The 55594-nt window shown below is 63.2% G+C and carries 56 protein-coding genes, 1 pseudogene and 1 riboswitch (2 of these 58 running past the window's edge); of the genes and pseudogenes, 35 read left to right on the forward strand and 22 right to left on the reverse strand.

The features are described from left to right. Together AC04SF_RS03065 and AC04SF_RS03070 are read right to left on the reverse strand one after the other, a co-directional pair. Nucleotides 1–611, reverse strand: partial view of a carbonic anhydrase gene (locus AC04SF_RS03065; protein WP_488476446.1) — the 5' portion only. 109 nt of this gene lie to the left of the window's left edge; only the first 611 of its 720 coding nucleotides appear in the window; the start codon lies at nucleotides 609–611; its stop codon lies off the left edge, out of view. A gap of 228 nt (nucleotides 612–839) precedes the next feature. Then, a complete protein-coding gene (locus AC04SF_RS03070; protein ID WP_096455921.1) occupies nucleotides 840–1094 on the reverse strand; it encodes a DUF1344 domain-containing protein in 255 nt (84 codons plus the stop codon). A 184-nt stretch (nucleotides 1095–1278) separates the two neighbouring features. Between AC04SF_RS03070 and aroC the strand changes: the two genes are divergently transcribed. After that, a complete protein-coding gene (gene aroC / locus AC04SF_RS03075) occupies nucleotides 1279–2391 on the forward strand; it encodes a chorismate synthase (RefSeq protein ID WP_488476447.1) in 1113 nt (370 codons plus the stop codon). Nucleotides 2392–2493: 102 nt separating this feature from the next. Next, nucleotides 2494–3594 (forward strand): 3,4-dihydroxy-2-butanone-4-phosphate synthase, encoded by a 1101-nt coding sequence (gene ribB / locus AC04SF_RS03080; RefSeq protein ID WP_096455925.1) that lies wholly within the window; start codon nucleotides 2494–2496, stop codon nucleotides 3592–3594. A gap of 148 nt (nucleotides 3595–3742) precedes the next feature. On the opposite strand, the gene AC04SF_RS03085 is transcribed toward ribB, so the two are convergent. Continuing rightward, complete coding sequence (locus tag AC04SF_RS03085) at nucleotides 3743–4966, reverse strand: MFS transporter (RefSeq protein ID WP_488476448.1); 1224 nt, start codon at nucleotides 4964–4966, stop codon at nucleotides 3743–3745. Nucleotides 4967–5086: 120 nt separating this feature from the next. On the opposite strand from AC04SF_RS03085, the gene AC04SF_RS03090 reads away from it, so the two are divergent. After that, on the forward strand, nucleotides 5087–5695 hold the full coding sequence (locus AC04SF_RS03090; RefSeq protein WP_488476449.1) for a TetR/AcrR family transcriptional regulator: 609 nt from the start codon (nucleotides 5087–5089) through the stop codon (nucleotides 5693–5695). Between the two features lie 67 nt (nucleotides 5696–5762). Here AC04SF_RS03090 and AC04SF_RS03095 read toward each other — a convergent pair whose 3' ends face one another. Further along, on the reverse strand, nucleotides 5763–6323 hold the full coding sequence (locus tag AC04SF_RS03095; protein WP_488476450.1) for a DUF4019 domain-containing protein: 561 nt from the start codon (nucleotides 6321–6323) through the stop codon (nucleotides 5763–5765). A 150-nt stretch (nucleotides 6324–6473) separates the two neighbouring features. Between AC04SF_RS03095 and AC04SF_RS03100 the strand changes: the two genes are divergently transcribed. Then, complete coding sequence (locus AC04SF_RS03100) at nucleotides 6474–7457, forward strand: hypothetical protein (RefSeq protein WP_488476451.1); 984 nt, start codon at nucleotides 6474–6476, stop codon at nucleotides 7455–7457. A 107-nt stretch (nucleotides 7458–7564) separates the two neighbouring features. On the opposite strand, the pseudogene bluB reads toward AC04SF_RS03100, so the two are convergent. Continuing rightward, nucleotides 7565–8239: pseudogene (gene bluB / locus AC04SF_RS03105) on the reverse strand (5,6-dimethylbenzimidazole synthase); the annotation flags it as partial. Nucleotides 8240–8242: 3 nt separating this feature from the next. Next, nucleotides 8243–8422, reverse strand: a riboswitch (cobalamin riboswitch). Nucleotides 8423–8543: 121 nt separating this feature from the next. Between bluB and AC04SF_RS03110 the strand changes: the two are divergent. The 6 genes from AC04SF_RS03110 (at nucleotide 8544) to AC04SF_RS03135 (ending at nucleotide 13619) form a co-directional block, all read left to right on the forward strand. Next, nucleotides 8544–9470 (forward strand): histone deacetylase family protein, encoded by a 927-nt coding sequence (locus AC04SF_RS03110; protein ID WP_488476452.1) that lies wholly within the window; start codon nucleotides 8544–8546, stop codon nucleotides 9468–9470. A 3-nt stretch (nucleotides 9471–9473) separates the two neighbouring features. Further along, a complete protein-coding gene (locus tag AC04SF_RS03115) occupies nucleotides 9474–9725 on the forward strand; it encodes an exodeoxyribonuclease VII small subunit (RefSeq protein ID WP_488476453.1) in 252 nt (83 codons plus the stop codon). A gap of 98 nt (nucleotides 9726–9823) precedes the next feature. Next, nucleotides 9824–10090, forward strand: a complete 267-nt coding sequence (locus tag AC04SF_RS03120; protein WP_027035955.1) for a DUF2277 domain-containing protein — start codon at nucleotides 9824–9826, stop codon at nucleotides 10088–10090. A 40-nt stretch (nucleotides 10091–10130) separates the two neighbouring features. Further along, the gene (locus AC04SF_RS03125; protein WP_488476454.1) at nucleotides 10131–11051 is read left to right on the forward strand and encodes a pirin family protein; all 921 of its coding nucleotides are present in this window, start codon (nucleotides 10131–10133) and stop codon (nucleotides 11049–11051) included. A gap of 184 nt (nucleotides 11052–11235) precedes the next feature. Then, the gene (gene dxs / locus AC04SF_RS03130) at nucleotides 11236–13149 is read left to right on the forward strand and encodes a 1-deoxy-D-xylulose-5-phosphate synthase (RefSeq protein ID WP_488476455.1); all 1914 of its coding nucleotides are present in this window, start codon (nucleotides 11236–11238) and stop codon (nucleotides 13147–13149) included. 176 nt (nucleotides 13150–13325) lie between these two features. Continuing rightward, entirely contained in the window at nucleotides 13326–13619 is a 294-nt protein-coding gene (locus AC04SF_RS03135; RefSeq protein WP_202350879.1) for a hypothetical protein, read from the forward strand. Here the strand turns inward: AC04SF_RS03135 and AC04SF_RS03140 are convergent. Further along, the gene (locus tag AC04SF_RS03140; RefSeq protein WP_096458973.1) at nucleotides 13616–14017 is read right to left on the reverse strand and encodes a GFA family protein; all 402 of its coding nucleotides are present in this window, start codon (nucleotides 14015–14017) and stop codon (nucleotides 13616–13618) included. The two genes, AC04SF_RS03135 and AC04SF_RS03140, sit on opposite strands and share 4 nt — an antisense overlap. Nucleotides 14018–14187: 170 nt before the next feature. On the opposite strand from AC04SF_RS03140, the gene AC04SF_RS03145 reads away from it, so the two are divergent. The 4 genes from AC04SF_RS03145 to AC04SF_RS03160 all read left to right on the forward strand — a co-directional run bounded on the left by AC04SF_RS03145 (nucleotide 14188) and on the right by AC04SF_RS03160 (nucleotide 19178). Continuing rightward, entirely contained in the window at nucleotides 14188–14952 is a 765-nt protein-coding gene (locus AC04SF_RS03145; protein ID WP_488476456.1) for a TlyA family RNA methyltransferase, read from the forward strand. Further along, nucleotides 14949–16187, forward strand: coding sequence for a class I SAM-dependent RNA methyltransferase (locus tag AC04SF_RS03150; protein ID WP_488476457.1), 1239 nt, complete (start codon nucleotides 14949–14951; stop codon nucleotides 16185–16187). The genes AC04SF_RS03145 and AC04SF_RS03150 overlap by 4 nt, the downstream gene beginning before the upstream one ends. Nucleotides 16188–16302: 115 nt before the next feature. Continuing rightward, a complete protein-coding gene (locus AC04SF_RS03155; protein WP_488476458.1) occupies nucleotides 16303–18672 on the forward strand; it encodes a caspase family protein in 2370 nt (789 codons plus the stop codon). A 236-nt stretch (nucleotides 18673–18908) separates the two neighbouring features. Further along, on the forward strand, nucleotides 18909–19178 hold the full coding sequence (locus AC04SF_RS03160; RefSeq protein WP_488476459.1) for a PsiF family protein: 270 nt from the start codon (nucleotides 18909–18911) through the stop codon (nucleotides 19176–19178). A gap of 210 nt (nucleotides 19179–19388) precedes the next feature. Here the strand turns inward: AC04SF_RS03160 and AC04SF_RS03165 are convergent, their stop codons facing one another. From AC04SF_RS03165 to AC04SF_RS03185, 5 genes are all read right to left on the reverse strand, one after another. After that, complete coding sequence (locus tag AC04SF_RS03165) at nucleotides 19389–20150, reverse strand: transglutaminase-like cysteine peptidase (RefSeq protein WP_488476675.1); 762 nt, start codon at nucleotides 20148–20150, stop codon at nucleotides 19389–19391. 126 nt (nucleotides 20151–20276) lie between these two features. Next, nucleotides 20277–20984: an NAD-dependent deacylase gene (locus AC04SF_RS03170; protein WP_488476460.1), complete on the reverse strand. Its 708-nt coding sequence runs from the start codon at nucleotides 20982–20984 to the stop codon at nucleotides 20277–20279. A gap of 65 nt (nucleotides 20985–21049) precedes the next feature. Then, a complete protein-coding gene (tldD, locus tag AC04SF_RS03175; protein ID WP_488476461.1) occupies nucleotides 21050–22462 on the reverse strand; it encodes a metalloprotease TldD in 1413 nt (470 codons plus the stop codon). A gap of 118 nt (nucleotides 22463–22580) precedes the next feature. Then, on the reverse strand, nucleotides 22581–23048 hold the full coding sequence (locus tag AC04SF_RS03180) for a YbjN domain-containing protein (RefSeq protein WP_488476462.1): 468 nt from the start codon (nucleotides 23046–23048) through the stop codon (nucleotides 22581–22583). Nucleotides 23049–23119: 71 nt separating this feature from the next. Next, nucleotides 23120–23677: an invasion associated locus B family protein gene (locus AC04SF_RS03185; protein ID WP_488476463.1), complete on the reverse strand. Its 558-nt coding sequence runs from the start codon at nucleotides 23675–23677 to the stop codon at nucleotides 23120–23122. Between the two features lie 376 nt (nucleotides 23678–24053). On the opposite strand from AC04SF_RS03185, the gene coxB reads away from it, so the two are divergent. From coxB to AC04SF_RS03250, 13 genes are all read left to right on the forward strand, one after another. After that, nucleotides 24054–24938, forward strand: coding sequence for a cytochrome c oxidase subunit II (gene coxB / locus AC04SF_RS03190; protein WP_096455955.1), 885 nt, complete (start codon nucleotides 24054–24056; stop codon nucleotides 24936–24938). A gap of 38 nt (nucleotides 24939–24976) precedes the next feature. Further along, entirely contained in the window at nucleotides 24977–26629 is a 1653-nt protein-coding gene (gene ctaD / locus AC04SF_RS03195) for a cytochrome c oxidase subunit I (RefSeq protein ID WP_096455956.1), read from the forward strand. Nucleotides 26630–26704: 75 nt separating this feature from the next. Beyond that, a complete protein-coding gene (locus AC04SF_RS03200; RefSeq protein ID WP_488476464.1) occupies nucleotides 26705–27649 on the forward strand; it encodes a heme o synthase in 945 nt (314 codons plus the stop codon). After that, a complete protein-coding gene (locus AC04SF_RS03205; protein WP_488476465.1) occupies nucleotides 27646–27810 on the forward strand; it encodes a hypothetical protein in 165 nt (54 codons plus the stop codon). Before AC04SF_RS03200 ends, AC04SF_RS03205 begins: the two co-directional genes overlap by 4 nt. Beyond that, entirely contained in the window at nucleotides 27810–28442 is a 633-nt protein-coding gene (locus tag AC04SF_RS03210; protein WP_488476466.1) for a cytochrome c oxidase assembly protein, read from the forward strand. The genes AC04SF_RS03205 and AC04SF_RS03210 overlap by 1 nt, the downstream gene beginning before the upstream one ends. A 1-nt stretch (nucleotide 28443) precedes the next feature. After that, on the forward strand, nucleotides 28444–29325 hold the full coding sequence (locus tag AC04SF_RS03215; protein ID WP_096455961.1) for a cytochrome c oxidase subunit 3: 882 nt from the start codon (nucleotides 28444–28446) through the stop codon (nucleotides 29323–29325). A 154-nt stretch (nucleotides 29326–29479) separates the two neighbouring features. Next, nucleotides 29480–29971 carry a L,D-transpeptidase family protein gene (locus AC04SF_RS03220; RefSeq protein ID WP_488476467.1) on the forward strand — a complete coding sequence of 164 codons (492 nt, stop codon included), beginning with the start codon at nucleotides 29480–29482 and terminating at the stop codon, nucleotides 29969–29971. Between the two features lie 2 nt (nucleotides 29972–29973). Then, entirely contained in the window at nucleotides 29974–30360 is a 387-nt protein-coding gene (locus AC04SF_RS03225) for a DUF983 domain-containing protein (protein ID WP_488476468.1), read from the forward strand. Then, entirely contained in the window at nucleotides 30357–31112 is a 756-nt protein-coding gene (locus tag AC04SF_RS03230) for an SURF1 family protein (RefSeq protein WP_488476469.1), read from the forward strand. Before AC04SF_RS03225 ends, AC04SF_RS03230 begins: the two co-directional genes overlap by 4 nt. 105 nt (nucleotides 31113–31217) lie before the next feature. Then, nucleotides 31218–32228, forward strand: coding sequence for a 4-hydroxy-3-methylbut-2-enyl diphosphate reductase (gene ispH / locus AC04SF_RS03235; protein WP_096455965.1), 1011 nt, complete (start codon nucleotides 31218–31220; stop codon nucleotides 32226–32228). A gap of 5 nt (nucleotides 32229–32233) precedes the next feature. Continuing rightward, nucleotides 32234–33211, forward strand: a complete 978-nt coding sequence (locus tag AC04SF_RS03240; protein ID WP_488476470.1) for a homoserine kinase — start codon at nucleotides 32234–32236, stop codon at nucleotides 33209–33211. Beyond that, nucleotides 33208–33741, forward strand: coding sequence for a ribonuclease HI (gene rnhA, locus AC04SF_RS03245; protein WP_183457465.1), 534 nt, complete (start codon nucleotides 33208–33210; stop codon nucleotides 33739–33741). The genes AC04SF_RS03240 and rnhA overlap by 4 nt, the downstream gene beginning before the upstream one ends. A gap of 42 nt (nucleotides 33742–33783) precedes the next feature. After that, nucleotides 33784–34362: a histidine phosphatase family protein gene (locus AC04SF_RS03250; protein ID WP_488476471.1), complete on the forward strand. Its 579-nt coding sequence runs from the start codon at nucleotides 33784–33786 to the stop codon at nucleotides 34360–34362. Between the two features lie 10 nt (nucleotides 34363–34372). Here AC04SF_RS03250 and AC04SF_RS03255 read toward each other — a convergent pair whose 3' ends face one another. The 3 genes from AC04SF_RS03255 to AC04SF_RS03265 all read right to left on the reverse strand — a co-directional run bounded on the left by AC04SF_RS03255 (nucleotide 34373) and on the right by AC04SF_RS03265 (nucleotide 36314). Continuing rightward, the gene (locus tag AC04SF_RS03255) at nucleotides 34373–34849 is read right to left on the reverse strand and encodes a DUF2938 domain-containing protein (protein ID WP_202350866.1); all 477 of its coding nucleotides are present in this window, start codon (nucleotides 34847–34849) and stop codon (nucleotides 34373–34375) included. Between the two features lie 89 nt (nucleotides 34850–34938). Next, nucleotides 34939–35421, reverse strand: a complete 483-nt coding sequence (locus tag AC04SF_RS03260; RefSeq protein ID WP_488476472.1) for a redoxin family protein — start codon at nucleotides 35419–35421, stop codon at nucleotides 34939–34941. 86 nt (nucleotides 35422–35507) lie between these two features. After that, the gene (locus AC04SF_RS03265) at nucleotides 35508–36314 is read right to left on the reverse strand and encodes a protein-disulfide reductase DsbD domain-containing protein (RefSeq protein WP_202350864.1); all 807 of its coding nucleotides are present in this window, start codon (nucleotides 36312–36314) and stop codon (nucleotides 35508–35510) included. 170 nt (nucleotides 36315–36484) lie between these two features. Here AC04SF_RS03265 and AC04SF_RS03270 point away from each other — a divergent pair, with 170 nt between their 5' ends. After that, nucleotides 36485–37093, forward strand: coding sequence for a YqgE/AlgH family protein (locus AC04SF_RS03270; RefSeq protein ID WP_096455978.1), 609 nt, complete (start codon nucleotides 36485–36487; stop codon nucleotides 37091–37093). Nucleotides 37094–37117: 24 nt separating this feature from the next. Here the strand turns inward: AC04SF_RS03270 and AC04SF_RS03275 are convergent, their stop codons facing one another. Genes AC04SF_RS03275 through thrC form a run of 4 tightly spaced genes read right to left on the reverse strand, consistent with a single transcriptional unit; the run spans nucleotide 37118 to nucleotide 43325 of the window. Next, nucleotides 37118–40006, reverse strand: coding sequence for an EAL domain-containing protein (locus AC04SF_RS03275; protein WP_096455980.1), 2889 nt, complete (start codon nucleotides 40004–40006; stop codon nucleotides 37118–37120). A gap of 3 nt (nucleotides 40007–40009) precedes the next feature. Then, nucleotides 40010–40606 (reverse strand): GNAT family N-acetyltransferase, encoded by a 597-nt coding sequence (locus tag AC04SF_RS03280; RefSeq protein WP_096455982.1) that lies wholly within the window; start codon nucleotides 40604–40606, stop codon nucleotides 40010–40012. 14 nt (nucleotides 40607–40620) lie between these two features. Next, the gene (locus AC04SF_RS03285) at nucleotides 40621–41913 is read right to left on the reverse strand and encodes a M16 family metallopeptidase (protein ID WP_488476473.1); all 1293 of its coding nucleotides are present in this window, start codon (nucleotides 41911–41913) and stop codon (nucleotides 40621–40623) included. A 14-nt stretch (nucleotides 41914–41927) separates the two neighbouring features. After that, on the reverse strand, nucleotides 41928–43325 hold the full coding sequence (thrC, locus tag AC04SF_RS03290; protein ID WP_096455986.1) for a threonine synthase: 1398 nt from the start codon (nucleotides 43323–43325) through the stop codon (nucleotides 41928–41930). 130 nt (nucleotides 43326–43455) lie between these two features. Between thrC and AC04SF_RS03295 the strand changes: the two genes are divergently transcribed. Further along, nucleotides 43456–44184, forward strand: a complete 729-nt coding sequence (locus tag AC04SF_RS03295) for a hypothetical protein (RefSeq protein ID WP_096455988.1) — start codon at nucleotides 43456–43458, stop codon at nucleotides 44182–44184. A 42-nt stretch (nucleotides 44185–44226) separates the two neighbouring features. Here the strand turns inward: AC04SF_RS03295 and AC04SF_RS03300 are convergent, their stop codons facing one another. After that, nucleotides 44227–44916 (reverse strand): HAD family hydrolase, encoded by a 690-nt coding sequence (locus tag AC04SF_RS03300; RefSeq protein WP_096455990.1) that lies wholly within the window; start codon nucleotides 44914–44916, stop codon nucleotides 44227–44229. Nucleotides 44917–45093: 177 nt separating this feature from the next. Here AC04SF_RS03300 and AC04SF_RS03305 point away from each other — a divergent pair, with 177 nt between their 5' ends. After that, nucleotides 45094–46227, forward strand: coding sequence for a site-specific DNA-methyltransferase (locus tag AC04SF_RS03305; protein WP_096455992.1), 1134 nt, complete (start codon nucleotides 45094–45096; stop codon nucleotides 46225–46227). 40 nt (nucleotides 46228–46267) lie between these two features. Here the strand turns inward: AC04SF_RS03305 and AC04SF_RS03310 are convergent, their stop codons facing one another. Together AC04SF_RS03310 and mutY are read right to left on the reverse strand one after the other, a co-directional pair. Then, nucleotides 46268–46906: an HAD family hydrolase gene (locus AC04SF_RS03310; protein WP_488476474.1), complete on the reverse strand. Its 639-nt coding sequence runs from the start codon at nucleotides 46904–46906 to the stop codon at nucleotides 46268–46270. Then, nucleotides 46899–48038 carry an A/G-specific adenine glycosylase gene (gene mutY / locus AC04SF_RS03315; RefSeq protein WP_488476475.1) on the reverse strand — a complete coding sequence of 380 codons (1140 nt, stop codon included), beginning with the start codon at nucleotides 48036–48038 and terminating at the stop codon, nucleotides 46899–46901. Before mutY ends, AC04SF_RS03310 begins: the two co-directional genes overlap by 8 nt. Nucleotides 48039–48091: 53 nt before the next feature. Here mutY and AC04SF_RS03320 point away from each other — a divergent pair, with 53 nt between their 5' ends. The 3 genes from AC04SF_RS03320 to smc all read left to right on the forward strand — a co-directional run bounded on the left by AC04SF_RS03320 (nucleotide 48092) and on the right by smc (nucleotide 53015). After that, nucleotides 48092–48601 carry a DUF721 domain-containing protein gene (locus AC04SF_RS03320; RefSeq protein ID WP_488476476.1) on the forward strand — a complete coding sequence of 170 codons (510 nt, stop codon included), beginning with the start codon at nucleotides 48092–48094 and terminating at the stop codon, nucleotides 48599–48601. 154 nt (nucleotides 48602–48755) lie between these two features. After that, on the forward strand, nucleotides 48756–49499 hold the full coding sequence (locus AC04SF_RS03325; protein WP_096456000.1) for a DsbA family protein: 744 nt from the start codon (nucleotides 48756–48758) through the stop codon (nucleotides 49497–49499). Between the two features lie 57 nt (nucleotides 49500–49556). After that, nucleotides 49557–53015, forward strand: coding sequence for a chromosome segregation protein SMC (smc, locus tag AC04SF_RS03330; protein ID WP_488476477.1), 3459 nt, complete (start codon nucleotides 49557–49559; stop codon nucleotides 53013–53015). Between the two features lie 51 nt (nucleotides 53016–53066). Here smc and AC04SF_RS03335 read toward each other — a convergent pair whose 3' ends face one another. Continuing rightward, nucleotides 53067–53357, reverse strand: coding sequence for a VanZ family protein (locus tag AC04SF_RS03335; RefSeq protein WP_488476478.1), 291 nt, complete (start codon nucleotides 53355–53357; stop codon nucleotides 53067–53069). Between the two features lie 476 nt (nucleotides 53358–53833). On the opposite strand from AC04SF_RS03335, the gene AC04SF_RS03340 reads away from it, so the two are divergent. Together AC04SF_RS03340 and AC04SF_RS03345 are read left to right on the forward strand one after the other, a co-directional pair. After that, nucleotides 53834–54835, forward strand: coding sequence for a class I SAM-dependent methyltransferase (locus tag AC04SF_RS03340; RefSeq protein ID WP_488476479.1), 1002 nt, complete (start codon nucleotides 53834–53836; stop codon nucleotides 54833–54835). Further along, nucleotides 54832–55594, forward strand: partial view of a phytanoyl-CoA dioxygenase family protein gene (locus AC04SF_RS03345; protein WP_488476480.1) — the 5' portion only. Its footprint extends 53 nt past the window's final position; the window shows 763 of its 816 coding nt (coding positions 1–763); the start codon lies at nucleotides 54832–54834; its stop codon lies off the right edge, out of view. Before AC04SF_RS03340 ends, AC04SF_RS03345 begins: the two co-directional genes overlap by 4 nt.

The following is a 55594-nucleotide window of genomic DNA, read 5'->3' on the forward strand; positions in this document are numbered from 1 at the left end:
CGCCTCGCGGTCCTCCGCGCGCTCTCCTTGGCGGTGTTGTCGACGAAATCGCCCGCCTCGCTCCGCACCGCGATCGCCGCGGGCAGGATCGGTTCGATCATCGGGCCGATCGCGCCCGGATAGGTGGCGTTCTTGGCGACCACGTCGCAAGCCGCCTTGACGGCACCGCAACTTGTGTGCGCCAGGACGACGATCAACGGCGAGCCGAGCACCGCCGCACCGTATTCGACCGTGCCGAGCGTCGCGGTGTCGACGAGGTTGCCAGCATTCCGGGCGACGAATAGTTCTCCAACGCCGTGGCCACCGAAGATCAATTCCGGCGGAACGCGACTGTCGGCGCAACTGATGACCGTAGCCCAGGGCGCCTGGTGTGCGGCGACAGCGCTCCGCTGAGCGGCAAGGTCAATCGAGCAGAGTTCAGGGTGGCTGACATAACGTTCGTTGCCGGACTTCAATGCGGCGAGCGCTTCATCGGGGAGCAGCGTCGTCGCAACACCTTCGGCCGCTCGCGCCGACCAGGAAGCTGCGCCAAAACCGATCGCGACGAGCCCCGCACCGACCTTGAGGAAATCCCTGCGGTCGACCCCTTCGCCCTTGCAGTCGATGCACATTGTCCCGCTCCGCCGCAGATCCACCCGACGGCTGAATCTGCTAGCCGAGACTGCTACCAACGAACGGCATTGGCAAGGGCCAGCCTTCGCCCAGCGCGCCCAAGCTGGTTGGAAACGACATCCAGGCCCAGATCCTGAACTTTCGGTTCCGGTAGGGTCCGAACAAGAAGATGGAGCCGATTTCGGCCTTGTCGGAATGGATCTGGCTGTGCGGAGGCGGAGAGCTTCTTATTCGGTGTCCGGCAGTTCCATGTCCGTCACGACGTTCTCGCCATTGGTCACGTCATAGGCGATGACGATATCCATGCCCGGCTTCAAGGAGTCGAGATCGGTTTCGGCATTCAGCTTGTAGGATTTGCCGTCATCCAGCGTCAGCGTCAGCGCGTCCTTGTCGATCTTCTTGATCAAGCCTTCGGTCTGGCCGGCGAAAGCAGCGGTGGAATAGAGCAGCGTGGCGGCAACAGCGCCAATCAGGGTACGCATAATCGTCCTCTTTGGTCATTGCGCCGGCACGGTGGCGGCGGATCCTCAACGGCGGATGGAAGAAAGCAGAAACCAGCCGAATGTGTCAAAACTTAAACGGCGGGGATGACAGTTTGACCACCGCAAAAAACGCCAATAGAAGGCAGGCTTCAACCGGCTCCGCTGCCGGGCAGGGCAATTTTCCATGTCTCACAACACGTTCGGCCACCTTTTCCGCGTCACCACCTGGGGCGAAAGCCATGGGGCAGCGCTCGGCTGCGTCGTCGACGGTTGCCCGCCCGGCATCCGCTTCACGCGCGACGAAATCCAGGCCGAACTCGACAAGCGCCGGCCGGGCCAGTCGCGTTTCGTCACCCAACGCCGCGAGCCGGACGAAGTGAAGGTGCTGTCGGGCTTCGTGCTTGACGAGGATGGGGAGACGATGATCACCACCGGCACGCCAGTTTCGATGCTGATCGAGAATGTCGACCAGCGTTCGAAGGACTATGGCGAGATCGCCCGCCAGTACCGGCCGGGCCATGCCGACTACACCTATGACGTCAAATACGGCATACGCGACTATCGTGGCGGCGGCCGCTCCTCGGCCCGCGAGACGGCCGCGCGGGTCGCAGCCGGAGCGCTTGCCCGCAAGGTGGTGCCGGGCATGGTGGTGCGCGGCGCGCTGGTGTCGATGGGCGAAAAGTCGATCAACCGCGCCAACTGGAACTGGAATTTCATAGGCGACGCGGAAAACCCGTTCTTCACCCCCGATCCGGCTTCGGTTCCGGTTTTCACGCAGTATCTCGACGGCATCCGCAAGGCCGGTTCCTCGGTCGGCGCGGTGATCGAGATCGTCGCCGACGGCGTACCACCGGGGCTCGGCGCGCCGATCTACGCCAAGCTCGACCAGGACATTGCGTCGGGCCTGATGTCGATCAACGCCGTCAAGGGCGTCGAGATCGGCAACGGTTTCGAGGCCGCGCGCATCACCGGCGAACAGAATGCCGACGAGATGCGCATCGGCAATGACGGCAAGCCGGTGTTCCTGTCCAACAATGCCGGCGGCATCCTCGGCGGCATCTCGACCGGCCAGGCGATCATTGCGCGTTTCGCCGTCAAGCCGACCTCGTCGATCCTGACGCCGCGAAAGTCGATCGACAAGGATGGCCACGACGTCGAGGTGATGACGAAGGGCCGGCACGACCCCTGCGTCGGCATCCGCGCGGTGCCGATCGGCGAAGCGATGGTTGCCTGCGCGATTGCCGATCATTATCTGCGGCACAGGGGACAGACGGGGAAGGGCGCAGTAGGGCAGTAGGGCGATATGCTACGCCCCGCGCCCAGACAGCCAAATTTTTGCTTTCCCCTACTGCCTTACTGCCCTATTCCCCTACTGCCCTGCGAGCGAAGCGAGCATCCCATGCCTTACGACCAGAAAAAGATTGTCGAAGCCATCCGCGCTTTCGAACGCGGCGAGATCGTCGTCGTCATGGACGATGACGGGCGCGAGAATGAGGGCGACCTGATTGTCGCCGCTGTCCACTGCACGCCGGAAAAGATGGCCTTCATCGTGCGCAACACCTCGGGCATCGTCTGCACGCCGATGCCGCGCGAAGAAGCCAAGCGGCTCAACCTGCAGCCGATGGTCGCCGACAATGATTCCGCCCACACCACCGCTTTCACCGTCAGCGTCGATTTCAAGCATGGCACGACGACAGGCATTTCGGCCGACGACCGCACGCTGACCGTGCGCAACCTCGCCAACGGCAATGTCGGCGCCTCGGATTTCGTCCGCCCCGGCCATATCTTCCCGCTGATCGCGCGCGAAGGCGGCGTGCTGATGCGTTCGGGCCATACGGAAGCGGCGGTCGACCTTTGCAAGCTCGCCGGCCTGCCGCCGATCGGCGTCATCTCCGAGTTGGTCAACGACGACGGCACCGTCAAGCGTGGCCCGCAAGTGCAGGCTTTCGCCGAGGAACATGGTCTGAAGCAGGTTTCGGTCGCCGACCTCATCGCCTACCGTCAGCGCAAGGAAACGCTGGTCGAGCGCGTGGCATGCTCCGATATCGACACGCTTGGCGGCAAGGCGCAGGTCTTCACCTACACGCTGCCCTGGGACACGATGCATCACGTCGCCGTCGTCTTCGGCGACATCCGCGACGGCGAGGACGTGCCGGTGCGGCTGCATTCCGAGGATGTGGTGACCGACGTTTTCGGCACCTCCCATCGGCTGGACGGCATCATGAAGGCGATGGGCGAACGCAAGCGCGGCGTCATCGTCTATCTCAGAGAAGGTTCGGTGGGCGTCGCCCACCAGGAGCGCAAGCGCCCGTTAAGCGGCGACCGCGAGGATCATGAGGAGGCGCGCCGGCGCGAGAATGAATGGCGCGAGATCGGCCTCGGCGCGCAGATCCTGAAGGACCTCGGCATTTCTTCGATCAACCTGATCGCCTCGCGCGAGCGCCATTATGTCGGCCTCGAAGGCTTTGGCATCCACATCGCCAAGACCGAGATTATCTAGGATATGTCGATATTCAGGTGAGGCCGGCCTGCAAATGACGGCTTTCTGCGCTTCCGGTGCTCACGGACCGGAAAGTCCGCTGCGCTCCGGTTCTCGAAATCCATCATTTTCGGCGCGGCCTGACCTGAATCTCAACATATCCTGGCCGTCACTCGGCGGGAACCGCGGCTGCTTCGCATCCGTCCAACTCGCATCTATGGGTGGCCAGCACTCGCTGGGCGAGGAGCACGGTGGCGAGTGCAATCGTGCCTGATGCCACCGAGACCCAGAACCCGTTCTGGGCGCCGAACGCATCCACCACCGCGCCGGCGGCGAAGGAGCCCAGCGCCATGCCGATGCCGATTCCTGTTGTCACCCAGGTGATGCCCTCGGTCAGCATCGCTTCCGGCACATGCCGCTCGATCAGGCCGAAGGCCGTGATGAAGGTCGGCGAGATCGCCACGCCGCTGATGAAGACGGTCAGCGCCAGAAGCGGCACGCTGCTGGCGGTGAGCGGCAGCAGCGTGCCAAGCGCGACCAGAGCGACCGCGATGGCAAGTTGGCGCTGCAGCGGCGCTTTCAGGTTGAGCGCGCCGACAATGATGCCGAGCACGAACGACCCCAGCGCGTAGACGCCGATGACGAGGCTGGCGGCGCCGGGCTGGCCGAGTTCCTTTGTGATCGCCACGGTGCTCACTTCCGTCGTCGCGAAGGTCGCGCCGATGAAGATCAGGGCAAAGGTGATGATCTGCACCGGGCGCAGACGGATCGCCGAGATGCTCGAGCTCTGGTCCATCGGGCGCACTTGCGGCTCGGTCGATCGCTGCAGGATGAACGCCGTCGAGCCCAAGGCAAGGAACAGCGTGCTCGCCAGCATGCCTGCTTCCGGGAACAAGGCAGCACTCAGGCCGACCGACAGCGATGCGCCGGCGATATAGACCAGCTCGTCCGCCGCCGATTCGAAGGCGAAGGCGGTGTTCATCTCGGGGCGGCCCCGGAAAAGCTCGGTCCAGCGCGCGCGCACCATAGCGGGCATGCTGGGCATGGCCGCGGCCAGCAACGCCGACACGAACAGCGTCCAAACCGGCCAGTCCTGATTGGCGGCCGCAACCAGCGTGATGAAGGCGAGCACGGAGATGATTGTCGTGGGTACGACGATCCGCGTCTGGCCAAGGCGGTCGACCAGCCTTGATATTTGCGGCGCCAGGAAGGCGTTGGCCAGCGCGAATGTCGCCGAGACCGCACCCGCCAGCCAGTATTCGCCGCGCGTTTGCGACAGCATCGCCACAATGCCGATCGGTGCCATGGCGATCGGCAGGCGCGCCATGAAGCCGGCGGCTGCAAAGCCCTTGGCTCCAGGGGCGCGGAAGATTTCCGAATAGGGGTTTTGCATGGCAGTTCCTCGACAAAGGGCGATCTGACAATTACATACGAAGCGTATGAGAAATAGATAGATCATACGTGGCGTATGTCAATTGGCATACGAGGCGTATGTGGATAGGGCCAGACGGAAATGCACAGACCCCGCAAGGAAATGATCGCCGAGACGCGCGCCAAGCTGATCGCCGCGGCCCGCCAGGCTTTCGGCACGACAGGCTATGCGGAAGCCTCGATGGATGATTTCACCGCATCGGCCGGGTTGACGCGCGGCGCGCTCTATCATCACTTCGGCGACAAGAAGGGGCTGCTGCAGGCGGTTATCGCCGAAATCGACGCGGAGATGGCTGCCCGGGTGAATGAGGTCGCCTCGAGAGCGCCGACCCGCTGGCAGCATTTCGTCGACGAATGCACAACTTATATCGAAATGGCGCTGGAGCCGGAAATCCAGCGCATCATGTTCCGGGACGGTCCGGCCGTGCTGGGCGATCCAGCACTTTGGCCGAATGCCAGCGCCTGCGTCGGTTCAATGACCGATCATCTGACCGCGCTGCAGGGGGAAGGGGTGGTCGTCCCGGGCGTCGACCCCGAGACCGCGGCACGGCTGATCAACGGGGCGAGCAGCCAGGCAGCGCAGCGGATCGCCAATTCGAATGACCCCGAAGCGACGTCGAAGATGGTGGTCGCGGCGTTCAAGCAACTGCTCGAAGGCCTGCTCAGAAAACCGGCTCAGCAACCGGTCTGAATCTCATCAGCGTTTGGTGATGGCAGTTTGATGCGTGGGCCATACAAGAAGCAGCTCGCCTAAACGTTCAAGGATTGGCCGTCGGGAAGTTGGGACAGTTGCGCGATAATTCCGTCCATGCCTTGTCTAGTTCAGATTTTGACTGGGTTGTCTCAATTCTCTTCGCTGTCGCGTTGTCGATGAAGTTGCCTTCGGCGCGCATGACCTGGAAAGCTCCCCCTGAAGGTTGCTGATAGAGCACTATGTATCCACAGTGCCGATCGATCTTCTCAAATCTCGTGGCTATATCGACCGCTGCATAAATGCCCGGAAAGGGAGCGTTCGCCGGGTCTTTGAACCAGGTGAATTTGAGCAGTCGCCGCTCCAGCAGCGGACCACCCTGAGCATGGAACCGTTCGTTTTGCTCTGTGAAAGCGGTCAGCGGGATTGAGGCCTTGGTGGCATCATTCATCATTTCATAGGCCCGCTTGGGCTCGCCGTGGTCGAGCAAGGAGAAATAGCGATCAATTGCTCGTGTCGCATCCAGAACGAGACTTTGAGACGGAGTCCACTCTTGCGAACGTGTAGATTGGGCTCCGATCAAAGTCGAAACGGCTAACGCAATAAGAGCTATAGCTGTACGCATCATCGGGCCATCCTCGCAGCCTCTTTTACGGGCAGCAACCCATCAAGGTCGATAGCTCATAATCTAAACTACCCCACCACCCGGTCGCCCACGATTGACAATCTTCGGGGTGAGCGCATCCTCCGCAGCCATCTCTGAGGGGAGATTCGGGACATGTGGGATTTCGAGATCGGTAGGTCGGTGTCCATCATGATGCGGACCTGGCCTTTCATTGTCTTTCGCATGATCGTCTATTTCGGCATCACGCTGGCCTACATCGTGGCGACTGGCACCGGCGCTTCCGTTGGCTACGGCGTCGGCCATATCTCCACCGATCCCGATGGACCGATGTCCTTCGCCTTGTGGGGCGGCGTGGTCGGCTTCGGCGTCGTCTCGATCGCCGTCTACTGGATCCGGGAATACATTCTCTATGTCGTCAAGGCCGGCCATATCGCCGTCATGGTCCATCTGATCGACGGCCGGGATGTCCCCGACGGCCAGAACCAGATCGCCTATGCCAGGCAGGTCGTGACGGAGCGTTTCGCCGAGGCCAACATCCTTTTCGTCGTCGACCAACTGGTCAAGGGCGCCATCCGCGCCATCACCGGCCTGCTCGGCGGCATCGCCGCCTTCTTGCCCATTCCGGGGCTGAGCGGCCTCGTCTCGTTCATCAACACGGTGATTCGCCTGTCGCTCACCTATGTCGACGAGATCATCCTCGGCTACAACATCCGCATCAATTCGTCCTCGCCCTTCGAGACGGCGCGGCAAGGCGTCGTGCTCTACGCCCAGAACGGCAAGACCATGGTCAAGAACGCCGTCTGGCTGGCGGTCATCATGTGGGGCGTGTCCTTCATCATTTTCCTGCTGATGCTGGCCCCGGCCGCCGCCATTCTGTTCATCATGCCGGGACAACTGGCTGGTTGGGCGTTCGTGCTCGCCATCGTCTTCGCCTGGGCCTTCAAGGCGGCCTTCATCGAGCCATTTGCCATTGCTTGCCTGATGCAGGTCTATTTCAAGACCATCGCCGGCCAGGTGCCCGATCCGGCCTGGGATGCCCGGCTGGCCGAGGCGTCGTCGAAGTTCAGGGAGTTGAAGGACAAGGCGCTGGCCTCGTTCGGCGGCTCGCGCTGGGGCACGGCAGGCGCAACACGCTGATCGGCGGGCGCGCAGGCGACTGCGTTGAGGTGCGCCACAGCTGACTTGAGCGGTACCTCGCCTTGCCCGCAGAAAGTCTCGCTCATGATCAATTCGGGCAGCGGCAGCCGCCGGCCCCAGCCATGCGTTTCGAGGTCCGGTTTGGGCGCGAACTCGGAAACCCGGCCGACGCAGAGATAAGCGATCGGCGTCACGTGCTCGGGAATGGATAGCAGGCTCTTCAACGCTTGCGGCTCGATGATGCTGACCCAGCCGACGCCGACGCCTTCGGCGCGCGCCGCCAGCCAGAAATTCTGCACCGCGCAGACGGTGCTGTAGAGATCCATTTCCGGATTGTGCCAACGGCCCAGCGGCGAACCCTGCGAGCGCTGGCGGTCGCAGGTGATGCAGATGTTGAGGGCGCTTTCGCAGATGCCTTCGAGCTTGAGCTTGCGGTAGAGCGCCTGCCGTTCCTCTTCGATTTCAGGCAGTTCCAGTTCGCGCGCGGCCAGGAACAGTTCACGCACATCAGCCCGTCGCGCGGCGTCGCGGATGACGATGAAATTCCAGGGCTGCATGAAGCCGACCGATGGCGCGTGATGGGCGGCAAGCAGAAGCCGCGCCAGCACCTCGTCATCGAGCGCGTCGGGCAGGAAATGGCTGCGCACGTCGCGCCGCGTGAACATGGCACGGTAGACCGCGTCACGCGCCATCTGGTCAAATCCGTCGCCCATAGGAGCGGTCATGTGTTCCGGCATCGCTTGTCCCCTTGCGATTGCTATTGATGCCAGCCGCCTGACCATGCGGATGACGATGCCTGCCAGGCCGGTCTTCTGGCTTGGGATCAACCCGCGTCCGGTGCCTTCCCGTCATCGACAGTGGCATTTACCGGCGCGGTCCCCCTCACAGCGTTGGGCACGCCACGGAGTTCAACCGTGTTCCCGATTCTCCCGCTTGCGGCGGGCACCAGGCAGTGGCTGCGACCTTACGCCGAAGCCTCGGCGGCGCCAATCCCCGCGGCGACGCCAATGGACGCAGGCGTGATTTTCCCCAGTCATCAAGCGGCAACGCATGGTCATCGCGTTGCCGGGGCACTAGATAGGGAGCATGGCCACTCGTCTCTATACCCATCCGATCTTCCTCGAACACATCACGCCGCCCGGCCATCCCGAGCGGCCGGACCGTTTACGCGCCATAGAACGGGTGCTGGATGACGAGGCCTTCGCAGGGCTTGATCGCGTCAAGGCGCCGGAGGGTGATGAAGCGACCATCCTGTACGCCCATCCCGCCGATTTCGTCGCCCGCGTTCGTGCCGCCATTCCCGAGGAAGGCCTTGCCCGCATCGATGCCGACACCACCGCCAGCCCGAAGAGCTGGCAAGCGGTGATCACCGCGATCGGCGCCGCCAACGCCGCTGTCGACGACGTCTTCGCCGGCCGTGCCGACAATGTCTTCGTCGCCGCAAGGCCGCCCGGCCATCATGCCGAGAAGACCACCGCGATGGGCTTCTGTTTCTTCAACACGGCGGCGATTGCGGCGCGCTATGCGCAGAAGAAGCATGGCGCCGAGCGCGTTGCTGTCGTCGACTGGGACGTGCATCACGGCAACGGCACGCAGGATATTTTCTGGGACGATCCCTCGGTGCTCTATTGCTCGACGCACCAGATGCCGCTCTATCCCGGCACCGGCGCGAAGAACGAGACCGGCGCCGGCAACATCGTCAACGCGCCCTTGGCGCCACAGACCGGCGGCGAGGTGTTTCGCGATGCCTTCCTGTCGCGCGTGCTGCCGGCGCTCGACAATTTCGCGCCCGATCTGATCATCATTTCGGCCGGCTTCGACGCGCACCACCGCGACCCGCTGGCCGAGATCAACCTGACCGAAGACGATTTCGACTGGGCGACTGGCCAGCTGATGCAGCGCGCGGCCCGCCACAGCGGCAACAGGCTCGTCAGCCTGCTCGAGGGCGGCTACGATCTGCAGGGACTGGCATTTTCGGTCGCCGCCCATGTCGGGCGACTGATGAAAGGATGAGTGATGGCTGCTGAGACCAACGAAGACGTCAAGGCGATGAGCTTCGAACAGGCACTCGACGCGCTGGAGAAGATCGTCGATGATCTGGAGCGTGGCGACGTGCCGCTCGACCAGTCGATCCGCATCTATGAGCGTGGCGAGGCGCTGAAGGCGCATTGCGACCGGCTGCTGAAGGCGGCCGAGGACAAGGTCGAAAAGATCCGGCTGTCGCGCGACGGCAAGCTGGTCGGAACCGAGCCGCTCGACGCGGAATGAGGCGCAAGCCGTCAACCGAGTTTTGGACATCATCGTGATTGAGGATAGAGTTCGTCGCCGTTGATATGGCGCCCTGGACAAGAGGAGATACGGAAGCGATGTGCAGAAACATCAAGACCCTGTTCAATTTTGATCCGCCGGCAACCAATGACGAAGTGCGCGACGCAGCCCTTCAATTTGTCCGCAAGCTGAGCGGAACGACACGGCCGTCGAAACAGAACCAGCATGCGTTCGACCATGCGGTCGAGGCCATCGCGGCATCGGCGCGTGAACTACTCGATTCGCTGGAAACCCATCAGCATCCGCGCAATCGCGAAGAGGTGGCGGCCAAACTGCGGGCAAAGGCGGCGATCCGCTTTGCCTGATGCTGCCAAAGCGGTCCATGACCGCTGAAGAGGAGAGTCCATGAGCTTCTTTCCGGGGAAAGACCCTGAAGCCGGCGACGCCTTCGCCAGCGACCAGATCGAGTTGATGGTCATCCCGAACGCCAAGGACATTGGCGGCTTCGAGGTCCGTCGCGCTCTGCCCACCGCCAAGCGGCGGCTGGTTGGGCCGTTCATCTTCTTCGACCGCATGGGGCCTGCGATCCTGCGCGGCGGCCAGGCGATGGATGTTCGTCCGCATCCGCATATCGGCCTGTCGACAGTGACCTATCTGTTCGACGGCAAGATCCGTCATCGCGATTCGCTGGGCACCGAAATGGTCATCCAGCCCGGCGACGTGAATCTGATGACCGCCGGCCGCGGCATCGTGCATTCCGAGCGCACACCCGAAGAATTGCGTGGTGCGCCGATGTCGATCTCCGGCCTGCAGACATGGCTGGCGCTGCCCGACGGCAAGGAGGAGGTGGCGCCGGTGTTCGAGAACACCGCTGCCTTGCGGCTGCCCGAGATCGACGCCGAAGGCGTCAGCGGCCGCGTCGTCATCGGTGATTTTCAAGGGTTGCGCTCCCCGGTGCGGGCCGATACCGAGACACTCTACGCCGACCTCAGACTGGCGCCCGGCGCCAGCGTGAAAATCCCGGCGGATGCCGAAGAGCGTGCCATCTACACGCTGGAAGGCGAGGTCGCGATTTCGGGCGACGTCTTTCCGGCCGAACGACTGCTGGTGTTCCGGCCCGGCGACGAGATCGTCATATCATCGCAAAGCGGTGCGCATTTCATGCTGTTCGGCGGCGCCTCGCTAGGCTCTAAGCGCTACATCTGGTGGAATTTCGTCTCCTCGTCCAAGGAGCGCATCGAACAGGCCAAACAAGAATGGAAGACGGGCCGCTTCGATATCGTTCCTGGAGATGAGGAAGAGTTTATTCCACTGCCGGAAAACTAGTGAATGTCGCCCAAAAGCGGCCCGGTTTCGGGGCCACGATATGCATGAAAACAAGGACTTGAAAGCGCGGGCATAGACTGTTTCGACTCGCTGTCCTTTTGGGAGCAGGCCCGCGTCACTGACACGCATTTACTTTCGCAGGCCGGCGGCCTATCTCGCCGTTGAATAGAAAGCCTGAGCACCCGTGAACGCAACGCCACATACGCCGCTTCTCGACAAGGTTCGCATTCCGGCGGATTTGCGCGCGCTTGACGAGAGCGAGCTGCCGCAACTGGCATCCGAGCTTCGCCTCGAATTGGTCGACGCGGTGTCGCGCACCGGCGGTCATCTCGGCGCCGGCCTCGGCGTGGTCGAACTGACGGTGGCGCTGCATTACGTCTTCAGCACGCCGGAGGACCGGCTGATCTGGGATGTCGGCCATCAGGCCTATCCGCACAAGATCCTGACCGGGCGCCGAGACCGCATCCGCACGCTGCGCCAGGAAGGCGGCCTGTCCGGTTTCACCCGCCGTGCCGAGAGCGAGTACGATCCCTTCGGCGCCGCCCACTCCTCGACATCGATATCGGCCGGCCTCGGCATGGCCGCCGCCCGCGACCTCTCCGGCGGCCGCAACAATGTCATCGCCGTCATCGGCGACGGCGCCATGTCGGCGGGCATGGCCTATGAGGCTATGAACAATGCCGGCGCGCTCGATGCCCGGCTCATCGTCATCCTCAACGACAACGACATGTCGATCGCGCCGCCGACCGGCGCCATGAGCGCCTATCTGGCGCGGCTCGCCTCGGGCAAGGCCTATGCCGGCCTGCGTGACTTCGGCAAGAAGCTGACCTCCTACCTCGGCAAGCGCGCCGATCGTGCGATCACAAGGGCGGTCGAGCATGCACGCGGTTATGTCACCGGCGGCACGCTGTTCGAGGAGCTCGGCTTCTATCACATCGGCCCGATCGACGGTCACAATCTCGAGCATCTGATCCCGGTTCTGAGGAACGTCCGCGACAATGGCGAAGGCCCGGTGCTGATCCATGTCGTCACCCAGAAGGGCAAGGGCTACGCGCCGGCGGAAGCCGCCGCCGACAAGTATCACGGTGTCAACAAATTCGACGTCATCACCGGAGCGCAGGCCAAGGCGCCCGCTAACGCACCGGCCTACACTAAGGTTTTCGCCGAAAGCCTGATCCAGGAGGCTCGTCAGGACGACCGTATTGTCGCCGTCACCGCCGCCATGCCGAGCGGCACGGGGCTGGACTTGTTCGGCGAAGTGTTCCCGTCAAGAACGTTCGATGTCGGCATCGCCGAGCAACATGCGGTGACCTTCGCCGCCGGTCTCGCGACGGAAGGCTATAAGCCGTTCGCGGCGATTTATTCGACCTTCCTGCAGCGCGCCTATGACCAGGTCGTGCATGACGTCGCAATCCAGAAACTGCCGGTGCGCTTTCCCATCGATCGCGCCGGCTTCGTCGGCGCCGACGGTGCCACCCATTGCGGCGCGTTCGACACCACCTTCCTGGCGAGCCTGCCGGGCTTTGTCGTGATGGCGGCTGCCGACGAGGCGGAGCTGCGCCACATGGTGCGCACCGCGGCAGCCTATGATGGCGGCCCGATCGCCTTCCGCTATCCGCGCGGCAATGGCGTCGGCGTCGACATGCCGGAGCGCGGCTCGGTTCTCGAACTCGGCAAGGGCCGCATCGTCAGGGAAGGCACCAAGGTGGCGTTGCTGTCCTTCGGCACGCGCTTGCAGGATTGCCTGATCGCTGCCGAGGAGCTTGGCGCAGCCGGGCTTTCGACTACCGTTGCCGATGCCCGCTTCGCCAAGCCGCTCGACGAGGATCTGATCCGGCGACTGGCCCGCTCGCACGAGGTTCTGGTGACGGTGGAGGAGGGCGCCATCGGCGGCTTCGCCAGCCATGTGCTGCAGTTCCTTGCCCATGAAGGATTGCTGGAAAGCGGCCTGAAGGTGCGCCCGCTGGTGCTGCCCGATGTGTTCGCCGATCACGCCAAGCCGGAAAAAATGTATGCCGATGCCGGCCTCGATGCCGTTGGCATTGTGCGCACCGTATTCACGGCGCTTGGGCATACGGCCCGCGCCCAGCGCGCCTGAATTAAAATCCCGCCCCAGCGCGCCTGACTCAAGACCTCAAGCGCTTGAATCAGTTTGCCGGCTTGATTTCGTAACGCATTGTTAACACTGCCGTTTGGCGTTTTGCTTACCGTGTCCCTTGGCCGTTTTTCAACGGCGCCCTGCTAGATCGGTTGTCAGGCAGGGAGACGATTGGAATGAAGACGCTTCTGTGCGGCGTGGCCCTATCGGCCATCATAATCGCGCCGGCCGCCGCCGAGACGCGCTATGACCGCAATCTCGAAAAAGCGGCGCTGGGCATCGTCGCCGGCAAGATGGGCAATATCAGGGGCGGCTTTTCCTACAAGCAGGTGCCGCAGCTCGTGATCGTGCCGGACCCTGCGCCTGCGTCTCCGGTTGCGGCTGAGCATCCACGTGAGCAAGCTTCTGGGGAGCGAGACGACGGTTTGTCTCCAGCCGTCGAGCGCCAGGTGTCGCGCACCATCTTCTAGAACCACATGTCGCGCACGCAACGCCCGTCGCGGGGCAGGTCGTCATATGTGTCGAGGCCGTCGAAATGGTCGATCGGCAGATCGGCGACAGCCTCGGGCGGCGCCAGCCGCACATTGACCGCAATGCGTGTTCGACCGGACGCGCCGGTATGCAAGCCGCGCCACGCCAGAACGCAAGCGCAGGTCGGGCAGAACAGGATTTCGAGCGACGGCGTGTCCTTTCCGGCGCGCGTATAGCTACCCATCGGTCCGGAAACGCGGATGCGTTCATCGGCATAATCATAGGCCCAGAGCGTGCCATAGCGTCGGCAAAGCGTGCAGTTGCAGGCCGTCACCGGCCCGGGATCGCCTTCCAGGGTCCAGTGGGTTGCGCCACAGTGGCAGGTTCCCGTCAGCATTCGTTCTCCCCGAGGGTTTTGACGATGGAGGGGCTCGTCTCCTCGATTGCCATTCTGCCGGACCCGATACGATGCACGCAAGCGGTGGCGCGGCTCGATGCGTTCGCCGCTTCTTTCCTTGTTGCGCCCAATCTCCTTGCCTTCGCTGCCGGCTTTCGCCATGAAGGCCGATGAACTCGCCTCTGCCAGCCAGCACCCGCCAGCGGCTCGACGACTTGCTCGTCCAGCGCGGCCTGTTTGCCAGCCGCTCGCGTGCCCGCGACGCGGTCGAACGCGGCACGGTGACGGTTGACGGCGTCCTTGCCCGCAAGCCCGGTCAGAACGTTTCCCCGCAATGCCTTGTTGCCATTGACGATCCGGCGCAGGGCTATGTCTCGCGCGCGGCGTTGAAGCTCATCGGCGGGCTCGACCACTTCAGCCTCGATCCGGCCGGCCGCGAAGCGCTCGACATCGGTGCCTCGACCGGCGGTTTCACCCAGGTGCTTCTGGAACGCGGTGCCTCCCATGTCACGGCAATCGATGTCGGGCACGGCCAGATGCATCCCGATGTCGGCAAGGACCCGCGCGTGACGGTCATCGAGGGACTCAATGCCCGCGATCTCACCATCGATGATCTTGCCGGCCGTGTTCCGGGTTTCATTGTCTCCGACGTCAGCTTCATTTCACTCAAACTGGCGCTGCCGCCCGCGCTCGCGATTGCCGAGCCTGGCGCCGCCGCAGTCTTTCTGGTCAAACCGCAATTCGAGGCGGGCCGCGAGGCGATCGGCAAGGGCGGCCTGCTGAAAGACCCCTTCGATGCCGCCCGTGTCGCTGGCCTGCTGCAGGATTGGCTGGATGCCGTTCCCGGCTGGCGCTCGCTCGGCCTGCATCTGTCGCCGATCGAAGGCGGCGACGGCAATCGCGAATTCCTGCTCGGTGGGATCAAGGATCGATGAGCGCGCGCTTCACCATCAAAAAACTTGGCGCCCAGGGCGACGGCATGGCCGAAACCGAAAGCGGCGATCTGTTCATTCCCTTCACGCTTCCTGGCGAGGTTGTCACCGCCGCGCGCGAAAGAGATCGCGCCGCGCTGATGGCCGTGCTGGAAGCCTCGCCGCTGCGCATCGGACCCGCCTGCCGCCATTTCACCGAATGCGGCGGCTGTGCTCTCCAGCATTTCGAGGCCGAGGCCTATCGCCAGTGGAAACGCGACAAGGTGGTGCATGCCCTGAAGGGCTTCGATTGCGAGATCGACGCGCTGGTCGCCTGCGCGCCGCACACGCGCCGCCGTGTCGTGCTTGCCGCCCGGCGCAGCGATGCCGGCATGCTGCTCGGCTTCAACCGCCATCTGTCGCCGGAAATCATTTCCATATCCGAATGCCCGATCTCGCTGCCCGAAATTGTCGCCGCGCTCGACCGGTTGCGGGCGCTTGCCGATTTGATATGCGCCACCACCAAATCGTTCCGGATGGCGGTCACCGTGACCGGTTCCGGCCTCGACGTCGCGGTGCATGAGTCCGGCAAGCTCGGCGAACACCAGCGCCGCATCGCTTCCAATTTTGTCCTGGCGCAAGGCTTTGCCAGACTGTCCATCGATGACGAGATCATCATCGAACCAAGGAAGCCCGTGGTGATGTTCGGCAGCGTTGCCGTCGCCGTGCCGCCGGGCGCCTTCCTGCAGGCGACCGAGGCAGCTGAACAGACCATGGCCGAGATCGTTGGCACACATCTTAAGCGCGCCAAGAAGGTCGCCGATCTTTTCGCCGGCTGCGGCAGCTTTGCCTTGCGGTTGGCAGCAAAGTCGGAAGTCCATGCGGTGGAGGGCGATGCGGCGGCCCTTTCAGCGCTCGACCGGGGGGCACGTTTCGCCGCCGGCCTGAAGCGGGTGACGGGCGAACGCCGGGACCTGTTTCGCCGGCCGCTGACGTTCAAGGAATTGAGCGCCTTCGACGGCCTTGTCTTCGATCCGCCGCGCGCCGGCGCCGAGGACCAGTCGAAGCAGATCGCCCGCTCGGATGTTCCCTTCGTTGCCGCGGTGTCCTGCAATCCGGTGACGCTGGCTCGCGACCTGCGCATCCTCACCGACGGCGGCTATCAACTGAAAAGCGTGACGCCGATCGACCAGTTCCTGTGGTCGCCCCATGTCGAGGCGGTCGCTCTGCTGGAGAAGCCGAGGAGAAGGCGCGGCTGAGCCGGGCAATGATCACGTTTGGTTGAGACCGGGCAATCCGCCGGATTGACGCCGCAAAGCCGCCTTTTTGCACCGGCCTAGTTTGGGCCTATGGGGCGGCACTCTCACCTGACGGATGATCGTAATGCGGACGGTCTCGAAACTCCTCGCTTTCCTTCTTGCCCTCTCCATTTTCGCCTTCGGGTCGACAGCCCTGGCGCTGGCGCAAGGCCAGAAGCGCCTTGCCTTCGTCATCGGTAACGCCGCCTACCCCTCGGGCGCGCTGGCGACGCCCGCCAACGACGCCGGCCTCATCGCCCAGACATTGCAGGCTGCAGGCTTCGACGTGGTCGGCGCGCGCGATGTCGACCAGGAATCGCTGCGTGGCGCCTATCGCGATTTCCTCGCCAAGGTGACGGCGGCCGGCCCAGATGCGGTGGTGTTTGTCTATCTGGCCGGGCAGGGACTGCAGTTCGAGGGCGAGAACTATTTTGCCCCCATCGACGCCCAGACAGCGAATGCCGCAGATGTGCCGATGGCGGCTGTGCGGGTTTCCGACCTCACCAAGCCGCTTGCCGCATTGCCGACGAAGGTCAACATCGTTGTGCTTGACGCGGCGCGGCCAAATTCCTTCGCCAGGTCGAACCAACCGCTGGCCGGCGGCCTCGCGTTGGTCGATCCCGACCCGAACATGCTGATCGCCTTCAACGCCGCCCCGGGCACGGTCGCGCCGGAAGGCAAGGGGCCTTACGGCGCCTACGCACAGGCGCTGGCCGAGATGATCAGGGATGGCGGTTTGCAACTGGGCGATGTGTTCGATCGCACGCGGCTGCGGGTCAACGAAGTGACCGATGGAGCGGAGGTGCCTTGGGACGCCTCCAAGATCACCGATCCCTTCGTCTTCTTCGACCGCGGCCCGGATGCTCCGGCGCCGCAGGTTTCCGCCGCCGAGGTGCGGACAAACCGGACCAGGGAGATCCGAGACTTCGACGCGCATGACGCCTATATCGCGGCCCTCGATCGCGACACGATGCGCGGCTACGAAGACTTTTTGGTCGCCTATCCCCACGATCCGATGGCCAGGCGCGTGCGCGCCATCCTGGCAGCGCGGCGCGAGGCGATCACTTGGCGCCAGACCTGGCTCAGGGATACGCCGGAAGCCTATTGGTCCTATCTCGATCGCTATCCGCATGGCCCGCATGCCTGGGACGCCCGCCGCAGGCTCGAGCATTTCGACGCCGCCCTGGAGCCGCCGCAGAGTTTTGCTGTCTATGACTATGACGTGCCGCCTCCGCCGCCCGAAGAGATCGTCTATGTCGACCGGTCCGTGCTCTATTTCGACGATCCGGAATTCGACTTCGCACCGCCGCCGCCGGTTGCTGTGATCTTCCTGCCGCCGCGGCCGCGCGACTTCATCGAACTGCCGCCACCGCCGCCGCCAATCGGAATCTTCCTCCTGCCGACACCCGTCTTTGTGCCGGTGCCGGCCTGGGTGAACCCTCCGCATGACATCTTCCCGCCGCCGAACGATGTCATCTTCAACAACATCCACAATACCACCATCGTCAACAACACGACCATCAACGAGAACCAGGGCGGCGGCCTCACCACCGGCCAGAAGCTGACCGCGGGCGCGGTGGGCCTCGGTGCGGCAGCTTTGGCGACCAAGGTGGCGCTGCCGGCCTTTCTGCAGAAGAAGGAAGCGACGCTCGCAAAGGTCAATCCCGGTGGCCTGCCATTGAAGTTGCAGCAGGGCAGCCAGCAGCCGGGCGGTGCCACGCCGCTGTCGAAGACCTTGCCTGCCGACAAGTTGACAGGTCATGCCTTGCCCGGCGCCGACGGCAAGACGCTGCCGCTCGTCAATGGCAAGCCGGTGCTGAATGGACAGAACCTGCCCAACAACCCGATCCTGCCCAACAACAAGTCCAAGAAGCTCTTGAACAAGCAGGGTACGGCAGGTGGAAACGCCGTCACCGGCAACCCGGTCGTGAATGGGCAAAACGGGGCCAATGGCCAAGGCAATGGGCAGGGCCAGAACGGTAGCGGCAAGACTGGCAAGAAGCTCCGCAAGATCCCTGGCGCCAACGGCACGCCTGCGGCGAATGGAGCGAACAACGCATCGGCGCTCAATGGGCAGAATTCAAGCCAGAATCCGACCAATGCCAAGCTCAAGAAGCTTCACAATCAGGGCGGTGGCCAGACGAACGGCCAGGCCAATGGGCAAGGCAGTGCGGCCCAGGGTAATGGCAACGGTCCCAAATTCCACAAGCTGCCCGCCAACGGAAACGGTGGCGGCAACGTCCAGCAGAAATTCAAGGTCAACAATGGCAATCAGCAGTTGAAGGTGCTGGGTCAGCCCAAGCCGCAGAGGCCGGAGTTCCACGCCCAGCCGAAGCAGCAGATCCAGCAGGTGCACCGGCAACCGCAGGCGCAGCCCAAGCCGCAGCCGCCAGCCGTCAAGAAGCCGTCTTGCGGGCACCCCAATGAGCCGGCCTGCAAGAAATAGCGCATGTCGCCCGGTGATCCGACTTGGGTCGCGAGATGCGTAAAGGCTTGAAACGCATCGCCGGTCGCCTTGTGAGAGGTGAGGCGGCTGTGCCGGGCCGGCGGCAAAACATGGCCGGGCCGCTGCGGCAACCCGTGATCAGATCACAACTGCGTGGTTGGCCGCAGCCAAGATTGCGCGGCGCCCCAGCTCGCTGATACCCAGTCAGTGCCGGGGGCCTCAAGGGAGTAACCATAATGAGGATTGCAAGCGTTCTGACGTCTATCGCCGTGGCCGGTTTCATTGCGACGGGAGCCGCCGCGGCAGCGACGACAGCAGCGACCACGACTGCGCCGGCCACCACCACGGCCGCCCCCGCGAAAAAGGCAAAGACGACTGCCATGACGCCGGAGAAAACCGCGATTTCGAAGCAATGTTCGGCACTTGCCGATGCCCAGAAGCTGCACGGCAAGGCACGCGAGAAATTCCGGGCCGACTGCAAGAAGAACGGCGGCAAACCCACCTGATCAGTGGTTGTTCTCGGCTATTGTTGCCAGCCTGCCCTGTCGGGGAGGCTGGCGGCAGTTCCGGAGGAACGTGAACCAGACTTCCGTCTGAAGCCAGGTTCATTGGGCTCGGTCAAGAGTGGATGAGACGGTCGCGAGATCTTCCATCCCGAGCGCTGAAACGCACCGACCATCCGTGGCGCCTGGACCGCTGCGGCCCTGAGAGGTTGATCAGTCTGCGAGTTTGGCAACATTTGTGACGGTCTTCGGCGTACCACCCCGCTGGTTGATCGACACCCAGATATTCGGGTTCTGCTGCGACTGGCGTTTCAGGAAATAGTAGCCGGTCGCGTTCCAGGGCCGGATTTCGTCGACCAGATTGTCGAGGACGAGATCGCCCTTGTCGGTTTTCACCGTCAGGATGGTGTGGCCTTCATTGTCAAGATCGTGGACCACGGTCATCAGCAGCGCCTGCCGAGGGAACCCAGCCTCCTGAAGAAGCTTGCGCTTGTAGAGTGCGTAGATCTTGCAGTCGCCCTTGCCGTCGACTGGGTAATCCCAGTGGTCCGCCATCGTGCCCCAGTGCTCGAAGTTGCTGACGGGCTTGATGTAGTTGTTTGCCTTGAGGTTTATGCGCTTGAGGATGCGCAGGTTCTGCGCGGTCAGCTTGACGTTCGTGGCCGGCAGAGCGGGGACCTTGCACTCTTTTGGCCGGCGATGGCAGAAATCGAGCCAGCCATAAGGAACGCTGGTACGTCCTCCAACCGAGGCGAAGCGCAAGGCATCCGCGGATGGCTGCGTCTTCCCGAGCAATGTCGACTGCTTGAGTAAGGTGGATTGCGCTGAAGCCGAACTGACATCCAACGAAGTTACGCCAACCAGCGAAACACAGCCAAGCAGCAACGAGGAAGTCAGGACGCCGAGGGAACGCAGCACTGGCAACACCACCGTACGAGAGCACCGATCAACGGTAATGTGGTGACGGCGCACGATCAATTAAACATTTAAGAAGGCGTTAACATGTTCGTGTTCGCGGTCTGCAAACGCGTCGTGACGCCAGCGCAAGGCACTGCGCCACGGCGTCAACTGGAAAAGCGGGATGCCTGATGCGCGGCAGCGTCAGCCTGTTCCCGAAAGGATGCGCTCGACGAAGGCAGGCACGATCTGCGTCGCCGGTCCTTCCATCTGCTCGTCGAAGCGGGAGGCCCTGCCTGCGCATTTCAAATTGAGTTCGATCGTCAAGGCACCGGCGGCGCGGGCCTCCTCGACGAAACCGGCCGCCGGGTAGACGCTGCCGCTCGTTCCGATCGCCAGGAACAGGTCGCAACGCGTCAGCGCTTCGCCGATCTCTTCCATGCGGTAGGGCATCTCGCCGAACCAGACCACGTCGGGCCGCAACTTGCCTTTGGCGCCACAGGCCGGGCATTCGGATTGAACGGTGATGTCGCCGGCCCAGGCGCTGCTTGCGCCACAGTCCTGGCAAAGCGCGCGGCCGAGTTCGCCATGCATATGGATCAGTTTCCGCGAGCCGGCACGCTCATGCAGATCGTCGATGTTCTGGGTGACCAGGAGCACGTCGCCCTGGACTTCGCGCTCGAGCCTGGCCAGTGCCGCATGGGCGGCGTTCGGCGCCACGCTGTTCATCTGCCGCCGGCGCATATTGTAGAAATCCTGCACCTTGGCGGGATTGCGGGCAAAGCCTTCAGGCGTCGCAATGTCTTCGAGACTGAATTTCGCCCAGACGCCATCAGGATCGCGAAAGGTCGCGACACCCGATTCCGCCGAAATGCCGGCACCTGTCAGGATGACGATCTTGGATCTGGACATGGTCGGGCCGCCCGAATTTGGAAACATCACTTTGGCGAGCGACGTTACCGGAACGGCCGCGAGCCTCAAACCCTCGTGCCGCCCACCGTCATCTGGTTCATGCGCAAATGCGGCTGGCCGACGCCGACCGGCACGCCCTGTCCGGCCTTGCCGCACATGCCGATGCCATTGTCGAGCTTCATGTCGTTGCCGACCATCGAGACGCGGTGCATGGCGTCAGGCCCGTTGCCGATCAGCATCGCGCCCTTGATCGGCTGCGTCACCTTGCCGTTCTCAATCATGTAGGCCTCGGTGCAGCCGAACACGAATTTGCCCGACGTGATGTCGACCTGGCCGCCGCCGAAGGAGACGGCGTAGATGCCGTTCTTGACGGAAGCAATGATCTCATCCGGCTCCATGTCACCAGACGTCATGTAGGTGTTGGTCATGCGCGGCATCGGCTGGTGCGCGTAGCCTTCGCGCCTTCCGTTGCCGGTGGCTTTCATGCCCATCAGCCGGGCGTTCTGGCGGTCCTGCATGTAGCCGACCAGTTTGCCGTCATCGATCAGCACATTGCGTGCCGACGGCGTGCCTTCATCGTCGACGGTCAGCGAACCGCGCCGCTCGGGGATGGTGCCGTCATCGACGACGGTGACGCCCTTGGCGGCGACCTGTTGGCCCAGCAGGCCGGCGAAGGCCGATGTCTTCTTGCGGTTGAAGTCGCCTTCCAGCCCGTGCCCGACAGCCTCGTGCAGCATGACGCCCGGCCAGCCGCTGGACAGCACGATGTCGAATGTGCCGGCCGGGGCGGGGATCGCCTCGAGGTTGACCAGCGCCTGCCTGAGCGCCTCTTTGGCTGCGTGCTTCCAGCTGTCTTCGATCAGGAAGTCGCCAAAGGCCTTGCGTCCGCCCATGCCGTAGGAGCCGCTTTCCTGGCGGTCGCCGTCGCCGACGACGACCGAGACGTTGATACGGACCAGCGGCCTGATATCGCGCACCACCTGGCCGTCGGCGCGCACGATCTCGACATGCTGCCAGGACGCGGCGAGCGAGGCCGTCACCTGGCGCACGCGCGGATCCTCGGCGCGCAGCCAGGCGTCGATTTCCTGCAGCAGCTTTGCCTTAGCCTCGAAGGTGGGCGAGGGGATCGGGTTCTCGTCGCCGTAGAGATGGCGGTTGGTGCGGGCGGGTGTGGCGGCAAGCGTGCCGGAATAGCCACCCTTGACGGTCGAGACGGCAGCGGCCGCGCGCAGCAGCGAAGCCTCCGACAGGTCGCTCGAATGGGCGTAGCCGCTGGCTTCACCGGCGACCGCGCGCAGGCCAAAGCCCTGGTCGGTGTTGAAATTGGCGGTCTTCAGCCGGCCATTGTCGAACATCAGCGCCTCGCTCTCGCTGTATTCGAGAAACAGTTCGCCGTCATCGGCGCCGTTGATGGTGTCGGCGACGATCTGCTTGATGCGATCGTCGGAAATGTCGAATTGGCCGATCAGGCTGTTCATGGCGCATCCGTTCGTGGGAAGAGAGCTTGTTTCCCCCGATGTAGGCGCGAAGCCGCGCCGAGACAATCGTCCCGACGCGCGGTGAGGACAAATGCGCTTCGCGGGCAGACCGCCGGCGTCACTTCTGGTTGATGAAATCCTTGATGTTGGTGGTCATCGAATCCCAGTTCGAGAACTGTTCCTCAAGATTGGCCTTGGTGATGCCGCCGATGAACGAGACATCCATCTTGAAGTTGGAACCGTCGCCGGAGAAGGCCTTCACCCAGCGATACTTCTTGTTCCACGCATTGGCTTGCTCGGCCGTGAAGGCGTCGGTGTAGCCCGAGGAAAACTGGATCGATTTGCACTTCTCATGGTTTTCGCAACCATAGAAGTAGATGACGTACTTCATGCCCTCGATCCGGCCGGAGACCATGGGGTCGCCATCGTCATCCTTATCCAGCTTGGCCGAGCCGTAACCCTTGGCAATGTCAAGAATTGCTGCCGGATCAGGCGCGGTGATGACTTCGGTATCTTCGGCCCAGGCGACGGAACCCGCGCCGGTCAAAATCAGACCAGCGGAGAAAAGCAAAGAAAACGAGCGCATGATGACCCACCGCCAAACCCATCCCATGGGAATTCTGCGTCAGGGTCGGGTTTTTCGCAAGCGCCTGGCTGTCAGGGCAGGGCGGCAAAGCCGTCGGCAAACCCTTTGAGGTCGACCGGGATGCCGATGCCTTCTTCCGGCGTCTGGAAGACGATGAACGTCGCCGACGTGCCGGTCTTCAGCGTGTCGAGCAGCGGCTTTTCGAGGATGACCTCGGCATAGCAACCGTCCTGGAAGCAGCGCACGAAATAGGCGCGGCCGATATCCTTGCCGTCGACATTGAGGCCGAGCCCGTTCGGCAAAAGCACGCCGAGCGGCGCCAGCACGCGCAGGATCTCGGCCTTGTTGTCGGCGGTGCGCAGCACGACGACCGACAGCCCCATCTCCGGACGATCCTCGGCGACGACGTTCTGCATCATCACGCATTGTTCAGAGGTGGCACCGGCGGGCGTGTCGCAGATGATCGACCAGGCGCCATGCGTCGAGCGCACAGTACCGCTGGGTTGCGCGGCATTGGCCTGACTGGCGACCAGACCGGCCGTGGACAGGGCAACGACAAAAATGGCTTTCGCCAAGGTGATCGAAAGTCCCAGTCTCGTATGCCTCAGTCTCGAAAGCCAAGAGTTCATGACGGCTCCATTGCGAATCACGGCACTTTAAGCCGCGCCAATGCCAAGTAAAGGACGAGACCACGGCCGAACTGTCCCGAAACAGGCAATACATCGCTTTTCCCTGCCAAATTCGCCTGAATTGCGACGCTTCGCGAACCCGGCCGGCATGAGGCTGGCAACCTGCCGAACATACGCGATTCGCCGTCATGGCCGCTGCCCCGGAAGAGCCGTGTCAGCTTGCGCGCAAAAATGCCGCACAGTTTCCTCCGCTCCTTTCTTGCGGAGGGAAAAAGAGTATGGTTTGAACCACCTTGAGACTGTCGGGATTCCCGTCCCGGCATTGTTCGTTATTCTCGTTGGCGCAGCCGCGAGGAACTGGGAGACGAAGAGGGCGATGAGAAATTTCCTAGCAGACGCCAAGTTTCTAGCCAGTGCTGGGGCTGCCACCGCGTTTTTCGCCGGCACGTCCGCCCATGCCGATCAGCCCGTGGCTTGGGAGACAACCTTCCAGGCGCCGGCGACCGACATGATGCGGCAGATCGAGTGGTTCGGAAACTACACGATGTGGTTCATCGTCCCGATCACCATCCTGGTGCTGCTTCTGCTTGCCTACTGCATCGTCAGGTTCCGCGCGAGCGCAAACCCGGTTCCCTCCAAGACCAGCCACAACACGCTGATCGAGGTGATCTGGACCGTCGGCCCGGTCGTGATCCTGCTCTGCCTCGCTATTCCCTCGTTCCAGCTCCTGACCGCGCAGTACACCCCGCCGGAAGAAGCCAAGCTGACCGTCAAGGCGACCGGCAACCAGTGGAACTGGGACTACGAATACCAGACCGACAACACGCTCTCCTTCAATTCCGCCATCCTCCAGGACGGCGATCGCGCCAAGGCCGGCAAGGAGGATCGCAAGGTCTACCCGCGCCTGCTTGCCGTCGACAATGAGTTGGTGGTGCCGGTCAACACGATGACGCGCGTGCTTGTCACCGCGACCGACGTGATCCACTCCTTCGCCATGCCGTCCTTCGGCATCAAGATCGACGCCATTCCGGGACGTACCAACGAGACCTGGTTCAAGGCGGAGAAGGAAGGTCTTTATTATGGTCAGTGCTCGCAGCTCTGCGGCAAGGACCACGCCTTCATGCCGATCGCCATCCGTGTCGTCTCCGACGCGCAGTTCAAGACCTGGCTGGCTGCGGCCAAAACCGACCTGCCCGGCGCCAACAAGACGCTGATGGCCGAGGTCGATGGCCAGAACAAGGTAGCGGCCGCCGGCAATTGATGCCGCGGGTTAGCAAGATTTAGGGAACGGAGCGGAACATGGCAGACGCTGCAGCTCACGACGGCCACGACCACAAGCCTTATCATGGCTGGGTGCGCTGGGTTTATTCGACCAACCACAAGGATATCGGCACGCTCTACCTGATCTTCGCGATCATGGCCGGCATTATCGGCGGCGCCCTGTCGGTCGCCATCCGCATGGAACTGCAGGAGCCTGGCATCCAGATCTTCAGCGGTCTGGCGCAGATGGTCTACGGCATGAACGGTGACGCAGCGGTCGACGGCGGCAAGAGCATGTACAATGCCTTCGCCACCGCGCATGCGCTGATCATGATCTTCTTCATGGTCATGCCGGCGCTGATCGGCGGCTTCGCCAACTGGATGGTGCCGATCATGATCGGTGCTCCCGACATGGCGTTCCCGCGCATGAACAACATCTCCTTCTGGTTGCTGCCGCCGGCCTTCATCCTGCTGCTGACCTCGATGTTCGTACCGAGCGCACCGGGCGCCTACGGTGTCGGCGGTGGCTGGACGCTTTATCCGCCGCTGTCGACCTCGGGTCAGCCCGGACCGGCCATGGATCTGGCGATCCTGTCGATCCACATCGCCGGTGCCTCGTCGATCCTCGGCGCCATCAACTTCATCACCACCATCTTCAACATGCGTGCTCCGGGCATGACGCTGCACAAGATGCCGCTGTTCGCCTGGTCGGTGCTGGTCACCGCCTTCCTGCTGCTGTTGTCCCTGCCGGTCCTGGCCGGCGGCATCACCATGCTGCTCACCGACCGCAATTTCGGCACGGCCTTCTTCGCGCCGGACAATGGCGGCGATCCGCTCCTCTTCCAGCATCTGTTCTGGTTCTTCGGCCATCCGGAAGTCTACATCCTGATCCTGCCGGGCTTCGGCATCATCAGCCACATCGTCTCGACCTTCTCGAAGAAGCCGGTGTTCGGCTATCTCGGCATGGCCTACGCGATGGTCGCCATCGGTGCCGTCGGCTTCATCGTCTGGGCGCACCACATGTACACGACCGGCCTGTCGCTCGACACGCAGCGCTACTTCGTCTTCGCCACCATGGTCATCGCGGTGCCGACGGGCGTGAAGATCTTCTCCTGGATCGCGACGATGTGGGGCGGGTCGATCTCGTTCAAGACGCCGATGCTGTGGGCGCTGGGCTTCATCTTCCTGTTCACCATCGGTGGCGTCACCGGCGTCCAACTGGCCAATGCCGGTCTCGACCGCTCGCTGCATGACACCTATTTCGTCATCGCCCACTTCCACTACGTGCTGTCGCTGGGCGCGGTGTTCGCCATCTTCGCCGGCTGGTACTACTGGTTCCCCAAGATGACCGGCTACATGTACTCGCCTGTCATCGCCAACACCCACTTCTGGGTCACCTTCGTCGGCGTCAACCTGATCTTCTTCCCTCAACATTTCCTCGGCCTCGCCGGCATGCCGCGCCGCACCATCGACTATCCGGACGCGTTTGCCGGCTGGAACTATGTGTCGTCGATCGGCTCCTATATCTCGGCCGTCGGTGTGGCGATCTTCCTCTACGGCGTGTTCGAAGCCTTCCAGAAGAAGCGGATCGCCGGTGCCAACCCATGGGGTGAGGGTGCCACCACGCTCGAATGGCAGCTGCCTTCGCCGCCGCCGTTCCACCAGTGGGAGCAGCTGCCGAAGATCAAGTAAGGCGGCTCCCGCCCGAATACAAAACCGCCGGCCCGCCGGCGGTTTTGGCCAACGGAATGATGGACTTAAGTACGCATGGCCCTAGTCGACGAAACCAGCATTGACGAAGCGGGCTTCCGCATGTCGGAAGCGACGGCGGGCGATTTCTTCGCCCTGCTGAAGCCGCGCGTCATGTCGCTGGTCGTGTTCACCGCCTTTGTCGGGCTGGTCGCCGCACCGGTGACCATCAACCCGCTGCTGGCGGTGATCGCCATCCTGTCGATCGCCATCGGCGCCGGTGCCTCGGGCGCGCTCAACATGTGGTACGACGCTGACATCGACGCCGTGATGACCAGGACCGCAAGCCGCCCGGTGCCGTCCGGCCGCATCCAGCCGCACGAGGCGCTCAGCTTCGGCCTGGTGCTGTCGGTACTGTCGGTGATGACGCTCGGCGTGCTGGTCAACTGGCTGTCGGCGACGCTGCTGGCCTTCACCATCTTCTTCTATGCCGTCGTCTACACGATGTGGCTGAAGCGCTGGACGCCGCAGAACATCGTCATCGGCGGCGCTGCCGGTGCGATCCCGCCGGTCATCGGCTGGGCCGCGGTGACCGGGTCGGTCAGCCTCGAAAGCATCGTCCTGTTCCTGATCATCTTCCTGTGGACGCCGCCGCATTTCTGGGCACTCGCGCTGTTCAAGTCCGAAGACTATGAGCGCGCCGGCATCCCGATGATGCCCAATGTCGCCGGCCAGGCGTCGACCCGCCGTCAGATCTTCGCCTATGCGCTGGTGCTGGCCCCGGTCGGCCTGCTGCCGTGGCTGCTCGGCTACACCACGCCTTTCTATGGCGTGGCCGCCGTGCTGCTTGGCGTCGGCTTTGTCTGGTATGCGTGGAAAGTGCTCGGCATGGCCGACGACGACCGGACCATGAAGCCGGCCAAGTCGCTGTTTGCCTATTCGCTGCTTTATCTCTTCGCAATCTTCGCTGCCTATCTGGCCGACAGCGTTGTTGAACGCGCGCTTGCCATGGGTGGGGCATGATCATGGTCGAGGAAAAACTCGAAACGGTCACGCTGACCGATCGTCAGAAGAAGGCCCAGCGCAGCCGTTCGGTTGCCATCGGCGTGGCGCTGGCGGTGCTGGTCGTGATTTTCTACATCGCCACGATCATCAAGTTCGGCCACAATCTGGGCACGATGTGATGAGCGTCGAGATCTCCAAGAAGCCGGCCGGCAAGAACAGCAACGCCATCGTCGCGGCGGTCTGCCTCGCCTTCTTCACCGGCATGATCGGCATGGCCTATGCGGCCGTGCCGCTCTACAAGATGTTCTGCCAGGCGACCGGCTATGGCGGTAAGACGCAACGCGTCGAGAAGCAGTATGCCGGCCGCGTGCTGGATCGTGAGATCACCGTGCGCTTCGACGCCAATATTGCCGGCGTGCCGTGGGAATTCCAGCCGGTCCAGCGCTCGATGACCATGAAGATCGGCGAGACCGTGCAGGCGCATTATCAGGCGACCAACAAATTCGATCGCCCCGTTACCGGCCGCGCCACCTTCAACGTGCAGCCGGAACTGGCAGGCCCCTACTTCAACAAGGTCGAGTGCTTCTGCTTCACCGATACGTCGCTGAAGCCCGGCGAGACGCTGGACATGCCGGTCCTGTTCTATGTGGATCCCGATATCGTCAATGTGCCGGAACTGAAGGACGTGAAGACGATTACCCTGTCCTACACGATGTTCCCGGTCGAGAAGACCAAGCCGGTCGCCTCCTCGGAGCCGGTCCAGGGCAACAGCAAGACAATTTCCAATACCGAAGCAAATCTCGGGGGTTGATATGGCAGACGCGCACGCAAAACCACAGCATGACTATCATCTCGTCGACCCGAGCCCATGGCCCTTCCTGGGCTCCGTAGGGGCGCTCGTTACCGCCTTTGGCGGCGTCTGCCTCATGGAGTACCTGAAGGGCGGCTCCTTCCCGATCTTCGGCTTCAACATCGCCAATCCGTGGCTGTTCTTCATCGGCATCGTGATCGTCCTCTACACCATGTTCGCCTGGTGGTCGGACACGATCAAGGAAGCGCATGAGGGCCATCACACGCGTGTCGTGTCGCTGCATCTGCGCTATGGCATGATCATGTTCATCGCCTCGGAGGTGATGTTCTTCGTCGCCTGGTTCTGGGCCTATTTCGACGCTAGCCTTTTTGCCGGTGAGGTGCAGAACTACGCGCGCCACACCTTTACCGGTGGTGTCTGGCCGCCGAAAGGCATGGAGGTTCTCGATCCCTTCCACCTGCCGCTCTACAACACCATCATCCTGCTCCTGTCGGGCACGACGGTCACCTGGGCGCACCACTCACTCATCCATGGCGATCGCAAGGGCCTGATCAACGGCCTGGTGCTGACCGTCGGCCTCGGCATGCTGTTCACCATGGTGCAGGCCTATGAGTACATGCACGCTCCGTTCGGCTTCAAGGATTCCATCTACGGCGCCACCTTCTTCATGGCGACCGGCTTCCACGGTTTCCATGTCATCATCGGCACCATCTTCCTGCTGGTCTGCCTGGTCAGGGCAATGAAGGGCGATTTCACCCCCAAGCAGCATTTCGGCTTTGAGGCGGCCGCCTGGTACTGGCACTTCGTCGACGTGGTCTGGCTGTTCCTGTTCTCGGCGATCTATGTCTGGGGATCGGCTGGCGCGGTGATCGAAGGCCACTGATCCAGTCTTTGGAGCAATTCCAGGAAGAGTGTGAACGGTTTTCCGTTCGGAATTGCGTCGAAACAAAGAGTCTATGATTTCGATTTCGGGAAGGCGGCCGCGGCGACGCGGCCGCCTTCTTCTTTTCGGCGCAATGATCGCCGATCGATTGCCGATGCGGCTGACAATTCCCTGGACGATTTGCGCATTCATCTTCCTGGCATTCCCGGCCCTTGCTGCTGAGAAGGTCGATCTGGTGCGTGCCCATAAGGCGGAACGGCGGCTGGAACTTATCGGTGACGGCAAGGTGCTGCGCAGCTACAGCATTGCGCTTGGCGGGGATCCGGTCGGCCACAAGCACCAGGAGGGCGATCAGCGCACGCCCCAGGGGCGCTACATCCTCGACTGGCGCAACCCCGACAGCATCGCGCACAGATCGATTCACATCTCCTATCCCAATGCCGACGATCTGGCGGCGGCGAAGGCGCGCAATGTCGATGCCGGCAGCATGATCATGATCCACGGCCAGGCGAATGGTTTCGGCTGGTGGGGCTGGCTGCTTCAATTGGTCGACTGGACCGACGGCTGCATTGCCGTTACGAACTCCGACATGGACGAAATCTGGGCAATGGTGGCCGATGGGACACCGATAGAGATCGAGCAATAGCGATGAGTGAAGATAAGGCGATCTGGCCTCCGATCGATCCGATATCGGCCGGCCTGCACGGCCGTTGCCCGCGCTGCGGCGAAGGGCTGCTGTTTTCCGGCTTCCTCACCGTCGGCAAACGCTGCGTCAATTGCGGCCTCGACTATTCCTTCGCCGATGCCGGCGACGGGCCAGCGGTCTTCGTCATCCTGATTATCGGCTTCATCATCGTCGGCCTGGCGCTCTGGGTCGAAGTGACGCTAAGCCCGCCGCTGTGGCTGCATCTGCTGATCTGGATCCCGTTGGCCCTGGTGCTGTGCCTGACCGCGCTGCGGCTGATCAAGGGCGTGCTGCTCACCCTGCAATATGCCAACAAGGCGGCCGAAGGCAGGCTGGACCGCGGCGAATGAGCGAAGCATCCATCAGGAGTGGTGGCCGTTCGCGGCCACGCTCGGCATTGCTGCTCGGCCTTGGCCTGGTGCTGCTCTCGATCCTGCTGGCGCTCGGCACCTGGCAGGTCCAGCGCCTGCACTGGAAGGAAGGTCTCCTGCAGACCATCGACCAGCGCACCCATTCGGCGCCGCTGCCGCTGGCCGAGGTCGAGAAGCAATTCGCAGCGACCGGCGACGTCGACTACACGCCGGTCACGGTCTCCGGCACGTTCCTGCATTCGGGCGAGCGGCATTTTTATGCGACCTGGGAGGGTGACGCCGGCTTCAACGTCTATACGCCGCTCGCCCTCGACGACGGCCGCTTCGTCCTGATCAATCGCGGCTTCATACCCTATGATCTGAAAGACCCCGCCAAGCGCGCCAAGGGGCAGATCACCGGCAAAGTGACCATTACCGGGCTTGCCCGCAATCCGCTGCCGGCAAAACCGTCGATGATGCTGCCAGACAATGACGTGGCGAAGAACATCTTCTACTGGAAGGACCGCGACGTGATGGCGGCGAGCGCCGGCCTGCCGGCCGGGTTCACGCTGGTGCCGATCTTCATCGATGCCGACAAGACGCCGAATCCTGGCGGTCTGCCGATCGGTGGCGTCACCATCATCGACCTGCCGAACAGCCATCTGCAATATGCCGTCACCTGGTATGGGCTTGCCGCAGCACTCGCAGCTGTGCTGATCCTGCGGCTTCGCCGTCCCGCGAAAGAGGAATGAACGCAAGCAGCGCTCCCCTTTCTACCGACACCCTTGACAGGGCCTGCTCTTGACAGAACAGGGGTAGGCACCTCATTTCGGCGCTGACGAACCGGCCAGGATTCAATGCTTCAGACAATCGCCAAACCTCCTCTCACGATCCGGCTCTGCCAGCCGCGCGGCTTTTGCGCCGGCGTCGACCGTGCCATCCAGATCGTCGTGCTGGCGCTGAAGAAATACGGCGCGCCGGTCTATGTCCGCCACGAGATCGTGCACAACCGCTACGTCGTCGAGGGGCTGCAAAGCCTTGGCGCGGTCTTCATCGAGGAGCTTTCCGAAATCCCGGCTGAACACCGGCAGTCGCCGGTCGTCTTCTCGGCGCATGGCGTGCCGAAATCGGTGCCGGCGGATGCGCAAGCGCGCAACTTGTTCTATCTCGACGCCACCTGTCCGCTGGTGTCGAAGGTCCACAAGCAGGCCATGCGCCATCAGCGGCTTGGCCGCCATGTGCTGTTGATCGGCCATGCCGGCCACCCCGAGGTGATCGGCACGATGGGGCAATTGCCGGAAGGCGCGGTCACGCTGATCGAGACCGAGGCCGATGCCGCGAAGCTTGTGCCGGCCGACCCGAAGGCGCTTGGCTTCGTCACCCAGACCACACTATCGGTCGAGGACACCGCCGGCATCATCCGCGCGCTGAAAGAGCGCTTTCCCGACCTGCAGGCGCCGGCAGCGGAATCGATCTGCTACGCCACCACCAACCGCCAGGAAGCGGTCAAGGACACCGCCCCGGGTGCTGATCTCTATCTGATCGTAGGCGCTCCCAATTCCTCCAATTCGCGCCGCCTTGTCGAAGTGGCGGAGCGTGCCGGCGCCACGATGTCGCTTCTCGTGCAGCGCGCCGCCGAGATTCCGTGGAATGACATCGGCAACATTTCGACGCTCGGCCTGTCAGCAGGGGCATCGGCGCCGGAGATCATCGTCGACGAGATCATCGACGCGTTCCGCCAGCGCTTCGATGTCACCATCGATCTCGCCATCACGGCCACCGAAACAGAGGATTTTCCGGTCATGCGGGTACTGCGCGATGTCGAACTGACGCCGGCCGACATGGCCTTCGTCAATGGGGCCGCGTAAGGCAGATGGCGGTCTATACCGATGTTGCGGAGGGCGAACTCGGCGCTTTCCTGAAGCACTACCCGGTCGGCGATCTCCTGTCCTACAAGGGCATCGCCGAGGGCACGGAAAACTCCAACTTCCTCCTGCACACTTCCAGCGGCTCCTACATTCTGACGCTCTATGAGAAGCGGGTCGAGAAGGCGGATCTGCCGTTTTTCCTCGGGCTGATGGGCCATCTCGCCAACAAGGGTGTGTCCTGCCCGCTGCCGGTGACCGCGCATGACGGCAGCGTCATCGGCACGCTGGCCGGCCGGCCAGCGGTCATCATCACCTTCCTCGAAGGACTTTCGCTGCGGCGCCCGACGGCAACGCATTGCGCCGAGGTCGGCAAGGCGCTGGCAGCCCTGCACCTGGCCGGCGCCGATTTTCCGATGACCCGTCCCAACGCGCTTGCCATCGACGGCTGGCGCAAACTTTGGAATGCGGCCCGCGACCGCGCCGACGAGGTCGAGCCGGGCCTCGCGGCCGAGGTCGATGCCGACTTCGCCGATTTCGAGCGCAACTGGCCGAAGGACCTTCCTGCAGGCATCATCCACGCCGATCTTTTTCCGGACAACGTCTTCTTCCTCGGCGAAAAACTGTCCGGCCTGATCGACTTCTATTTCGCCTGTGACGATCTCTATGCCTACGATGTCGCGACCTGCCTCAACGCCTGGTGTTTCGAGAAGGATTTCTCCTTCAACCTTACCAAGGGCAAGGCACTGCTTGCCGGCTATCAGAGCGTGCGTCCGCTGAGCGGAGAAGAAAAGGCGGCACTGCCGATGCTGTCGCGCGGTTCGGCGCTGCGTTTCATGCTGACCCGGCTCTACGACTGGCTGACCGTTCCCGATGGCGGGCTGGTGATGAAGCGCGATCCGACCGAATATATCAGGCGGATGCGGTTCCATCGGGCAATCAAATCGGCTTCGGAATATGGATTGGCCGAATACAGGGTGTCATGAGCAAACAGGTTGAAATCTTCACCGACGGCGCCTGCTCAGGCAATCCCGGCCCTGGCGGCTGGGGCGCCATCCTGCGCTTCAACGGCACCACCAAGGAACTTTCCGGCGGCGAGGCGGAAACGACCAACAACCGCATGGAACTACTGGCCGCCATCTCGGCGCTGAATGCGCTGAAGGAGCCTTGCACGGTCGAGCTTCACACCGACAGCAAATACGTAATGGACGGCATTTCCAAATGGATCCATGGCTGGAAGAAGAACGGCTGGAAGACCGCCGACAAGAAGCCGGTCAAGAATGGCGAGCTCTGGCAGGCGCTGGATGAGGCCAATAGGCGTCACAAGGTCACCTGGAACTGGGTCAAGGGCCATGCCGGCCATACCGAGAACGAGCGCGCCGACGAACTCGCACGGGAAGGCATGGCGCCGTTCAAGAAGGGCTCTTTCAAGCCAGCGGTTTCAGCGCCGAAGCCGGATGCCCAGCCGAAGCAGCCGGCAGCCACGAAGGCCCGTCGTTCGACCCAGAGCTACTGAGTTCCAGCAGCCGGTCCGCTTCCAGGCAGGGTGACCTCGATCGTGCCGATCCTGTACTATGTCACGCATCCCCAGGTTCAGATCGACGCTGCCGTTCCCGTTCCGGAATGGGGACTGTCCGATATCGGACGGGCGAGGGCTGTCGCCATGCTCGATCAGCCATGGGTCGGATCTATCCGGCGCATCGTTTCGTCGGGCGAGCGCAAGGCAATAGAAACGGGCGAAATCCTGGCACGCCATCTCCGCCTTGCGGTCGAGGTCAGGGAGCGGATGCACGAGAATGACCGGTCCGCGACCGGCTTTCTGCCGCCGCCGGAGTTCGAAGCGGTCGCCGATCAGTTCTTCGCCAATCCGCATAAAAGCGTTCGCGGGTGGGAGCGGGCGATCGATGCGCAGCAACGTATTGTGGGCGAGGTCGCAGCCGTGCTTGATGAGGGTGGGGCCGGAGACATGGCCTTTGTCGGCCATGGAGGCGTGGGAACGCTCCTGCTGCTGTCTCTCAGTGTGCGGGAGATCAGCCGCGAAGCGGATCAACCGGCAGGCGGTGGCAACTATTTTGCCTATGATATCGGCGCCCGCCGCGTCATCCATGGATGGCGGCCCATCGACAGGCCGGCCTAGGTCTAAACCTTCAGCGTATCAGCAGCGCCGTGCCCCAGAGTCCGAGCGCGAAGACCGTGTGCGAGACTAGGTTGAGCGCCCGGATCTGCATCGGATTGGGCCGCTTCGAGGCGGCCCATCCGGCACCCATGCCCGGCGCTAGCAGGAACCAGCCGGCGCCGACGGTGACGATGCCGAGAATGAAGGCCGGCAGGAAGGTCGGCGCGGAAAGCCAGCCGGTTCCGGCAAGCACGACCAGGATGATGCCGTAGACGATGCCGACGAAATAGTGAAACGCCCAGCCGAGCGCCACTTCATGCGCGTAAGGCGCCGCGGCGCCGATATCATCGTGAAAGACCTTGTCGCCGAGATGCCAGACCCAGCGGCCGACAGGTCCCCAGTTCGGCCGTGGCTGGCCGAAGGCCTTATGCAAAAAGAGGGCCCAGAGATCCATCAGTACGGTGGCGCCGATGCCGATCGCGATAGCGCGCCAGATGACGTCAAACATCGTTGGATCCCCCGAAAGCCGGCAGTTCTGGAGCGCTAGCGTTGTGGGCGAGGTCGCTGTTGCGGCCTCGCCGACGCGGCCGTTGAAGCTCAGAGCTGTCCGAGAATATGAGCCGCGCCGGACTCGTCGACGCCGGGCTTGGTTTCGACATTGAGCGCGATGACCTTGCCGTCGTCGATGATCATCGAAAACCGCTTCGAGCGCAGGCCCATGCCGGCTGCGGAAAGGTCGTTGTCGAGTCCGACCGCCTTGGCGAAATCACCACTGCCGTCGGCGAGGAACAGGATCTTGCCTTCGCCGCCGGTGAAGTGCGCCCAGGCGCCCATGACATGAACGTCGTTGACCGAAACGACGGCGATGGTGTCGACGCCGCGCGCCAGGATGGCGTCATGGTTTTCGAGATAGCCGGGCAGATGGTTGTTGCTGCAGGTCGGCGTGAAGGCGCCGGGAACGCCGAACAGGACGACCTTCTTGCCCGGGAAAATCTCGGCCGACGTGATCGCCTTGGCGCCGTCATCGGTCATCGTCTTGAAGGTTACCTCGGGCAGCGTGTCGCCAACGGAAATGGTCATGAGTTCCTCGCTTGGGAATGGGAAGGAAGGATGCATGCTTGCGTAGCGAACTCAGCGGCGTCCTGCAACCGTTCGGACAAGCTGGATCAAGGGAAAGGCAGCAGCCCTTCGACGGCGCCCGCCGAACTCGTCAGCGTGTAGTGAAGCCCGCCATCCGTTGGCGTTGCTGAAGGGCGGTCGAGGATCGGCACGGTGAAGATCAGCTTGCCGTCCTTTTCGCTGCGGGAAGGGGTGCCGAACATGTAGTCCCGCTCGCCGGCGACAAAAAAATCCGCTGCCTCCGGGTCACCGGGAAAGCTCGCCTCGACAACCAGCGTCTCGTGATCGCCCGGTAGCACGTTGATGCCGAAATCAGGCTTTGCCGGCGCCGGCAAAGCCGTGAAGCTCGCCTTCACCAGGGCTGCGTCGTCGGCATTGTCAGGGTCGGAGGTGGGGTCGACGGTCAGCCGTGTCTGCACGGGAATGCAGATCGTCTCGCAAATGCCGAGAAAGATATCGGCATCGATGACAGCCGGCTGGTTCGGTGTTGCCAGCGTAAAGGTCACAGGCAGCGAAATCGGATAGTTGTAGCCTGCCCATTTGCCATAACCATCGTCGTGGCGTTGCGGTGCCGGAAACGAAAGAATGGCATCGGCAATGTTGGTGCTGGCCGAAACATCGAGCTGCGGCGGCACGCCGGCGTCGCCCGGATCGCGCCAATAGGTCTTCCACCCGGGCTTGAGCGCGATGTCGAGAACGCCCTGGATGCGGCCGGCCTCGTCGGGTTTGCCTGATGTCACCAGCCGCACCTTGCCGCCTTCGCTGGTGTACCAGGCGGACGATGAGGCGGAGGCAGGCAGAACGGCCGCCGATCCTATGGCGGTGCCGAGCAGCAGGATTTTCAAGCTTTGCATGGCGGTGATTTGATCGTCCGTTCGTGGCTTCGCAATGTTCTCACGGCTTTGTTGATATCATATTTGCGTGACCTTCGCGGGCAAGCCATCGCGGCCTGGCACCATGGGCTTTGGTCGAATCCGGCGCGGCGCATCTTTTCGGCGCCCGGGAAACACGGTACCTTCGTTGAATGGATTTGTTGCGCCACAAAAAGACGGTCGCTGGACGCGGCTTTCTCGACGATCAGTTCCTGATTGCCATGCCCGGCATGAAGGACGACCGTTTCACGCGCTCGGTCATCTACATCTGCGCGCACAGCGATGAAGGCGCGATGGGCCTGATCATCAATCAGACACAGCAGATGCTGTTTCCGGACCTTCTTGTGCAGCTCGGCATCATGAACGAGCAGGAGGCGATCCGCCTGCCGGCGCAGGCGCGCGATTTCGTCGTGCGCAATGGTGGGCCCGTCGATCGCAGCCGCGGCTTCGTCCTGCATTCGGGCGACTATCGCGTGGAATCGTCGCTGACCGTTTCCGACGATATCTGCCTGACCGCGACGGTCGATATATTGCGCGCCATATCGTCGGGCCGCGGCCCGCGTCATGCGCTGATGGCGCTCGGCTATTCCGGCTGGGGCGCCGGTCAGCTGGAAACCGAGATCGCCGAAAATGGCTGGCTGACCTGTCCGGCCAGTCCCGAGCTTCTGTTCGACGCCGACATCGAGCGCAAATACGATCGCATCCTCGCCTCGATCGGCATCGATCTGGCGCATTTGAGCCTGGCGGCCGGGCACGCCTGACCCATCAGGCCGACGCAGAGGCCTCTAAGCCTGTGTCAGCGGATACTGCTCCTTCAGCGTCTTCAGCACCTGGTCGCCGGGCATCGGCGCGCCGAACATGAAGCTCTGCACATATTCGCAGCCCATCTGGCGCAGTTCCAGCGCATCGCGTTCGTCCGAAATGCCCTCGGCGACCACCGACAGGCCGAGCTCATGCGCCATGTTGACCATGGATTTGAGCAGCACGGCGCGCTTTGGCGAGTTGTCGTCGACAAAACTCTTGTCGATCTTGATCGTGTCGAACGGGAAACGCGTCAGATAGGCGAGCGATGAATAGCCGGTGCCGAAATCGTCCAGCGACAGGCCGATGCCGAGCTGCTTGAGCTTGGTCAGCACATGAGCGGTCTGTTCCGGATTGTCCATCACCAGCGACTCGGTGAGTTCAAGACGGAAACAGCGCGGCTTCAGATTGGCCCGCGCGATGACCGAGCGGACATCGCTGACCAGGTCGCGGCGGATGAGTTGGCGGCTGGACAAATTGACCGAGACGGACAGCGGTGCGTCGCCGATCTGCTTCTGCCATCCGGCAAGGTCTTCGGCTGCTTGCTGCATGGCAAACAGCCCAAGCTGCACAATCAGCCCGCAGCTTTCGGCGACCGGGATGAAGTCGGCCGGCGGGATCATGCCGCGGCGCGGATGGTCCCAGCGCAGCAAGGCCTCGAAGCCGGCGACGCTGCCGTCTTCCAGCCGCACGATCGGCTGGTAGGCAAGCGTGAATTCGCGTCGCTCGATGGCGCGCCGCAGGTCGGATTCGAACTGCAGCCGGTCGGTGCCGACGGTGCGGAAAGCCGGCCGGAACGGCTCGATCCGGTCGCCGCCAAAACGCTTGGCCTGGTGCATGGCAAGCTCGGCGTCCTTGACCATATCCTCGGCCGAAGTCTGCGCCGAGGTCCAGGTGATCAGGCCGATCGAGGCGGTCAGCACGATCTCGCGCTTGGCGAAGGTGATCGGATTGTTGATCGCATGCTTGATGGCATCCGCCACGCCGGCGATGCGGGCAGGGTCCTGTTCGGACAAAAGCATCAGCGCGAACTGGTCGCCGGCGAAGCGCGACAGCGAATCCTTCGGCTTCAACAGCCGGTGCAGGCGGCGCGCTATGGTCAGCAGGATGGTGTCGCCGGCCGAGATGCCGAGCCCGTCATTGACCTGCTTGAAGCGGTCTATGTCGATGACGAAGACGGTCGGGCGCACCTTCTCCTCGGTGCGGGCGATCGAGATGATCGCTTCCAGCCGGTTCATGAACAGTTCGCGGTTCGGCAGGCCGGTCAGATTGTCGTGCACGGCGTCGTGCAGCAGCCGCTCCTCGGACTTCTTCTGCTCGGTGACATCGACCATGGTGCCGACACAACGGATGACCTCGCCATCCGATCCGATGACCGGGCGGGCGCGCAAGGCGAACCAGTGATAATGCCCGTCGGCGCCGCGCAGCCGGAAATTCTGCGCCACCCGGCCACGGCGGTGCTCCAGCACCACGTCGAGTGTCGTGCGGAACGTGTCGCGGTCGTCGGCATGCAGCACCGGCAACCAGTTGCGCGCGGCACCCCCGAGGCTGTTGGGCGCGAGGCCGAGCTGGATGCTGACATCGGGCTTGGTGACGACGCGGTCGCGCAGCACGTCCCAATCCCACACCGTGTCTCCCGACCCGGCAACCGCCAGCGCCTGGCGTTCGAGGTCGGAGAACAGGCCCTGATGCAGCGCGCCGCCGGCAAAGGCGTGCTGCATGACGGTGAAGCCGATCAACAGGATGATCAGGATCAGCCCGCCGCCGAGCGCAGGCTGGGCGATGTCATTGTCGAGCATGCCGGTGATCGCCATCCATGACCCGCATAGCCACAACAGCACCATGACCCAACTGGGCACCAGCATGATGGCGCGGTCATAACCACGAATCCCGAGGAAGATGATCAGGCCGAGCCCGGTCAGTGCGGTTGCCGCAAAGGAGATGCGGGCGATGCCGGCGGCGACCGCCGGATCGACGATGGCCACACCGGCAATCAGCACCAGTCCGAGGATCCAGACCAGGGCGCCATAGCTGAAATGGCCGTGCCATCGGTTGAGGTTGAGATAGGCGAACAGGAAGACCACGAAGGTCGCCGCAAGCGCCACCTCCGTTCCCGCCCGCCACATCTGCTCATTGCCGGGCGAGATCTCGATGACCTTGTTGAGGAAGCCGAAATCGACGCAGATATAGGCAAGCACCGCCCAGGCAAGGGCTGCGGTCGCCGGGAACATCGAGGTCCCCTTGACCACGAAGAGGATGGTCAGGAACAGCGCCAGAAGGCCCGCGATGCCGATGACAATGCCGCGGAACAGTGTGTAGGAGTTGACCGAGTCCTTATAGGCTTCCGGCTCCCACAGATAGACCTGCGGCAGCTTGGGCGAGGCGAGTTCGGCGATGAAGGTGATCACCGTTCCCGGGTTCAGCGTCACCCGGAACACGTCGGCGTCAGGGCTGGTCTGGCGGTCAAGCGCGAAGCCCTCGCTGGGCGTGATCGCTGCAATGCGGGTGGCGCCGAGATCGGGCCAGAAGATGCCGGAATTGACCAGCCGGAAATGCGGCGCGACGATCAGCCTGTCGAGCTGCTGGTCGGTGGTGTTGGCCAGCGCGAACACCGCCCAGTCGCCGGTCGAGCGCGCGTCATTGGCTTCGACCTCGATGCGCCGCACGATGCCGTCCGGCCCGGGCGCGGTCGACACCTGGAAGTTTTCGCCCTGGTTGCGGTAGATCTCGAAGGCGCGTGACAGATCGAGCGCGACATCGTCGCGGGCAATCTTGATCGGTTCGACGGCAAAGGCCGACGAAGCCGCGCACAGCGTCAGCATTGCCGCGAGGACAAAGGCGAACAGCGGCCCGTTTCGCAGGAAATTCGTCAAAAATCAGTCCTTCGTTCCTGCGGCCGGCGGATCGTCCGCGATCCGGGCGTAGAGGTAGTGGTCCTGCCAGATGCCGTTGATCCTCAGATAGGATCTTAACAGTCCTTCGCGCCGGAATCCGGCTTTTTCAAGCACACGGATCGACCTGATATTGTCGGGAATACAGGCCGCTTCGATCCGGTGCAACCTCAGCGTATCGAAGGCGAAGCGGGCCACGACCTTGACCGCGTCGGTCATCAGGCCGCGACCGCCGAAGCGCTCGCCGATCCAGTAGCCGACATGGCCGCTTTGCGAGACGCCATGGCGTATGTTGCCAAGCGTGATGCCGCCGGCCAGCTTGCCGCTCGATTTCTCGAAGATGAAGAAGGCGATCGCCGTTCCTTGCGCGTAGTCTTCGCGGTAGCGGCTGATGCGCAGGCGCCATGCCGCGCGGTCGAGTTCATCGGGAGTCCAGCGCGGCTCCCACGGCTCCAGGAAGGCGCGGCTTTCACCACGCAATATCGACCATTCCCGGAAGTCATTGGTGAATGGCACACGCAACGTGACGAGGTTGCCCTTCAGCGCCGGCAGGTCACGGCGAAAGAAAGGGAGCGCGAACACGACGCTTGGGGGACTTAGACGGCGAGCCTGCGGGCCGTGGTCTGCGTGCCCGGAAGCGAATCGAGGATCGCCTCATATGGTGCCAGCGTACCCACGGGCCCGACAGCGGTAAGCGTCGGCTTGGTCGAGAACATCCGCGACGACAGGTCGGTCAGCCGCTCCACCGTCAGCGCCGACAGGCGCTCCATCAATTCCTCCTTGGCGATGGGCCTGCCGAACAAAAGCAGTTGCCTTGCAATCTGCGAGGCGCGGCTGGCCGGGCTTTCGGCGGACATGATCAGCCCGGCGCGGTACTGGGCGCGCGCGCGGTCAAGTTCTTCCTGCAGGATGTTCTCGCCGGCTTTCTGCAATTCGTCGATGATGACAGGCACCAGTTCGGCGATGTCGCTCTGCCCGGTCGCCGCATGGACGCCGAAGATGCCGGTATCGGAAAAGCCCCAGTGGAAGGCATAGACGGAGTAACACAGGCCGCGCTTCTCGCGGACTTCCTGGAACAGGCGCGATGACATGCCGCCGCCAAGGATCATCGACAGCACCTGCGAGGCGTAGAAGTCGCGCACATGGTAGGCGCGGCCTTCGAAGCCAAGCACGATCTGCGCGTCCATCAGGTCGCGGTCCTCGCGGAAATCGCCGCCGACATATTGCGCATATTGCGGGATGGTGCTGTCGGCCTTGCTGCGGAAGCCGCCAAGCTGCTTCTCGACCTCGCGCACGAAATTGTCGTGCTTGATGTCGCCGGCAGCGACGATCACCATCCGCTCGGCGCCATATTGGCGTTCGATGAAATCGTGCAATTGCTTCGAGGTGAAGGATTTGACGGTTTCCGGCGTGCCCAGGATCGAGCGGCCGATGGTCTGGTGGCGAAAGGCCGTCTCGGTGAAACGGTCGAAGACGATGTCGTCTGGCGTGTCGTGCGCGGCGCCGATCTCCTGCAGGATGACGTGCTGCTCGCGCTCGAGTTCCTGCGGGTCGAATTCGGACTCCTGCAGGATGTCGGCGAGAATATCCACTGCCAGCGGTACGTCATCGCTGAGCACCCTGGCATAGTAGGAGGTGGTCTCGACGCTGGTGGCCGCGTTGATCTCGCCGCCGACATCCTCGATTTCCGAGGCGATTGCGAAGGCACTCCGCCGCTTCGTACCCTTGAACGCCATGTGCTCGAGCAGATGGGCCATGCCATGCTCTTCGTCACGTTCATTGCGGGCGCCGGACTTGACCCAGGCCCCCAAGGCAACCGATTCGATACTTGGAAGGGTTTCGGTGGCGACTGTCAGGCCGTTCGACAGACGGCTTACCTCAACACCCATATGGCTCGTACTCCCTAACGCGCCGCCCGCGCGCGGCGGCCGACGTAATCTTCCACCATTTTCAGGTCGGATGGAAGTACCGTGTATTTTTCCTCAAATGTCATCAATCCCCCTAGCCATGCGGGCAGGGCCGGCGAGACCCCGCTGGCGGCCTCGACGGCGGCGGGGAACTTTGCCGGATGGGCGGTGCCCAGCACCACCATCGGCACCGCGCCTGCCGCCTTGCCCGCCGCGACATGCATAGCTGCCGCCGTGTGCGGATCGAGCAGGTAGTTGCTGGCCGCGAGCGTCGAGCGGATGGTGGCGGCGACCTCGTCCATGGTGGCACGGCCGGCGTCGAATTCGGACCGCATCCCATTGATCTCGCGGGATTCTATGGTGAAGGCGCCGGACTGCTTCAGGCCGTCCATGTAGCGTCGCACGGTCGCTGCGTCACGGTTCGAGGCCTCGAAAAGCAGGCGTTCGAAATTCGATGATACCTGGATATCCATCGACGGTGAGGTGGTCGCAAAGACACCCTTGGTGCGGTATTCGCCGGTCGCGAAGGTGCGGGCCAATATGTCGTTGTCGTTGGTGGCGATGACCAGCCGTTCGATCGGCAGGCCCATCTTCTTGGCGGCGTAGCCGGCGAAGATATCGCCGAAATTGCCGGTCGGCACGGTGAACGACACCGCCCGGTCAGGCGCGCCGAGCGACAGCGCCGAGGAGAAATAATAGACGATCTGGGCCATGATGCGCGCCCAGTTGATCGAATTGACCCCCGACAGCGCCACCCGGTCGCGGAAGGCGTGGTCGTTGAACATGTCCTTGAGCAGGCCCTGGCAGTCGTCGAAATTGCCCTCGATCGCCAGCGCATGGACGTTCTCGGCCTTCGACGTCGTCATCTGCCGCTGCTGCACCGGCGAAACGCGGCCATGCGGGAACAGGATGAAGATGTCGGTGCGGCTGCGTCCGGCAAAGGCGTCAATCGCCGCGCCACCAGTGTCGCCTGACGTGGCGCCGACGATGGTGGCGTGCTGATCGCGTTCGGCAAGCACATGGTCCATCAGCCGGGCGAGCAACTGCATCGCCACATCCTTGAACGCCAGCGTCGGCCCGTGGAAGAGTTCGAGGACGAAGGTGTTGGGGCCGGTCTGGACCAGCGGGCAGACGGCTTCGTGGCGGAAGGTGGCATAGGCTTCGCGCACCAAGCGTTCGAAGACCGGCGCTGCGATTTCACCGCCAAGGAACGGCGTCAGCACGCGGATCGCCAGATCGGGATAGGCAAGGCCACGCATGGCGCGGATCTCGGATGGCGAAAACTGCGGCCACTCGCGCGGCACGTAAAGCCCGCCATCGCGCGCTAGCCCGGCCAGCACGGCATCGGAAAATCCAAGCGCGGGTGCTTCCCCGCGCGTACTCACATATTGCATGTCTCAGTCCCGTTGCCGCTTGGCTTTTCCGTTCACCACAAGGTGGTTAATTTCTGTGCCGGCTCCAGTCGCATTTTTGCCGCGCCGTTGATATACGTCACCAGCTTTACGAGAGGGAAGTGGGAGTTTCATGGCGTTTCGTACATCAAGTGGTCGCTTTTTGGCGGGTCTTGCGCTCACCGGCTTTATGCTCGCCGCCGCCGGCTGCCAATCGGGCGACAATGGCATCCTTAACCTCGGTTTCGGCAAGAAAGACCCAACGGCGCCACCGCCGCCGCAGGATCCCAAGATTCTGGCCAGCCAGCTGAACGCCTATTGCCCGAGGGTGACGGTGCGCGACGGTACGGCCTTCTTCAATACCTATGTCAACGAGGTCAAGAAGCCCAAGCCGAAGCTCAAGAAGACCGGCGACGCCGAGGCGGATGCGGCTGCCCAGGCCGCGGCTGACGCCGCCGCTGCCACTCCGCCCGACGATTCGGCGAGGATCATTTACCAGGCCTCGATTGCCGACGTGACCCGCGATTGCAGCCGCGCCGACGGCCAGCTGACGATGAAGATCGCGGTCGCCGGCAAGATCGTTCCAGGACCGAAGTTCACACCCGGCACCATCACCATGCCGATCCGCACGGCGGTGATGCACGGCACCGATGTGCTGTATTCGCAGATTCACCAGTATCAGGTTCAGGTCACCGATCCCTCGGTCGCCACCCAGTTCGTCTTCACCGATTCCAATGTCGTCGTGCCGGCACCGACGGCACAGGACTATCAGGCCTATGCCGGCTACGACGAAACGGCGCCGAAGGCGACGACCGACAAGCCGAAGAAGACCCATAGAAAAAGGGCCGCCGCGACAAACTGAGCGGTCATCGAAAGAGCGTGCGTCCGGCCGGGCGCGCGCGTCTCAGGCGTCGGCCGACCATTCCGACAGCGCCGCGATCACGCTTTTCAGCTCGGCCCAGCGGCGGATCACCGTCTCGGCGCCGGCTTCGGTCAGCGCGTCGGCATGGCCGGGATAGCTGTGGCTGGCGCCGGTGAAGCCGATCACCCGCATGCCGGCTGCTCTGGCGCCGGTGACGCCGTGCACGGAATCCTCGATGACGAAGGTGTTGGCCGGGTTCGCGCCGAGTTTTTCCGCCGCGAGCAGGAAGACGTCGGGGGCAGGCTTGGTCTTTTTGCTCGGTATTTCCAGCGCCGAGAAGATGCGGCCGGCGAAGAACGGCAGCAGATGCACTTTCTCCAGCATGAATTCTATCCGCTCCGAGCGTGAGTTGGAGCAGACGCAGCGTTGCGCCGTGACCGAGGCGACCGCTTCGCGCACACCCTCTATGGCACGCACATCGCTGCGCAGTTTCCGGTCGACGAGCTCTTCGGCGCGGTCGATCAGCGACGCCTGGAACGGGATTTTGGACTTCTCCTCGATCCGCAGCAGGATGTCCTTGAACGTCAGGCCCGCATAGGTCTCGGCGACCTCCTCGGCGGAGATTTCATATCCGGCCAGCGTTATCAGCTCAGCCTCGACCCGCGCGGCGATGATTTCGGAATCGACGAGCACGCCGTCGCAATCGAAGATGACAAGGTCTGGCTGGGGCATGGTGATCCGGGACAAGGAAGATGGAGGAAGGCCGCGATGGGCTCAGGCGGCGCGGCATACACCAACGGTCCGGCCTTCGCAAACGGAGCGAGCGATTCCTTCGACCTTCACCGAATATTTACGCTGATCGGTAACCATAACGGGGAGTAAACAGTAACGCGTGCCCTGGGTGTAAAAATGTCTGCCGTGCGTCTTCTCGACGACCTTTCCCATGCTCCCCAGCAATCCGAATGGCTGGACACGATCCTCAAGGGCGACTGCGTCGCGGCGCTCGACCGCCTGCCGGAAAAATCGGTCGACGTCATCTTCGCCGATCCGCCCTACAATCTGCAGCTCGACGGCGATCTGCACCGACCCGACCAGTCCAAGGTCGACGCGGTCGACGATCACTGGGACCAGTTCGAAAATTTTGAGGCCTACGACGCCTTCACCCGCGCCTGGCTTTTGGCGGCGCGGCGTGTGCTGAAGCCCAACGGCACCATCTGGGTCATCGGCTCCTATCACAACATCTTCCGCGTCGGCGCCAAGATGCAGGACCTGGGCTTCTGGATCCTCAACGACGTGGTCTGGCGCAAGACCAATCCGATGCCGAATTTCCGCGGCCGCCGCTTCCAGAACGCGCATGAGACGATGATCTGGGCTTCCCGAGACCAGAAGGGCAAGGGCTACACCTTCAATTATGAAGCGCTGAAGGCGTCGAACGATGACATCCAGATGCGCTCCGACTGGCTGTTCCCGATCTGCACCGGTGGCGAGCGGCTGAAGAACGACAATGGCGACAAGCTGCACCCGACACAGAAGCCGGAAGCGCTGCTCGCCCGCATCATGATGGCATCGACCAAGCCCGGTGACATCGTGCTCGATCCCTTCTTCGGCTCCGGCACGACAGGTGCGGTCGCCAAACGCCTCGGCCGCCATTTCGTCGGCATCGAGCGTGAGCAGGCCTATATCGACGCCGCCAACGAGCGCATCGATGCGGTGCGGCCGCTGGAAGATGCCGATTTGACGGTATTGACCGGCAAGCGCGCCGAGCCGCGCGTCGCCTTCGTCAGCCTGATCGACACCGGGCTGGTGACGCCGGGCGCCACGCTTTACGACGCCAAGAAGCGCTGGGCCGCCAAGGTGCGCGCCGACGGCACTGTGGCGATCGGCGAAAGCGCCGGTTCGATCCACAAGATCGGCGCCGAAGTGCAGGGACTGGACGCCTGCAATGGCTGGACCTTCTGGCACTATGAGCGCAGCGGCGGGCTGACCCCAATCGACGAACTGCGCCGCATTGCCCGGCTTGGCATGGAGCGGGCAGGGGGCTGACCCCCTGCCGGATTATCGCGTATCACGTTAAATCGAAATCTCAGGGGATCGCCGCAAGCGATTCGGATCGCGCCTTAATTCCAAAGCGCTCAAGATCTGCTTGAAGCGTCTTGGCATCGGTGAACAACACGGCTTGCCAGCCGGCCACCTTAGCGCCGTCGACATTCTTCTGGCTGTCGTCGATGAACAGCGTCGCCGATGGTTCGAGCCCGAACGCAGCCACGTGATGATCGTAAATGTCACGGTCCGGTTTGATCTTGCCGATCTCGCCGGAGATGGTCACGCCGCGTGGACGATTGAGGAAATCGAAGCGTTTGCGGGCTTCCGCCAAAGTGTCGGCGGCGAAGTTGGTCAGCATGGTCACATCATGGCCGCTCTCGATCAGGCCGAGCATGATGGCGACGCTGTCATCATAGGCGTGCGGTACCATTTCGTGCCAGTGGCGGCGGAAATTGCGGATGTTTTCCGCGTGATCGGGATGGTCGGCGATCAGCAGTGCCTCGGCCTCTTCCCATGTCCGGCCGCGGTCCTGCTCGATGTTCCAGTCATGCGTACAGACATTGTCGAAAAACCACTTTCTCTCTTCGGCATCCGGAATGAGGCGGCTGAATGGAATGTTGGGATCGTAATGGATCAGCACCTTGCCGATGTCGAAAACGATGTGGCGGATTTCAGTCATGGGGCCTCTTTGCACTGTGTGGCGACGGCTTTTTCGTCGCGCCGGGTATCGCAGCCTCGATTGCCTTTTTCATGACAGTCGGCAGGGCCTCCCCGGAAATCTCCCGGGCGGGTGACCAGAAATGCCCTACCGGCGCATCGCCTTTGATGTGGGCGTGAAAAACTTCGAGCTCGAGTGCGAAATGGGTGAAGACATGCGTGATTGTCCCGGCACGCCGCCAGTCGCCGGGAAAGGGCGCCGCCGCCTGCGTGGTGGCTCCGTCCGCCCGCGCCGTCCAGGCCGTTGTCGGCACCTCGGTCATGCCGCCGAGCAAACCTTTTTCGGGCCGTTTGCGCAGAAGAATGGCGCCGTCCTCACGCACGGCGACGAAAGCAGCGCCGCGCCGCTGCGGCTTGTCGGCTTTTGGCAGCCGCACCGGGAAATTTTCGGGATCGCCTGAGACGACGGCGCTGCAGTCCTCGCACAGGGGACACAGCATGCAGCGCGGCCGGCGCGGCGTGCAGATCGTGGCGCCGAGATCCATCATCGCCTGGGCGAAGTCGCCCGGCCTTGCCGCCGGCACCATCGCCTCGACATGGGCACGTATCTCGGGCTTGGCCTCGCTCAGCGGCGTCGTGATCGAAAACAGCCTCGATATGACGCGTTCGACATTGCCGTCGACAACGGCGGCGGGCCGGTCGAAGGCAATCGCCGCAATGGCCGCCGACGTATAGGCGCCGATGCCGGGCAGGCCTCTCAACCCGGCCTCGGTGTCGGGAAACCGGCCACCACGCGCCGCCACCAGATCGGCGCAGGCCTTGAGGTTGCGGGCGCGGGAGTAGTAACCCAGCCCCGCCCAGGCCTTCATCACGTCCTCGGTCGGCGCCGCGGCCAGCGCTTCGACATCGGGCCATTTCTCGACAAAGGCGCGAAAATAGGATTTCACCGCCTCGACGGTGGTCTGCTGCAGCATGACTTCGGACAGCCAGATGCGGTAGGGATTCGGTCGCACGCCGCGTGCATGGTCGCGCGGGCTCACGCGCCACGGCAGTTCGCGATGATGCACGTCGTACCAGGCAAGCAGGCGCGACGCGGTATCGTCCGGGATTGCCTTGCGTGTCTGGGCCTTGCGGGTCTGGTCTGCTGGTGCCATTGATCGTGTATTGGCCTGGCCGGTATAGCTGGGGTCGTGGCTGGAGAACGTACATGGCAGGGAGAACGCCCTACGGCAATCCCGTCCCGGTGAGCGATCTTGCGACCAAAATCCTCGATCCGGTGCTGCGCAAGCGGGCAGGCATCTCGATTGGTCTCGTCCAGTCCTGGGAAGAGATTGCGGGACCGCGCCTTGCCAGCCGCTCGCGGCCCGAAAAGATCCAGTGGCCGCGCCGCCTGCATGAGGACGATCCATTCGAGCCGGCGGTGCTGGTTATCGCCTGCGAGGGCATGGCCGCACTTCACCTGCAGCACGAGACCGGTGAGATCATCAACCGGGTGAACGCGTTCCTCGGCTTTACGGCAATAGGCCGCATCAGGATCGTGCAAAAACCGGTGACGACGGACAAAGGACGGCCTAAACCGACCTTCAGGCCTTTGACGGCGGCGGAGCAGACGAAGTTGTCCAGCACTGTCGAACTGATCGAGGATGATGGGCTGCGCGCCTCGCTGGAAAGGCTTGGCGCAACCATTTTGGGTGAAAGGAAGTCAAAAACCCCTTGAAGACAGTCATGGATTTGTCGTCAACATCTCGCATTCGTGATCGCCTCCGTCAGGTTTCACGATTGGATTGGGGATGGAGATGCCTTAATTCGCGCCAACTCTCGCCTTTTCGTGCCTTTGCATTGCAAAATTCAACCCTTGTCAGGTGATTCGTATGAACCGTCCTTTGTTCGGCAAAAGTCTGTCTCGCAGAAACGTCCTGTCTTCGCTGGCCGCCATTCCGGCGGTGGCCCTGCTCGCCGCCTGCAGCGACTCCGGCGAACAGGCCAAGGCAGCGGATGTGAAGCCCGCCGACCCGGCGGCTCCCGCAAAGCCGGCCACGCCGGCTGCCGTCCAGGTTCCCGAGTCCCAGGGCAACGTGGACATGGCCGAACTGCTGAAGCCGGGCGCGCTGCCCGACAAGCAGCTCGGCAAGGATGACGCCAAGGTCACCATCGTCGAATACGCCTCGATGACCTGTCCGCACTGCGCGCATTTCGCCGCAACCACCTTCCCGGACCTGAAGAAGAAGTATATCGACACCGGCAAGGCGCGCTATATCCTGCGCGAATTCCCGTTCGATCCGAGCGCGGAAGCCGGTTTCATGCTGGCACGCTGCGCCAAGGATAACTATTTCCCGATGGTGGACGTGCTGTTTGCGCAGCAGGCGAACTGGGTTGGCGTGTCGAACACCAAGGATGCGCTGCTGCAAATCTCGAAGCTAGCCGGTTTTACACAGGAGTCCTTCGAGGCCTGCTTGACGGACCAGAAACTTCTGGACGATGTGAGATCGGTCCAGAAGCGCGGCGCCAATGAATTCAAGGTCGACTCGACACCGACCTTCTTCATCAACGGTAAGACCTACAAAGGGGCGATGTCGATTGAGGAAATGTCGGCCATCATCGACCCTCTGCTCTGACATAAGGTCAGCGCTGAAGCGGCAGCGTTTCGGCGCTCGCCTTTATGGGGCGCGTGAATGAAGTTTTCGCGCCTCCGCCTCCTTGGTTTCAAGTCCTTCGTCGAGCCCGGTGAGTTCGTCATCGAACGCGGCCTGACGGGTATTGTCGGGCCGAACGGCTGCGGCAAGTCGAACCTTGTCGAGGCGCTGCGCTGGGTGATGGGCGAAAGCTCCTACAAGAACATGCGCGCGTCCGGCATGGACGACGTCATCTTTTCCGGCTCGGGCACGCGGCCTGCGCGCAACACCGCCGAAGTCACGCTTTTCCTCGACAACAGCGACCGCTCGGCACCGGCTGCCTTCAATGACGCCGATGAATTGCAGGTGTCGCGCCGCATCGAGCGCGAGGCCGGCTCGCTCTATCGCATCAACGGCAAGGAAGCGCGCGCCAAGGATGTGCAGCTTCTGTTCGCCGACCAGTCGACCGGCGCACGCTCGCCGTCCATGGTCGGGCAGGGCCGTATCGGCGAGCTTATCCAGGCCAAGCCGCAGGCGCGCCGCGCGCTGCTTGAAGAGGCCGCCGGCATTTCCGGCCTGCACACCCGCCGCCACGAGGCCGAACTGCGGCTGAAAGCGGCCGAACAGAACCTCGAACGGCTGGACGACGTCGTCGGCGAACTGGAAAGCCAGATCGAAAGCCTTAAGCGCCAGGCGCGCCAGGCGTCCCGCTTCAAGAATCTGTCGGCCGATATCCGCAAGGCAGAGGCGACATTGCTGCATCTGCGCTGGACGCTGGCCAAGACCCAGGAAGGCGAGGCGCGCTCGGCGCTGGCGGCTGCCACCGCCCTTGTCGGCGACCGCGCCGCCGCGCAGATGGCCGCCGCCAGGGAGCAAGGCATCGGCGCCCACCGCTTGCCTGATTTGCGCGACGCGGAAGCCGCGGCTGCCGCTGCCTTCCAGCGTCTGTCGATCGCCAAGTCGCAGATCGAGGAGGAGGCCGGCCGCATCCGCAACCGCCAGGCCGAAATCGAGCGCCGCTTGCAGCAGCTCGACGGCGACATCGCCCGCGAGGAGCGGATGGTGCGCGACAATGCCGATGTTCTCGAACGCCTGCGCACCGAAGAGGCCGCGCTGAATTCAGAAAACGCCGGCGCGGCCGAGCGCGAGGCCACCACCCGCGCGGCGTTCGAACAGGCGGCATCGACGCTTGCGCAAAGCGAAGCCAAACTCGCCGCGCTGACGGCTGAACGCGCCGAGGCCGCCGCCTCGCGCCATCAGATCGAACGCACGCTGCGCGAAACCGCCGAGCGCCGCGACCGCTTCGCCCGCCAGCTCGCCGAGGTCGACCGCGAATTGTCGGACATTCTCTCCAAGGTCGCCGGCTTGCCGGATCCGGCCGAAAAGCGCGAACTGGTAGAACAGGCCATCGCGCAGCTCGAAGAATCCGAGGCAGCCGTGGCGCAGGCCGAACAGTCGGTCATCGATGCCCGCGCCACCGAAAGTGCCGCCCGCCCGCCGCTTCAGGATGCGAGGGCCGAACTGGCGCGGATCGAGACGGAAGCGCGCACTCTGGCCAAGATCCTCAATGCCGCCAGTGGCGATCTCTTCCCTTCGGTGCTCGAGCAGATCAGCGTCGAGCGCGGCTTCGAGACCGCACTCGGCGCAGCCCTTGGCGAAGACCTCGACGTTCCGCTCGACCGCAGCGCGCCCGCGCATTGGGGCGAAAGCCAGATCCAGCCTGGCGACGCGGCTCTGCCGGAAGGCATCAAGAGCCTCGCCAGCGTGGTTCGCGCGCCGGCGCAGCTTGCCCGCCGCCTGGCGCAGATCGGCATTGTCGAGGCCGCTGACGGCCGCCGGCTGCAGGCGCTGCTTGCGCCCGGACAGCGCCTGGTCAGCCGTGAAGGCGCGCTTTGGCGCTGGGACGGTCTGACCGCCAGCGCCGATGCGCCGACGGCTGCCGCCCAACGGCTGGCGCAGAAGAACCGGCTTGCCGAACTTGATGCCGAAGCGGTGCAGGCGACGCTCGTCCTGCGCCAGGCCGAGGAAGCGCTGGCACAGGCCGAGCAGGCGCTTCGCCAGGCAAGCGAGGCCGAGCGCAACACGCGCCAGGCCGGACGCGACGCCCAGCACCGGCTGGACGCTGCCCGCAACGCGCTGGCCGAGGCCGAAAAGGCCGGTGGCGAGCTGGCGAGCCGGCGCGCGGCTTTGGACGAGGCGCGCGCGCGCATCGTCGACAGTCATGAGGAAACCTCGGCGGCATTCGTCGAGGCCGAAATGCTGCTGCAGGACGCGCCCGATCTCGGCGACCTGCAATTGCAGCTCGAACAATCCTCGGCCAATGTCTCCCGCGACCGGGCCACGCTGGCCGATGCGCGGGCCGTTCACGAGGGACTGCGGCGTGAGGCGGAGGCGCGCACGCGCCGGCTGGATGCCATTGGAACCGAGCGCAGCAACTGGCTGGTCCGCGCCGAAAACGCCTCGACGCAAATCGCCTCGCTCGGTGAACGCAAGGCCGAGGCCGAGGCCGAGCGCGAGCGGCTGGCCGATGCGCCTGATGAGATCGACGCCAAGCGGCGCGCACTGCTGTCGCAGCTGACCGAGGCCGAGACCTTGCGCAAGGCAGCCTCCGATCGGCTGCAGGAAGCGGAGAACAGGCAAGCCGAATTCGACAAGGCGGCGACATCCGCCATCCAGTCGCTGGCCGAGGCGCGCGAAACTCGCGTGCGTGCCGAGGAGCGGCTGACGGCGGCCGACGAGCGCCGGCTGGAGGTCGAGGCACGCATCCAGGAAACGCTGAACACGCCGCCGCATCTGGTCATCCGCCACACCGGCCTGGAAGCCGACGATCCGATGCCCGAGATGGCCGAGATCGAACGCCAGCTCGACCGGCTGAAGATCGAGCGCGAACGGCTCGGCGCCGTCAATCTGCGCGCCGAGGAAGAGCAGAAGGAACTGTCCGACCGGCTGGAGGCCATCGTCTCCGAGCGCGAGGACATTATCGAGGCGATCCGCAAGCTCAGGCAGGCGATCCAGAGCCTTAACCGTGAAGGCCGCGAGCGGCTGCTGGCCGCCTTCGACGTGGTCAATAGCCACTTCCAGCGGCTGTTCTCGCATCTGTTCGGCGGCGGCACGGCGGAATTGCAGCTGATCGAATCCGAGGACCCGCTCGAGGCGGGGCTGGAAATCCTGGCCCGCCCACCCGGCAAGAAGCCACAGACCATGACGCTGCTCTCGGGCGGCGAGCAGGCGCTGACGGCGATGTCGCTGATCTTCGCCGTGTTCCTGACCAATCCGGCACCGATCTGCGTGCTCGACGAAGTCGACGCGCCACTCGACGATCACAATGTCGAACGCTTCTGCAATCTCATGGACGAGATGGCCAAGACCACCGAGACGCGCTTCGTCATCATCACCCACAACCCGATCACCATGGCGCGCATGGACCGGCTGTTTGGCGTGACCATGGCCGAGCAGGGCGTCAGCCAGCTTGTGTCGGTCGATCTGCAGGCGGCCGAGGCGATGCGCGAGGCGAGCTGAGGCGTCCGGGCTGACAGCGCTACGGCCCGTTGGACCAAGTGCGATTGGCCATCAGTCTTTGCGGTGCATGACCCGATTTAAACACATCGCCACCACGAGCCCGCCCGCTATGCCGATGCAATCGGCAATCCAGTCGAACACGTCGAGGTCGCGGTCAATCAGTGGGGTGTCCTGAAGGACCTCGATCGCCGCCCCGACCAGGGCCAGGAAAATGACCAGCCTGACCTTGCGCCTGGGCCAGCCAAGACCTCCAAGAACTGCCAGGGTGGCGAATGCGCTGGCGTGATTGAGCTTGTCGTTGTCGAAACCGATGTCGAGCCCGAATTCCTGAAGCTCAGGCACTGGCAAAAGGGCGAGGACCAGAACCGCAACGAGCGTGACGACAAAAGCGGTCCATAAGACGGCTGAACAGGATGTCATTGTGGTCCAACAATGATTTCGACCGCCAAAGGTCGAAGCCTGCCGGTGGTTCCGATGCACGAAGCAACGGCAGCGCAGAGTGCCACGATTGCATCGGATGGTCACAAAAGCAACGAACCTTGGCCGGTGCGGGCAGGGCGAGACCTCAAGGCGCGTTGGGGGATTTACGCCGGATGGCCATTGGCCGAATATGGAAGTGGCGGAGGGGCGACAGTTTGAGTGAATCCGTTTGTCCTGCTTGCGGGGCCGGCGCACCGATGAGGCTGGCGCTACCCCATCCATCGCTTTCCATGAGGAGCGATGGTGCAGTTCTCAACCGCCGCCTTGAGAAGGCCTCCTGTCTGAGGTGCGGACATGGCTTTCATGTCACGCCACTGAGACCTGAAGACCGGGACGCCATGTACAGCGACGGATACGATCTCGGCCTGGTCGATCCGGCCGCCGATGCCGCTCGGGCACAAGGCTATGCTGATTGCATGGACGAATCCGCGGTCACGCTTCTCGGACGCCCGCTTCGCCCGGGAAGCGTCGTTGAGTTCGGGGCAGGGACCGGTGCATTGCTCGAAGACCTTGCGCGGCGATGGCAATTGAGGGAAGCGCTGGGTTTCGAAGCGGCGTCTCAACTGGTCGCGTCGGCCGGGCAGCGGGATCAAGCACAAGCGACGATCCGCCAGGGCTATGCCGAAGAAGCTCTCGGTGAAATTGCCGGACGGTACGACCTCTGCCTCTCGGTAAACGTCCTTGAGCACGCCCTCAGTCCGGAGGCGTTCCTTTCCGTGTCCAGGCGGGCCCTCTCGGACGGAGGCCTTGTGGTGGTGATCTGCCCGGACGGCGATGTTGCCGACACGGAACTGTTGTTCCTCGATCATGTCTCGAGTTTCACCCAGCTGTCCCTGCGGATGGTTGCCGCGGCAGCGGGATTGCATGTCATTGGAAGCGCTGCGCTGCGTGGACAGCAAAAGGGCTTTCGACTGACCCTCCTGAGTCCCGATGCGACCGCGCCGCAGGCTCCCACGGATCTCCAGTCCCTGTCGCTGGCGCAGGCGCGATCGGATTTCCTGAAGGGCTGGTCGGAAATTGATGATGGAGCGTCGGGGTGGCTGGACGACAGGCCCTACGCGATGTTTGGAGCCGGGGAATTCCGAAACCTGCTGCGGACTTATGCCCCCCGGCTGGTCAAGGGAGCCGAAGCATTCCTGACGGACGAGCCGCACGCGGCCACTCTTGACGACCGGCCATGGCTGAGAGCCGGCGAGTATGCTTCCGCGCATCCCCGGACTATCATGGTGGCCGCCGTCAATCCGCGAAGCTGGCCGGCGGTGGCCGGAAGGTTTCGGAACGGCGGCGTGCACATCGTCCATCCCTACCACTTCTCCAGCCGCCTCAAGGAACAGCTGTGACCGGGATAGATCGCTACGGGGTCAAGGAAAGCGCGGTCGCACGCGACGAGATCGATGTCCTGATCGAGGATCTCCGGCTCACCGGCTATACGACGCTCGAGGCAGGGCTGACGGGCGAACAACTGGACACGCTGTCCCGTGACTTTGACGCCGCCGAAGTGAAATATGCCGAGCAAGCCGCAACCGCGGGATACGACCTTTCGGCGCTCGGCGAGCGGGACACGATCCGCGTGCTTCCCAAATTCGCTCCGGCGTTCATGGACCTGGTCTTCCATGAGCGCCTGGCGCAGTTGCTCTCAAGAATGCTCGGTGGCTACTACATCCTCAATCAGGTCAACGGGCTGATCAATCGCGCCAACAAGAGCAAATACGGACAGGCGTCCTACCATCGCGACCTGCCCTACCAGCACTTCGTCAGTTCACGGCCGCTTGCAATAAGTGCCCTGTTTGCGCTTGACGATTTCACGGCTGAAAATGGCGCCACCCGGGTCATCCCCGCCAGCCATCACCGCGAGGATTTTCCTTCGGACGAAACGGTGCGGCGGCGTCAGGTTCAGGTGACCGTCCCGCGGGGAACATTCATCATTCTGGACTGCATGCTCTACCACGCCGGGTCGACCAACCACACAGACTGCAACCGGCGCGGTGCGAACCACGTCTTCACCATCCCGATGCTGCGGCAGCAGCTTCATCTCCCGTCGGTCCTGTCCGAGTTTCCGGGATTGAGCGCGGATCAGAAGAAGATACTCGGATTTGGTC

It is taken from the genome of Mesorhizobium sp. CNPSo 4671, assembly GCF_057784245.1.

Coding starts and splice junctions, on each gene's coding strand:
- AC04SF_RS03070 (WP_096455921.1), bottom strand. CDS start 1,094: ATGCGTACCCTGATTGGCGCTGTTGCCGCCACGCTGCTCTATTCCACC.
- aroC (WP_488476447.1), top strand. CDS start 1,279: ATGTCTCACAACACGTTCGGCCACCTTTTCCGCGTCACCACCTGGGGC.
- ribB (WP_096455925.1), top strand. CDS start 2,494: ATGCCTTACGACCAGAAAAAGATTGTCGAAGCCATCCGCGCTTTCGAA.
- AC04SF_RS03085 (WP_488476448.1), bottom strand. CDS start 4,966: ATGCAAAACCCCTATTCGGAAATCTTCCGCGCCCCTGGAGCCAAGGGC.
- AC04SF_RS03090 (WP_488476449.1), top strand. CDS start 5,087: ATGCACAGACCCCGCAAGGAAATGATCGCCGAGACGCGCGCCAAGCTG.
- AC04SF_RS03095 (WP_488476450.1), bottom strand. CDS start 6,323: ATGATGCGTACAGCTATAGCTCTTATTGCGTTAGCCGTTTCGACTTTG.
- AC04SF_RS03100 (WP_488476451.1), top strand. CDS start 6,474: ATGTGGGATTTCGAGATCGGTAGGTCGGTGTCCATCATGATGCGGACC.
- AC04SF_RS03110 (WP_488476452.1), top strand. CDS start 8,544: ATGGCCACTCGTCTCTATACCCATCCGATCTTCCTCGAACACATCACG.
- AC04SF_RS03115 (WP_488476453.1), top strand. CDS start 9,474: ATGGCTGCTGAGACCAACGAAGACGTCAAGGCGATGAGCTTCGAACAG.
- AC04SF_RS03120 (WP_027035955.1), top strand. CDS start 9,824: ATGTGCAGAAACATCAAGACCCTGTTCAATTTTGATCCGCCGGCAACC.
- AC04SF_RS03125 (WP_488476454.1), top strand. CDS start 10,131: ATGAGCTTCTTTCCGGGGAAAGACCCTGAAGCCGGCGACGCCTTCGCC.
- AC04SF_RS03135 (WP_202350879.1), top strand. CDS start 13,326: ATGAAGACGCTTCTGTGCGGCGTGGCCCTATCGGCCATCATAATCGCG.
- AC04SF_RS03140 (WP_096458973.1), bottom strand. CDS start 14,017: ATGCTGACGGGAACCTGCCACTGTGGCGCAACCCACTGGACCCTGGAA.
- AC04SF_RS03145 (WP_488476456.1), top strand. CDS start 14,188: ATGAACTCGCCTCTGCCAGCCAGCACCCGCCAGCGGCTCGACGACTTG.
- AC04SF_RS03150 (WP_488476457.1), top strand. CDS start 14,949: ATGAGCGCGCGCTTCACCATCAAAAAACTTGGCGCCCAGGGCGACGGC.
- AC04SF_RS03155 (WP_488476458.1), top strand. CDS start 16,303: ATGATCGTAATGCGGACGGTCTCGAAACTCCTCGCTTTCCTTCTTGCC.
- AC04SF_RS03160 (WP_488476459.1), top strand. CDS start 18,909: ATGAGGATTGCAAGCGTTCTGACGTCTATCGCCGTGGCCGGTTTCATT.
- AC04SF_RS03170 (WP_488476460.1), bottom strand. CDS start 20,984: ATGTCCAGATCCAAGATCGTCATCCTGACAGGTGCCGGCATTTCGGCG.
- tldD (WP_488476461.1), bottom strand. CDS start 22,462: ATGAACAGCCTGATCGGCCAATTCGACATTTCCGACGATCGCATCAAG.
- AC04SF_RS03180 (WP_488476462.1), bottom strand. CDS start 23,048: ATGCGCTCGTTTTCTTTGCTTTTCTCCGCTGGTCTGATTTTGACCGGC.
- AC04SF_RS03185 (WP_488476463.1), bottom strand. CDS start 23,677: ATGAACTCTTGGCTTTCGAGACTGAGGCATACGAGACTGGGACTTTCG.
- coxB (WP_096455955.1), top strand. CDS start 24,054: ATGAGAAATTTCCTAGCAGACGCCAAGTTTCTAGCCAGTGCTGGGGCT.
- ctaD (WP_096455956.1), top strand. CDS start 24,977: ATGGCAGACGCTGCAGCTCACGACGGCCACGACCACAAGCCTTATCAT.
- AC04SF_RS03200 (WP_488476464.1), top strand. CDS start 26,705: ATGGCCCTAGTCGACGAAACCAGCATTGACGAAGCGGGCTTCCGCATG.
- AC04SF_RS03205 (WP_488476465.1), top strand. CDS start 27,646: ATGATCATGGTCGAGGAAAAACTCGAAACGGTCACGCTGACCGATCGT.
- AC04SF_RS03210 (WP_488476466.1), top strand. CDS start 27,810: ATGAGCGTCGAGATCTCCAAGAAGCCGGCCGGCAAGAACAGCAACGCC.
- AC04SF_RS03215 (WP_096455961.1), top strand. CDS start 28,444: ATGGCAGACGCGCACGCAAAACCACAGCATGACTATCATCTCGTCGAC.
- AC04SF_RS03220 (WP_488476467.1), top strand. CDS start 29,480: ATGCGGCTGACAATTCCCTGGACGATTTGCGCATTCATCTTCCTGGCA.
- AC04SF_RS03225 (WP_488476468.1), top strand. CDS start 29,974: ATGAGTGAAGATAAGGCGATCTGGCCTCCGATCGATCCGATATCGGCC.
- AC04SF_RS03230 (WP_488476469.1), top strand. CDS start 30,357: ATGAGCGAAGCATCCATCAGGAGTGGTGGCCGTTCGCGGCCACGCTCG.
- ispH (WP_096455965.1), top strand. CDS start 31,218: ATGCTTCAGACAATCGCCAAACCTCCTCTCACGATCCGGCTCTGCCAG.
- AC04SF_RS03240 (WP_488476470.1), top strand. CDS start 32,234: ATGGCGGTCTATACCGATGTTGCGGAGGGCGAACTCGGCGCTTTCCTG.
- rnhA (WP_183457465.1), top strand. CDS start 33,208: ATGAGCAAACAGGTTGAAATCTTCACCGACGGCGCCTGCTCAGGCAAT.
- AC04SF_RS03255 (WP_202350866.1), bottom strand. CDS start 34,849: ATGTTTGACGTCATCTGGCGCGCTATCGCGATCGGCATCGGCGCCACC.
- AC04SF_RS03260 (WP_488476472.1), bottom strand. CDS start 35,421: ATGACCATTTCCGTTGGCGACACGCTGCCCGAGGTAACCTTCAAGACG.
- AC04SF_RS03265 (WP_202350864.1), bottom strand. CDS start 36,314: ATGCAAAGCTTGAAAATCCTGCTGCTCGGCACCGCCATAGGATCGGCG.
- AC04SF_RS03270 (WP_096455978.1), top strand. CDS start 36,485: ATGGATTTGTTGCGCCACAAAAAGACGGTCGCTGGACGCGGCTTTCTC.
- AC04SF_RS03285 (WP_488476473.1), bottom strand. CDS start 41,913: ATGGGTGTTGAGGTAAGCCGTCTGTCGAACGGCCTGACAGTCGCCACC.
- thrC (WP_096455986.1), bottom strand. CDS start 43,325: ATGCAATATGTGAGTACGCGCGGGGAAGCACCCGCGCTTGGATTTTCC.
- AC04SF_RS03295 (WP_096455988.1), top strand. CDS start 43,456: ATGGCGTTTCGTACATCAAGTGGTCGCTTTTTGGCGGGTCTTGCGCTC.
- AC04SF_RS03300 (WP_096455990.1), bottom strand. CDS start 44,916: ATGCCCCAGCCAGACCTTGTCATCTTCGATTGCGACGGCGTGCTCGTC.
- AC04SF_RS03305 (WP_096455992.1), top strand. CDS start 45,094: ATGTCTGCCGTGCGTCTTCTCGACGACCTTTCCCATGCTCCCCAGCAA.
- AC04SF_RS03310 (WP_488476474.1), bottom strand. CDS start 46,906: ATGACTGAAATCCGCCACATCGTTTTCGACATCGGCAAGGTGCTGATC.
- mutY (WP_488476475.1), bottom strand. CDS start 48,038: ATGGCACCAGCAGACCAGACCCGCAAGGCCCAGACACGCAAGGCAATC.
- AC04SF_RS03320 (WP_488476476.1), top strand. CDS start 48,092: ATGGCAGGGAGAACGCCCTACGGCAATCCCGTCCCGGTGAGCGATCTT.
- AC04SF_RS03325 (WP_096456000.1), top strand. CDS start 48,756: ATGAACCGTCCTTTGTTCGGCAAAAGTCTGTCTCGCAGAAACGTCCTG.
- smc (WP_488476477.1), top strand. CDS start 49,557: ATGAAGTTTTCGCGCCTCCGCCTCCTTGGTTTCAAGTCCTTCGTCGAG.
- AC04SF_RS03340 (WP_488476479.1), top strand. CDS start 53,834: ATGTACAGCGACGGATACGATCTCGGCCTGGTCGATCCGGCCGCCGAT.